The 57671-nt window shown below is 39.8% G+C and carries 54 protein-coding genes and 3 pseudogenes; 32 read left to right on the forward strand and 25 right to left on the reverse strand.

The genetic code is table 11. The features are described 5' to 3' along the window. Positions 1 to 1176: 1176 nt before the first annotated feature. Positions 1177 to 1320 carry an aureocin A53 family class IId bacteriocin gene (locus tag NSS70_RS02505; RefSeq protein ID WP_339199944.1) on the forward strand — a complete coding sequence of 48 codons (144 nt, stop codon included), beginning with the start codon at positions 1177 to 1179 and terminating at the stop codon, positions 1318 to 1320. A 287-nt stretch (positions 1321 to 1607) separates the two neighbouring features. Here the strand turns inward: NSS70_RS02505 and NSS70_RS02510 are convergent, their stop codons facing one another. Next, the gene (locus tag NSS70_RS02510; RefSeq protein WP_339198529.1) at positions 1608 to 1892 is read right to left on the reverse strand and encodes a hypothetical protein; all 285 of its coding nucleotides are present in this window, start codon (positions 1890 to 1892) and stop codon (positions 1608 to 1610) included. A 2-nt stretch (positions 1893 to 1894) separates the two neighbouring features. Continuing rightward, a complete protein-coding gene (locus NSS70_RS02515; RefSeq protein ID WP_013401959.1) occupies positions 1895 to 2197 on the reverse strand; it encodes a DUF2089 family protein in 303 nt (100 codons plus the stop codon). Between the two features lie 571 nt (positions 2198 to 2768). On the opposite strand from NSS70_RS02515, the gene NSS70_RS02525 reads away from it, so the two are divergent. Beyond that, positions 2769 to 4130, forward strand: coding sequence for an IS4 family transposase (locus tag NSS70_RS02525; protein WP_094245809.1), 1362 nt, complete (start codon positions 2769 to 2771; stop codon positions 4128 to 4130). Positions 4131 to 4191: 61 nt separating this feature from the next. On the opposite strand, the gene NSS70_RS02530 is transcribed toward NSS70_RS02525, so the two are convergent. From NSS70_RS02530 to NSS70_RS02550, 5 genes are all read right to left on the reverse strand, one after another. Beyond that, positions 4192 to 4746, reverse strand: a complete 555-nt coding sequence (locus tag NSS70_RS02530; RefSeq protein ID WP_157404848.1) for a hypothetical protein — start codon at positions 4744 to 4746, stop codon at positions 4192 to 4194. Positions 4747 to 4771: 25 nt separating this feature from the next. After that, the gene (locus NSS70_RS02535) at positions 4772 to 5776 is read right to left on the reverse strand and encodes a transposase (RefSeq protein ID WP_152642860.1); all 1005 of its coding nucleotides are present in this window, start codon (positions 5774 to 5776) and stop codon (positions 4772 to 4774) included. A gap of 804 nt (positions 5777 to 6580) precedes the next feature. Beyond that, complete coding sequence (locus NSS70_RS02540; protein WP_066248135.1) at positions 6581 to 7885, reverse strand: (Fe-S)-binding protein; 1305 nt, start codon at positions 7883 to 7885, stop codon at positions 6581 to 6583. Position 7886: 1 nt separating this feature from the next. Beyond that, positions 7887 to 9296, reverse strand: a complete 1410-nt coding sequence (locus NSS70_RS02545; protein WP_339198541.1) for an FAD-binding oxidoreductase — start codon at positions 9294 to 9296, stop codon at positions 7887 to 7889. Positions 9297 to 9320: 24 nt separating this feature from the next. Beyond that, positions 9321 to 10028, reverse strand: a complete 708-nt coding sequence (locus NSS70_RS02550; protein WP_063387623.1) for a FadR/GntR family transcriptional regulator — start codon at positions 10026 to 10028, stop codon at positions 9321 to 9323. A 458-nt stretch (positions 10029 to 10486) separates the two neighbouring features. Here NSS70_RS02550 and NSS70_RS02555 point away from each other — a divergent pair, with 458 nt between their 5' ends. The 4 genes and pseudogenes from NSS70_RS02555 to NSS70_RS02570 all read left to right on the forward strand — a co-directional run. Then, positions 10487 to 11215 carry an MFS transporter gene (locus NSS70_RS02555; RefSeq protein WP_339198543.1) on the forward strand — a complete coding sequence of 243 codons (729 nt, stop codon included), beginning with the start codon at positions 10487 to 10489 and terminating at the stop codon, positions 11213 to 11215. A 20-nt stretch (positions 11216 to 11235) separates the two neighbouring features. Beyond that, complete coding sequence (locus NSS70_RS02560) at positions 11236 to 11808, forward strand: MFS transporter (RefSeq protein WP_339198546.1); 573 nt, start codon at positions 11236 to 11238, stop codon at positions 11806 to 11808. A gap of 164 nt (positions 11809 to 11972) precedes the next feature. After that, a pseudogene (locus NSS70_RS02565) lies at positions 11973 to 12131 on the forward strand (IS5/IS1182 family transposase); the annotation flags it as partial. Between the two features lie 11 nt (positions 12132 to 12142). Continuing rightward, a pseudogene (locus tag NSS70_RS02570) lies at positions 12143 to 12307 on the forward strand (aldehyde dehydrogenase family protein); the annotation flags it as partial. Between the two features lie 368 nt (positions 12308 to 12675). Here NSS70_RS02570 and hypF read toward each other — a convergent pair. The 16 genes from hypF to NSS70_RS02650 all read right to left on the reverse strand — a co-directional run bounded on the left by hypF (position 12676) and on the right by NSS70_RS02650 (position 28367). Continuing rightward, positions 12676 to 14937, reverse strand: a complete 2262-nt coding sequence (hypF, locus tag NSS70_RS02575) for a carbamoyltransferase HypF (RefSeq protein ID WP_339198549.1) — start codon at positions 14935 to 14937, stop codon at positions 12676 to 12678. Between the two features lie 260 nt (positions 14938 to 15197). Then, positions 15198 to 15455 (reverse strand): Uxx-star family glutaredoxin-like (seleno)protein, encoded by a 258-nt coding sequence (locus NSS70_RS02580; RefSeq protein WP_242513756.1) that lies wholly within the window; start codon positions 15453 to 15455, stop codon positions 15198 to 15200. A 49-nt stretch (positions 15456 to 15504) separates the two neighbouring features. Beyond that, positions 15505 to 16539, reverse strand: a complete 1035-nt coding sequence (hypE, locus tag NSS70_RS02585) for a hydrogenase expression/formation protein HypE (protein WP_340880880.1) — start codon at positions 16537 to 16539, stop codon at positions 15505 to 15507. 170 nt (positions 16540 to 16709) lie between these two features. Further along, the gene (gene hypD, locus NSS70_RS02590; protein WP_327856903.1) at positions 16710 to 17831 is read right to left on the reverse strand and encodes a hydrogenase formation protein HypD; all 1122 of its coding nucleotides are present in this window, start codon (positions 17829 to 17831) and stop codon (positions 16710 to 16712) included. A gap of 131 nt (positions 17832 to 17962) precedes the next feature. After that, entirely contained in the window at positions 17963 to 18244 is a 282-nt protein-coding gene (locus tag NSS70_RS02595; RefSeq protein WP_063387617.1) for a HypC/HybG/HupF family hydrogenase formation chaperone, read from the reverse strand. Positions 18245 to 18371: 127 nt separating this feature from the next. Further along, complete coding sequence (locus NSS70_RS02600; protein WP_340880881.1) at positions 18372 to 19472, reverse strand: NHL repeat-containing protein; 1101 nt, start codon at positions 19470 to 19472, stop codon at positions 18372 to 18374. Then, a complete protein-coding gene (locus NSS70_RS02605) occupies positions 19454 to 20305 on the reverse strand; it encodes a NifU family protein (protein ID WP_063387615.1) in 852 nt (283 codons plus the stop codon). The genes NSS70_RS02600 and NSS70_RS02605 overlap by 19 nt, the downstream gene beginning before the upstream one ends. 2 nt (positions 20306 to 20307) lie before the next feature. Next, positions 20308 to 20685, reverse strand: coding sequence for a hypothetical protein (locus NSS70_RS02610; protein ID WP_063387614.1), 378 nt, complete (start codon positions 20683 to 20685; stop codon positions 20308 to 20310). 26 nt (positions 20686 to 20711) lie between these two features. Then, positions 20712 to 22067, reverse strand: coding sequence for a tetratricopeptide repeat protein (locus NSS70_RS02615; protein ID WP_339210908.1), 1356 nt, complete (start codon positions 22065 to 22067; stop codon positions 20712 to 20714). Between the two features lie 81 nt (positions 22068 to 22148). Continuing rightward, the gene (locus tag NSS70_RS02620) at positions 22149 to 22451 is read right to left on the reverse strand and encodes a hydrogenase maturation protease (RefSeq protein ID WP_130156516.1); all 303 of its coding nucleotides are present in this window, start codon (positions 22449 to 22451) and stop codon (positions 22149 to 22151) included. Beyond that, positions 22441 to 22911 carry a hydrogenase maturation protease gene (locus NSS70_RS02625; RefSeq protein ID WP_165381899.1) on the reverse strand — a complete coding sequence of 157 codons (471 nt, stop codon included), beginning with the start codon at positions 22909 to 22911 and terminating at the stop codon, positions 22441 to 22443. The genes NSS70_RS02620 and NSS70_RS02625 overlap by 11 nt, the downstream gene beginning before the upstream one ends. A gap of 150 nt (positions 22912 to 23061) precedes the next feature. After that, positions 23062 to 24696, reverse strand: a complete 1635-nt coding sequence (locus NSS70_RS02630) for a nickel-dependent hydrogenase large subunit (RefSeq protein WP_130156518.1) — start codon at positions 24694 to 24696, stop codon at positions 23062 to 23064. 903 nt (positions 24697 to 25599) lie between these two features. Next, the gene (locus tag NSS70_RS02635) at positions 25600 to 26571 is read right to left on the reverse strand and encodes a hydrogenase (protein ID WP_117017259.1); all 972 of its coding nucleotides are present in this window, start codon (positions 26569 to 26571) and stop codon (positions 25600 to 25602) included. A gap of 231 nt (positions 26572 to 26802) precedes the next feature. Next, positions 26803 to 27498 (reverse strand): hydrogenase nickel incorporation protein HypB, encoded by a 696-nt coding sequence (gene hypB / locus NSS70_RS02640; RefSeq protein ID WP_063387610.1) that lies wholly within the window; start codon positions 27496 to 27498, stop codon positions 26803 to 26805. Further along, complete coding sequence (gene hypA / locus NSS70_RS02645) at positions 27491 to 27847, reverse strand: hydrogenase maturation nickel metallochaperone HypA (RefSeq protein WP_063387609.1); 357 nt, start codon at positions 27845 to 27847, stop codon at positions 27491 to 27493. The genes hypB and hypA overlap by 8 nt, the downstream gene beginning before the upstream one ends. Then, on the reverse strand, positions 27840 to 28367 hold the full coding sequence (locus NSS70_RS02650; RefSeq protein ID WP_339198563.1) for a DUF1641 domain-containing protein: 528 nt from the start codon (positions 28365 to 28367) through the stop codon (positions 27840 to 27842). Before NSS70_RS02650 ends, hypA begins: the two co-directional genes overlap by 8 nt. 476 nt (positions 28368 to 28843) lie before the next feature. Here NSS70_RS02650 and NSS70_RS02655 point away from each other — a divergent pair. The 15 genes and pseudogenes from NSS70_RS02655 to NSS70_RS02725 all read left to right on the forward strand — a co-directional run. Then, positions 28844 to 28912, forward strand: a pseudogene (locus NSS70_RS02655) (ArsR family transcriptional regulator); the annotation flags it as partial. A gap of 213 nt (positions 28913 to 29125) precedes the next feature. Next, on the forward strand, positions 29126 to 29827 hold the full coding sequence (locus NSS70_RS02660; protein ID WP_066248152.1) for a GntR family transcriptional regulator: 702 nt from the start codon (positions 29126 to 29128) through the stop codon (positions 29825 to 29827). A 921-nt stretch (positions 29828 to 30748) separates the two neighbouring features. After that, complete coding sequence (gene phnG / locus NSS70_RS02665; RefSeq protein WP_063387918.1) at positions 30749 to 31171, forward strand: phosphonate C-P lyase system protein PhnG; 423 nt, start codon at positions 30749 to 30751, stop codon at positions 31169 to 31171. A gap of 16 nt (positions 31172 to 31187) precedes the next feature. Then, positions 31188 to 31787, forward strand: coding sequence for a phosphonate C-P lyase system protein PhnH (gene phnH / locus NSS70_RS02670; RefSeq protein ID WP_339198566.1), 600 nt, complete (start codon positions 31188 to 31190; stop codon positions 31785 to 31787). Next, positions 31787 to 32893: a carbon-phosphorus lyase complex subunit PhnI gene (locus NSS70_RS02675; protein ID WP_063387916.1), complete on the forward strand. Its 1107-nt coding sequence runs from the start codon at positions 31787 to 31789 to the stop codon at positions 32891 to 32893. The genes phnH and NSS70_RS02675 overlap by 1 nt, the downstream gene beginning before the upstream one ends. Before the next feature lie 15 nt (positions 32894 to 32908). After that, entirely contained in the window at positions 32909 to 33772 is an 864-nt protein-coding gene (locus NSS70_RS02680; protein WP_063387915.1) for an alpha-D-ribose 1-methylphosphonate 5-phosphate C-P-lyase PhnJ, read from the forward strand. Then, the gene (locus NSS70_RS02685; protein ID WP_327847870.1) at positions 33765 to 34610 is read left to right on the forward strand and encodes an ATP-binding cassette domain-containing protein; all 846 of its coding nucleotides are present in this window, start codon (positions 33765 to 33767) and stop codon (positions 34608 to 34610) included. The genes NSS70_RS02680 and NSS70_RS02685 overlap by 8 nt, the downstream gene beginning before the upstream one ends. 36 nt (positions 34611 to 34646) lie before the next feature. Further along, positions 34647 to 35825, forward strand: a complete 1179-nt coding sequence (gene phnM, locus NSS70_RS02690; RefSeq protein ID WP_339198571.1) for a phosphonate metabolism protein PhnM — start codon at positions 34647 to 34649, stop codon at positions 35823 to 35825. A 22-nt stretch (positions 35826 to 35847) separates the two neighbouring features. Continuing rightward, the gene (locus NSS70_RS02695; RefSeq protein ID WP_339198575.1) at positions 35848 to 36498 is read left to right on the forward strand and encodes a DapH/DapD/GlmU-related protein; all 651 of its coding nucleotides are present in this window, start codon (positions 35848 to 35850) and stop codon (positions 36496 to 36498) included. After that, positions 36476 to 37204: a phosphonate C-P lyase system protein PhnL gene (locus tag NSS70_RS02700; RefSeq protein WP_339198578.1), complete on the forward strand. Its 729-nt coding sequence runs from the start codon at positions 36476 to 36478 to the stop codon at positions 37202 to 37204. Before NSS70_RS02695 ends, NSS70_RS02700 begins: the two co-directional genes overlap by 23 nt. Before the next feature lie 111 nt (positions 37205 to 37315). Beyond that, positions 37316 to 38371 (forward strand): phosphate/phosphite/phosphonate ABC transporter substrate-binding protein, encoded by a 1056-nt coding sequence (phnD, locus tag NSS70_RS02705; protein ID WP_066248163.1) that lies wholly within the window; start codon positions 37316 to 37318, stop codon positions 38369 to 38371. A 21-nt stretch (positions 38372 to 38392) separates the two neighbouring features. Further along, the gene (gene phnC, locus NSS70_RS02710; protein WP_339210920.1) at positions 38393 to 39157 is read left to right on the forward strand and encodes a phosphonate ABC transporter ATP-binding protein; all 765 of its coding nucleotides are present in this window, start codon (positions 38393 to 38395) and stop codon (positions 39155 to 39157) included. Positions 39158 to 39171: 14 nt separating this feature from the next. Next, positions 39172 to 39957 (forward strand): PhnE/PtxC family ABC transporter permease, encoded by a 786-nt coding sequence (locus NSS70_RS02715; protein ID WP_340880885.1) that lies wholly within the window; start codon positions 39172 to 39174, stop codon positions 39955 to 39957. Positions 39958 to 40011: 54 nt separating this feature from the next. Further along, positions 40012 to 40863, forward strand: a complete 852-nt coding sequence (locus NSS70_RS02720) for a PhnE/PtxC family ABC transporter permease (protein ID WP_117017264.1) — start codon at positions 40012 to 40014, stop codon at positions 40861 to 40863. Positions 40864 to 40901: 38 nt separating this feature from the next. Then, positions 40902 to 41768 (forward strand): PHP domain-containing protein, encoded by an 867-nt coding sequence (locus tag NSS70_RS02725; RefSeq protein WP_339198586.1) that lies wholly within the window; start codon positions 40902 to 40904, stop codon positions 41766 to 41768. Positions 41769 to 42017: 249 nt separating this feature from the next. Here NSS70_RS02725 and NSS70_RS02730 read toward each other — a convergent pair whose 3' ends face one another. Beyond that, positions 42018 to 42194, reverse strand: coding sequence for a hypothetical protein (locus NSS70_RS02730; protein WP_186439285.1), 177 nt, complete (start codon positions 42192 to 42194; stop codon positions 42018 to 42020). A gap of 489 nt (positions 42195 to 42683) precedes the next feature. Between NSS70_RS02730 and NSS70_RS02735 the strand changes: the two genes are divergently transcribed. From NSS70_RS02735 to NSS70_RS02750, 4 genes are read left to right on the forward strand one after another with little or no spacing between them, the layout of a single operon-like run. Beyond that, positions 42684 to 44309, forward strand: a complete 1626-nt coding sequence (locus NSS70_RS02735) for a hypothetical protein (protein ID WP_340880887.1) — start codon at positions 42684 to 42686, stop codon at positions 44307 to 44309. Then, on the forward strand, positions 44306 to 45010 hold the full coding sequence (locus tag NSS70_RS02740; protein WP_063387905.1) for an ABC transporter ATP-binding protein: 705 nt from the start codon (positions 44306 to 44308) through the stop codon (positions 45008 to 45010). The genes NSS70_RS02735 and NSS70_RS02740 overlap by 4 nt, the downstream gene beginning before the upstream one ends. Beyond that, on the forward strand, positions 45011 to 45535 hold the full coding sequence (locus tag NSS70_RS02745; RefSeq protein WP_117017242.1) for a stage II sporulation protein M: 525 nt from the start codon (positions 45011 to 45013) through the stop codon (positions 45533 to 45535). A 15-nt stretch (positions 45536 to 45550) separates the two neighbouring features. Then, positions 45551 to 45847 carry a hypothetical protein gene (locus NSS70_RS02750; RefSeq protein WP_063387903.1) on the forward strand — a complete coding sequence of 99 codons (297 nt, stop codon included), beginning with the start codon at positions 45551 to 45553 and terminating at the stop codon, positions 45845 to 45847. Between the two features lie 555 nt (positions 45848 to 46402). Here NSS70_RS02750 and NSS70_RS02755 read toward each other — a convergent pair. Then, a complete protein-coding gene (locus NSS70_RS02755; protein WP_063387902.1) occupies positions 46403 to 47608 on the reverse strand; it encodes a serine hydrolase domain-containing protein in 1206 nt (401 codons plus the stop codon). Between the two features lie 795 nt (positions 47609 to 48403). Between NSS70_RS02755 and NSS70_RS02760 the strand changes: the two genes are divergently transcribed. From NSS70_RS02760 to NSS70_RS02790, 7 genes are all read left to right on the forward strand, one after another. Beyond that, positions 48404 to 49198 carry a sugar phosphate isomerase/epimerase family protein gene (locus NSS70_RS02760; RefSeq protein ID WP_340880889.1) on the forward strand — a complete coding sequence of 265 codons (795 nt, stop codon included), beginning with the start codon at positions 48404 to 48406 and terminating at the stop codon, positions 49196 to 49198. After that, positions 49195 to 50010, forward strand: a complete 816-nt coding sequence (surE, locus tag NSS70_RS02765; protein WP_066248180.1) for a 5'/3'-nucleotidase SurE — start codon at positions 49195 to 49197, stop codon at positions 50008 to 50010. The genes NSS70_RS02760 and surE overlap by 4 nt, the downstream gene beginning before the upstream one ends. After that, positions 50003 to 51046, forward strand: coding sequence for an ABC transporter substrate-binding protein (locus tag NSS70_RS02770; protein WP_340880891.1), 1044 nt, complete (start codon positions 50003 to 50005; stop codon positions 51044 to 51046). Before surE ends, NSS70_RS02770 begins: the two co-directional genes overlap by 8 nt. A gap of 17 nt (positions 51047 to 51063) precedes the next feature. Beyond that, a complete protein-coding gene (locus tag NSS70_RS02775; RefSeq protein ID WP_340880892.1) occupies positions 51064 to 52815 on the forward strand; it encodes an ABC transporter permease in 1752 nt (583 codons plus the stop codon). Next, complete coding sequence (locus NSS70_RS02780; RefSeq protein ID WP_144597155.1) at positions 52802 to 53872, forward strand: ABC transporter ATP-binding protein; 1071 nt, start codon at positions 52802 to 52804, stop codon at positions 53870 to 53872. The genes NSS70_RS02775 and NSS70_RS02780 overlap by 14 nt, the downstream gene beginning before the upstream one ends. Before the next feature lie 783 nt (positions 53873 to 54655). Beyond that, the gene (locus NSS70_RS02785) at positions 54656 to 54895 is read left to right on the forward strand and encodes a hypothetical protein (RefSeq protein WP_339194145.1); all 240 of its coding nucleotides are present in this window, start codon (positions 54656 to 54658) and stop codon (positions 54893 to 54895) included. A gap of 955 nt (positions 54896 to 55850) precedes the next feature. After that, positions 55851 to 57614: a hypothetical protein gene (locus NSS70_RS02790; RefSeq protein WP_340880894.1), complete on the forward strand. Its 1764-nt coding sequence runs from the start codon at positions 55851 to 55853 to the stop codon at positions 57612 to 57614. Positions 57615 to 57671 lie beyond the last annotated feature (57 nt).

Genomic DNA, 57671 nt, shown 5'->3' on the forward strand with positions numbered 1-57671 from the left:
CCTAATGATTTACCAGTTCTCTAACTAGAGGTAGTACCCATAACGGAGTGACATCTCTTTCCATATCCCCCTTACTAAATTATATTAAACTAAAATTTAATTTTATTCAATTTTTTTTGAACAAAAATAAAATTTATATACCGAATTCATCCTTAGTTTTATTACTTTCTGTACCTTATATCCATTTAAATAAAGACACCTATAAAGCTATTAAGTGTCAATTATCAACCGGCTTTAATTATGAAGTTAACAAGGCAGTTGTCTGAGATTACTTTATAAAACCTCATATGATTTCAATGGTTGTCCTTATTTGCATACCATTGATAATAACGAATTGCTATATCATTAGGAATATCTGAAATTTTCAATACTTGAATTGATTTAGAACGTGTTGAAATTTCGAGACATTCGCTGTAATAGTGATTCCGTCACTTTTAACTCTTAAATTTCATTCGGGTTGTTATAAATAATTTTGTAGAAAAAGATCCAGTTTGAATTTGGATAAAGGAACAACATAGATTGTAGCAACTATACAAACCATTTAATAGTTGTGAAGTATTAATAAGAACAAACAAAGCCACTTATATATACCAGAAATTTGGCCAGAAGTAGAAATTAATCGCTGCAGCTATGATCCAAATATAGCTAGTAATACCGGACGATTTAAAAAAATTTGACAAATTTAATCCAAACACAAGTATACAAATTTCTACAAATCGATTTTATTAACAATAAGGTCGTTTAAAAATGAAGTGTACTACGGATATTTTTCTGGAAGCTTCGTTCCTTCTATAAAGTTGTATCATTTTGTTTATTCTGCACACCATAAACAGGTAATAATAGGAAAATAAAGTTGTTAAAAATATGATTTATCCAGCTTGATCTTCGTTTTTTCTGTTTGTTAAAGACGTTGGTGTTTAATAGATATTAATTAAAAAATAGGGCGCCCTTGTTCAAAACACATTAATATTGAATTTACACTTAACATTATAGAAAAAGTATATTTTTTATTAAATTATTTTACAAATTCAGATAATTTTTGTAAAAAATAAAATAAATGTAAAAACAATATAAAAACAGTAAAAAATCAGAACATTCTATAGACATTTTTTGTAATATATGTTATACCTAATTTCAACAATATTATATAAAATTGGAAATAAAGAGTAAAAATGGATACTTTTTTTGAAAATCGTTGCTCAATTAAGTTCTAAAGCTGCGAAATGGGCTTGGGATAACAAAGATAAAGTGTTAAAGTGGATCAGAGGTGGTATGGCAATTGACTGGATCATTGATAAAATTAATAACATTGTTGGTTAATACTTAATGTATCATTTTATTACTACATCATATAGATTTTGTTCTAGTCCAATTGTTAGGTTGGGATAGGATAGGATAGGATAGGAGAATATTTCAGAATATTTCCTACTCTGTAAGAACCTGAAAGAAAGGGCTACTGCCCTTTCTTTCTTTAATAAGTAATATGCCTTAATTCCTCTTTTTGTTTAACACTAATTGCTCATTCTATTCTGCTCTACCCTAGTAATGTTTTGATCTCATTAAATCATCCTTTAAAAATATACAAGTTTTTGTTACTATCTTTATTTTTATAGATCCCTTGCTTTTATTTTATCTAGTTCTTTCTTTCTTTTCCTAGATAAAGATTCTCTCCCACTAACCCATCCTGATACAAGAAGCACTGTTCCTCCTAATAATGCAAGTATCGCTTCCCCAGATCTTACAGGAAATATATTATTCAGATATCCGTATACAAAAAATCCAATATAAAGCAAGGGTAATATTGCACCTAAGAGCACATGCCCTCTTTTAGAAATTAAATATTGAAAAACTAAAACTAAAACAGCTATCGAGAATTGTAAAATATGTTCCATTTTTATTCTCCCTTTTCCTTTTCCCTTTTGTATTTATCAATAATAATTTTTGCAACATCTAAACTTATACGCTCATCAATGACGAGATTTTTAATCATGTTTACAAATTCGACGTCTTCTTCCTTGCTATGCAATTCGATTTTTTTTATCAATCTGTCTAACATCGTACGTACAGTAGGATAAGATACTTTATAATCGCGCGCCATAGCTTTCAATGATCCAGAATTCAAAATAAACTTTCTTATAAACTCTAATGATTCTTTATCTAGAGATAGTACCCATGATGGAATTTCATCTCTTTCCATATAACCACCCCTTTTAATTATATTAATTCATTTTTTAATTTTATTCAATAATTTTTAAATAAAAATAAATTAATATACCAATTTTTTAAACGATTAACATTCGGTATTTTTATATTCAGTGAACTATCCTCCACCTACGCTTCGTTTAGAAGGAAGACTTCTCGGATAATCTTATCTAACGATACGATATGGAGACAGAACTATCAAGCCGGTACCATGCTCTATATAGGATTATGCTAATAACCGCAATCTTTCCTTTTTGATGTTGAGTGCATTATCCCAATCTCTATCAGCTACAAAACCGCATTTGCATTGGAATGTACGTTCAAATGGGCAACGAATCTTTGACGCTACCACAACAAGAGGTTTGACAAAAATATAGCAAATTACTTTAAAACTCAACTTTCTCACAGTAAATTGGATTTCTAAGCCTTACGGTTAATGGGTTTGTTGGTTGTTTCGAATACTTCTTGACATAAAAATTTGCAAAAAAAAAAAAACACCTCAACTTTTGGTATAGTTTAATTGTCCAGAAAAAACATTACCAAAAGCAGGTGAGGTGTCTCTTATTATGATAACGAATAACAGACTGAACAATCAACTACCAAAAGAAGTAAAAGCTATATTTGATGAACTTGAAATCTTAAAATATTTAAGGAAAGTGGGAATTAACAAGGGTTTCGGTTATTCCTGCGCCTATTTATTCCAACTAGTTTTTAGTTTAGTTTTTGAAGGCAAAAATTTGTTTCGACTTCTTCAAAGTAAAAAAGCTAAAGATTTGCCGGAAAAAAACGCTATTTATCGCTTCTTAAATAACCCTCAATACAATTGGCGCAGGTTTTTACTTGTTTTGAGTACTTTCACCATTATGAAGGTAAGTAGTTTAACGAGACACGACCGTCCGAAAGTGCTGATCGTGGACGACTCATCTTATGAACGAAATCGCAGTAAAAAGGTTGAACTGCTTGCTCGCTGTTTCGATCATTCTTCTCAAAAAATGCGTTATTACAAAGGATTTCGTATGCTTACACTCGGCTGGTCAGATGGTGCTACATTTTTGCCTATTGATTTTGCTTTATTAAGCTCTACGAATTCCCAAATCAATGGGATTGATAACCGAATCGATAAGCGTACATCCGGTTATAAGCGGCGTGTCGAAGCTTTACAAAAAGCGCCGGAAGTTATTCCCAATATGATTAAACGGGCACTTTCTCAAGGAATCGATGCCTCATACGTTTTAATGGATACATGGTTTACCCAACAGCCTTTGATCAAGTCCATTGTGGATCAAGGGTTGGATGTTATTGGAATGGTGAAGGATACAAAACAAAGATATCAAGTGAACGGTGAATGGGTGAGCCTAAAAAAACTATACCAAACAGCTAAACCATCACAACATCAAAAGGGTATTTTGCGCTCTATTCACACAACGATGGCAAATGGCGTACCTGTTAAAGTGGTATTTGTCCGTAATCGTAATAAAAAGAGACAGTGGCTAGCTATTTTGAGTACAGACTGTACTTTATCGGATCAAGAAATCATTCGTATTTATGGGATACGTTGGGATATTGAAGTATTCTTCAAAACAGTCAAATCCTTATTGAAACTCCAAAAAGAGTTCCAAGGAAGATCTTATGATTCCATGATCAGCCATACCACTATTGTGTTTACAAGGTACATTGTTTTGTCTTGGCAAAACCGAGTAAGTACAGATTATCGAACATTAGGCGGCATTTTTTATGAACTTTGTGATGAAATCGATGAATTAGATTGGGCCTTTGCACTTCAACTACTCATTGAAATTCTTGAAGATGCACTTCAAAATGTAAATCAAAAGATTAAAAAATTCATCGAAAGTCAATTACGTAAATGGATTGTAGTTTTGCCTAATTATATCAAGGCTTATTTACCAAAATTGAGCTGCGAAAGTTGAGTTTATTAAAAATCAATAAATGTTTTTTTTTTTTCTTAGACGGCACAACCAACACAATAAATTAGTTGTGCCTTTTCCATTTCTCTTCAATAGTGTTTAAATATTCATTTGGTTCTTTTTTGAATCTTCTTTGTTTTATATGCTCGCCAATACGTTGTTCCCATTTATTCGCTTCAGTTTTATATGCTGAATAATTAACATTTTTTATCATTTGTAGCCCTTCCTGTTCATTAGAGACATTTTCTACAAATACAATGTTTTCACCGTGTCGGATAATATATCGATTCCAAGTCCGACTACCAGTGATTCTTCGGTGTTTTTGCTTTATTCTTCTAAAAAAGAGTTCTAAATCATTATTCGTTCTCGGTATAAGTGGATAATCATAAAAGGTGAAAAGTCCTTTCCAAAATCCTTTACTATACTTTAATAGGTTCTCTACAAACGGTTGATCTTCTTTCCGATTGAGCTCTTTTTCCATTTGGTTTAAATATTGCTTCAATCTGTTTTCGACCCAAAAACTTGTTTTATTCTCAGAAGGTTCCATAATGGTGGCAATCCTTTTAAATCGTGTATCCCAACGTTTTACGAGTTGATAATCTTCCTTATAGTTATCCACATTTCTGACTATTCTGAACAACTTTTCAAGTAGAGGAGTCCCCTTTTTTATCCAGGCATTTTTCAATCGAATCTTTAATCGCATTCGTTCGTTCAAAAACACAAGTGCCTGGTAATTCGAATGGTGGCTTACCATCTTCTAGAAGAACGGATCGAATAGCCGCAATATAGTCACTTGCTACCTCTTCTTCTATGTTTTTAGATGGAGAATTTTCAATTTTTCTTTCAACTTCCCTTATTCCCCTTAGCTTCTTTTTGATATTCGTTTTTAGTTTTCTATCTTTTTCAACTAATGGTTTGGCTATGTCTTTAAAGTAATGAAACTGACAATATTGATACGGAATATCTGGAGCTATTTGTTCAATTGCTAAACGAATGGATTGTTGCCCATCACTGATAAAACCTTGGATTGGATAACCCCAGTCTAAAATGGGTTGAATAATACCTATCAGTTCTTGAGAAGCACTGCTTTTTAAATTATGTGCAGCTAAAATAGTACCACTAAGAACTTCACGGATGACATACAATGTTTCGTTACCTTTTTCGGGTTGGACACCATCAATAGATAAGACAAGTCCTCCATGTTCTTTCACAATATTTTCTAATGTCTCTTTCATATTTTCTTTAACGCTTGCCCGCAGTAATAACGCATATCTTTCATAAAGTTTCTGTACTTGCCTCTCAGAAATTTTCACTTCTTTTTCCGATAATATAGTAGCTATCTCAGATCGAGTCTTATGTTCTTTAAACCGTAAATATCCGATATATGCGATGACATCCATTCCATAAGTAATGTGCTTCATACTTAATTGTTCGGCTTCAGCTGAACGATATACGGTGTCATTAGAACAGGAGTTATTCTCACATCGGTATCCTAGATTTATGATTTTAAATTCACCTTTTAGGGTAGAAATTGTTTTTCTCCAAACAGGGTGACAGTATACTAATTTATTACCACATTCTGGACAATTAGTTATCTCGGGTCTAAAGTATTTTGATTCGATTGGATTTAATCTATTTTTGGTACGCATAAATAATCACCAACTTAAATAAAATTCAGGTCTATTATAACCTAAATTTAATGTTGGTGTTATTTATTCCGTCTAAGTTTTTTTTTTTTTTTTTTTTTTTTTTTTTTTTTTTTTTTTTTTTTTTTTTTTTTTTTTTTTTTTTTTTTTTTTTTTTTTTTTTTTTGATCTTTTTTAAATATTTCGAGAAATAAAAATTGGTCCGGTTTAGTTTGTTACCAAACTAGGGATTCTTTGGCTGAGAATGGCAATATCAAGGTGTTTATGACTTCGAATTAATCGTACTTGGCTGTTCTCGGATATGCGGAATTTACAAACCTATATGAATAAACAGAAACATTAATAAAACGTCATATAAAGCTTCATTTTCTTATTTTTACAGACAGATTCTCAATGGAAATACGAAAAACGTTGCTCTGAAACATCGTCCAATTCAATGTAACTGGACACATTTTGGAGATTTTCAGCGTGAAGAAAATCCGATTGTATTAGCGGATCGAATTCTTTTCCGGCTGACTTGATTACATCGGCTAACAATCAAAAGGGTTATTTGAACTTGAGGCTGGCTATAATCTTTCCTTTCCATCCGTGTGTCGGAGCAGGCAAAATAGATGATCGATGGAAATTATCGAAAAAAGAATGAAGGTGGAAGAAGTTGATTAAAAAGGAATTAAATGATAAGTGAAAACTTTTAAAAAACGCACCTGAAAAAAAGATGGAAGTTTTCCTTTCAGGTGCGGAATGTCATTTTTAATGCTTCCATCAAATGTACAATAAACACGTATCCATCATAAGTGTAAGCAAAATTTATGAAATTCCGGCAGCTTCGGCCAAATATTCGACTAGATGCAATGCCCGCACAGAATCAGACAGTTTTTCGCGTTCGATACCAAGCTTCATCTGTATGAGACATCCTGGGTTGGTCGTAATCACGACTGATGCTCCGGTCGCTTTCGTATGCTTCATTTTCTCATCAAGGATGTCCATTGAGGCATCATAGTTAATAATATTATAGATTCCTGCTGAACCGCAGCACATGTTTGCTTGCTCCATCTCAACAAAATTAATTCCTGAAATACTTTTTAGAAGGTTTAAAGGCTCCTCAGTCACTTTTTGAACATTGGTCATATGACACGAAGGCTGATATGTGACTCGTTCTTCCGGATTTGACCGAAGATTAGGCAGTCCGCCGCAAGCGACTAGCACTTGGCTGATATCTCTTGATTTTGCAGTGAACGCAGCCGCTCTATCAGCCCATTCTGGATCATCTGCGAGCAGGTGGTCATATTCATGCAGCATAGCTCCGCATCCTCCGGCATTATTCACAATAAAATCAACGTTCTCTTGTTCAAATGCGGCGATGTTTTGTTTTGCGAGACGCTTGGCTTCCTCTATTTCACCAGAGTGCGCATGCAGTGCGCCGCAGCATGTCTGATTAGGGATGACAATGACATCACAACCCGCTTCTGCAAGCAGCTGTACAGACAACCGGTTGATGCGATGGAACATAGCATCCATGATACATCCGGTGAAAAATGCAACTGTATATTTTTTTTCACCTTTTGCTTTCGCTTTGGAAGGAGCTTGTTTACGCTCTGCTGGTGAAACTGCCTGAGACATTGTCGCTTCGAATTCACCTAAATGATAAGGCAGCTTTTTCATAATACCAGTTTTGCGCATCGCTTTTTGCAATCCGCTTTTCTCATAAAGCCAAAACGTATTGCCGATCACATTCATGGCTGTTTTACTAGGGAATACGTTCTGAAACATTGTCTTTCTCAGCAGACGAACAGGAGCTTTAAATTTCTTGCGTTTCACAAGTGCAGCCCTTGCTGATTCAAGGATGGAACCATATTCCACTCCAGTCGGACAAGCCGTTTCACAAGCCCGGCATCCAAGGCATAAATCCAACGGCTCTTCAAGCACTGATAGATCCGTGATTTTTCCTTCGCCAACCATTTTGACTAAATTAATACGTCCGCGCGGTGAATGTGTTTCTATTCGCGTAGTTACATATGTCGGGCAGACGGGCAGACAATAACCGCACTGTACACAGCTGTTCGTTTTATTATATTGAAATTCTTCCCTTAGTTCTTCAAGAGATTCTTTCATGTTAACTCAACTCCAATTTCTGCCCCTTTTCGGGGAAAATTTTTCCTGGATTCATGATGTTATTTGGATCCCAAACTTTTTTAATCCGCTTCATCATATCCAGACCGACTGGTCCTAATTCCATTTCCATAAAAGGAGCCTTCATAGTTCCGATGCCGTGTTCGCCTGAAAGCGTTCCGCCAAGTTCAACTGCTGCTGTGAAAATTTCAGCGACAGCTTGTTCTACGCGGCGCATTTCTTCTTTGTCGTTTTTGTCGCAAATAATGTTTGGATGCAGGTTGCCATCACCTGCGTGACCGAATACGACGAGGTGAATATTATATTTATCTCGAATTTCCTGCAATCTTGCGCACATTTGAGGTATTTTGCTTCGTGGTACGGTGGTATCTTCTGAAATTTTGGTCGGTTTTATACGTACGATAGCCGGAGATACCAGCTTTCGAGCTTTCCAGATCTCCGCTTTTTCCGCTTCATTTTTTGGAATGCGAACAGCTCTTGCTCCGACAAGATAACATAGTTCCGCTGCTTGTTTGATCTCATCCTTTAAAGCTAAAGGATGGCCGTCGAGCTCAATGAGAATAATCGCTTCTGCATCTACAGGCAGGCCTAAAGGCTCGTAATTTTCGACCGCCACAATCGAAGCTTGATCCATTAACTCCATTTTGGCAGGCAAAATACCTGACGATAAAATTTTTGAAATGGCGCTTCCCGCATCAACAAGGCTGTCAAATACCGCCATAATGGTTTCGGAAGCGGGCGGCTTTGGAAGAAGGCGCAAAATTGCTTTTGTAATGATGCCTAAGGTTCCTTCTGATCCGACAATGAGTTTTGTTAAATCATAACCGGTTACATTTTTTACAGTGCGTCCGCCAGTATGAATGATTTCACCCTCAGGAGTGATAACCTCCAAACCAATCACATAATCTTTCGTTACTCCGTATTTTAATCCTCTTGGACCTCCAGAGTTCTCAGCTAAATTTCCGCCAATAGTAGACACATGTGAACTGCTTGGATCTGGAGGATACATTAATCCTTTTTTCTCGGCTGCTTTGTGAATATCCGCTGTTAATACTCCCGGGGATACAACGGCGATTAAGTCTTCTTCATGAATTTCAAGTACATCATCTAATACCGATAAATCCAATACCATACCGCCTTTGACAGGCAGCGGGCCGCCGCTTAATGATGTGGCCTGACCGCGAGGATAAACTGGGATCTTCTCGCGATTGGCAAGCTTCACAAGGGATGCTAATTCTTCCACGCTCTTTGTTTGAATGACCACATCCGGCAGAAATGTTCCGAAAGAGCCGTCAAATGAATAGCTGAAACGGTCGCTCTCATCAATGAGTACTTTACCGGTTTTAACTATTGATTTAATCTCTTCAATATGACTCGGTGTAACTACCTTCATATGAATCTCTCACTTTCCAATTTTCTATATCGTATAATCTCTTAAAAGCAGACTTAATTTTTTCTCAGCATTTTTTAAATGGATGAGACATTGGATTTTGGCGAGGTCCGGTTCTTCTGCTTCGATTGCTTGTAAAATATTGTAATGTTCTTGATATACAGCTTTTCGTTTTTGTTTTAACTCCACGTTAGGTCGCAACGTAATCTTTAATGTTTTTTCATAAAGAGAGGATAGATTTTCAAGTGTTTGAATTAAAACTGGATTATGTGTAGCCAAAATAATCGAACGATGGAATTCGATATCGGCCTCTGTTGAAATGTCTCCTTCTTCTAAAGATTCATTTTCCATTGTTTTTAAAATTCGTTTCATTTGCTCTAGCTGTTCAGGTGTACGTCGGAGTGCTGCTAAATATGCTGCTTCCGGCTCCAAAATTTTTCTCATTTCAAATAAATATTTAATGCTGTCCACATCATCGCTCTCAATTCGAATACGCTGTAATAATGATGAATTTGTTGATTCTTCTACATAACTCCCGCCGCCTTGACGCGAGGAAATGACACCTGCTGCACGCAGCATACTTAAAGCCTCGCGAATAGGTACTCTACTTACACCGAATTGAGCAGCCAACTCCATTTCTGTCGGCAGCTTAGAGCCTGGTGGAAATTTTCCGATTTCAATTTGTTTCAATAATTCACGAGATATCATTTGCGAAACTTTTTCTTTTTTGGCCATGACTCCCTCTCCTTTCGTAGTTCTAAAATAGGAATGGACGAAAATTGTATAACAAATTTATTAATTTATATAACAAATTTATAATAATTTTTCAGTAATTTTTTTGAATTTTTAATTTACAACACACTATTTTATGATTATAATAATCAAAAAAAATAAAAAACACAAGATATACAGTGAAATTTGTATTACTAATTTGTATTACAAATAACAAATTATTAGAACATGTTATTTACATTAGGATCCAACACAAGATGGGGAACCTTTATATTAGCCTGAAAATGTAAACACTTACATTTTTATAAGATTTTTGGCCTTCAGCCTGTGAAATTTAAGATGTGTTGATTCCTAATTGTAAATAAAGCGAAGTAATTTCGTTTCAATAATTTTCGGAACATTTACTTCATTCAATCTATACAGTTTTTTCTATATTCATTTTAAATTTAGGGGGAGTGGGTATGATGAATGACGCAGTGTCTTTGGAAAAGCAAACAGTGCGAAAAGTAACAAGGAGGATTATTCCATTTGTATTTTTCCTTTATATTATTTCGTATTTGGACCGGGCTAACATTGGTTATGCCGCTTTGGAGATGAATGATGCCCTTGGTTTGACCAGCCAGGTTTTCGGTCTGGCAACTGGTATATTCTTTATCGGCTATTTTCTTTTTGAAGTACCAAGTAATATTTTGATGGAGAAGTTTGGCGCCCGTGTCTGGATTGCGCGAATCCTCATTACATGGGGAATTATATCGATGGCGACTGGGTTTGTACAGGAAGCAAGTCATCTTTACATTATTAGATTTTTGCTCGGTGTTGCAGAAGCTGGCTTTTTCCCGGGAATTGTTTTGTACTTAACATATTGGTTTCGGGCAAAAGATCACGCAAAAACCATTGCCATGTTAATGAGTGCGATTCCTGTATCATATATTATCGGTGCTCCACTTTCGACATGGATTATGGACAACATTCATTGGTTCAATGTTGAAGGCTGGCGCTGGATGTTTTTAATTGAAGGTGCTCCGGCTGTGATTTTTGGGATCGTGACCCTATTTTATTTAGCGGATAAACCAGAGGATGCAAAATGGCTCACCGAAGAAGAAAAGAATTGGCTAATTGCTGAATTGGAAAAGGAAAGAGTAAAAGAAGCAGATGGCAAAAAGGTTCTGCAAAGCATAGCGGACATATAGAAGCTCTTCGTGATGCAAAAGTGTGGTACTTTGCCATTATTTATTTTGTTTATATTGCCGGTACTCTTGGTGTCAGTTACTGGATGCCGCAAATTATTGATGGAATGTCAGCGTCTTTATCTAATACACAAATTGGTCTAATTGCTACCATTCCTTATATTGTTGCTACTATTGCCATGAACTGGTGGTCAGCCCGCTCTGACCGCAAAGGAGAAAGATGGCTTCATGCTGCCTTGCCGCTCTTGGTAGGGGCAATAACATTGATAGGCGCTGGAGTAACACTCCAACCTGTATTGGGCATGTTATTCATCACTTTATCACTTACAGGCATGTATTGTTATAAAGGTCCTTTTTGGGCGCTGCCTACAACAATGCTTAATCCAGCAAAAGCAGCTGTTGGGATAGCTGTAGTAAATTCGATTGGCAATCTTGGCGGTTTTATCGGTCCATATGCAGTAGGAGCATTGAAAGATTTGACGGGAGGAACAAGTGCCGGGTTGTATTTCTTAAGCGGCTTACTTGTGTTTGCTTTCTTTATGTTACTTGTCAAACGAGAAAAACCTAGAGCTGACATCCAAAAACAAGCAGTATAAGTGATGTCTGGCACTGCTCGAAGAGGAAAAGGACAAGGGAGAAAATTCCTTATCCTCAGGCTGTCGAGAAACTTCGACAGCCATTATTTTTATTTATAATCTTTATCAGTTTACCGTGTTAATTTATTATAATATTAGTTAGGAGGATAATAACCATGTGAACTACAAATAAAGAGAGTCAAAATGAATATAAATTTGTTGTATTGAGGAACTTGTACCGGAAGATCACCTTTTACGAAAAATAGATCAATACATATATCACTGAAAAGGTTAAGGATTTGTATTGCCCGGATAACGGAAGACCTTCTATTGAGTCTGTTCTCGGTCCGTTAGAGTTTCGGAAGCATTGGAATTTGGCATCGTCGGTTTGAACGATTCGATTTCTGCTGTCGCCCAAGCGCCATTTGGAGGCGTGAAAGAGAGCGGAATAGGCCGAGAAGGGGGACACCATGGAATAGACGAATATTTAGAAGTTAAGTATATTTCGATGGGTGTTTAAACGGTTCTAATGCAAAAGGAAGACAAATAGATAAGAAGCAGATTCATCCGTTTAGGGCAGCAGCCTGGACAGCTTTCCTGCACATTTTTGGCATAGCAGACCTTGATGAATCTGCTTTTTTATTCATTTTTACAAATTGGACGGAAAAGGAATTTTCCTTATTTAAGTGCAGTCGCCGAAAGATGTCTTGTAAAAAATTTTTAATAGACGATGCGAAGAATGAAACATAAATTGATGTGGGGTCATACTTGGGCTTCCTCGAATTCGAGTCAGCGGTCTACAATACATTGAATGGAAAAATGAATGTAGAACAATTAAAACATAGCAAGTGATAGACCAATATTTACAGCTTTTGAAGCAATAACGACTCATAAATTCGAATGCGCTGCAGCTGCAAGCGCTGCCTGCCCGAGACTAATGCCGCCGTCGTTAGGCGGAACTTCTTCACCGACCCAGATATGCATATCGCTTTCAAAAAATAACTCTTTCAAATCAGCTAACAAAAGCGAATTTTGAAATACGCCGCCGGACAACACAACAGTGTCAATTTCATAGGCTGCTCCTAAAGAACGAACACTTCTAAATATGCCTTCTGCGACGCTTCGATGAAATGCGCGAGCAATCACCGCTGCATCTTTTCCTTTTAGACGGTCTTCTGCCATTTCCTTTAAAAAAGGACGGTAGTCTAGCTCTTTTCCATTCCACGGGAAAGAATATACCTTCTCTAATGGAGCTGTACGTGCTAAATGCTCCAGCCAAATGGCTGCCTGTCCTTCAAAAGAGATAGGACCGGTAAATCCTAAAAGGGCCGCTGCTGCATCAAACAAACGGCCGACGGACGTTGTTGGAAAGGTGCGCAATTGTTTCTCTACCATCTTCACTGCCGTGAAAAATCGTTCAGGAAACGAAAGCTGCTTGCCGACATTTATTGCCCATTTCGGATCATCCACAAAGAAACCAGCCAGCGCTTGAAGCGGCATGCGTGCCGCCGCATCTCCGCCAGGAAGCATGGCGTAACGAAGATGTCCGCGCCGTTTTAGACCTTCCGCAGCGCTTCCGACAAACAGCTCGCCGCCCCAGATCGCTCCATCGTCGCCAAAACCTGTTCCATCAAACGTCACTCCGATCACCCGTTTGTCCAATGCATTTCGCTCCGCCAGCACGGACGCCACATGAGCGCGGTGGTGCTGGATGCCAATATGTTGATAAGCTTCTAGATTGTGGGCAAAGGCGGTAGATTGGTAGTCGGGATGAAGATCGTACGCCACAATCGTTTCTTGCAATCGAACATCATACATCGACAAAAGATCATGGACCGTTTGCTCAAATGACATATATGCTTCGTATTTCATTAAATCTCCTAAATGTTGGCTCATGATCGCCTGTCCGTTGACCACTAATGTAATGGTATTTTTTAGGTCAGCTCCAACCGCAAGAACAGGCCGATCACTGGGCAATTGGGCAGCAGGAAGCGGCGCATACCCCCGCGCCCGCCGAAGTACAGTAGGGCCAAATGGGCTGACGCGAACGACGGAATCATCGACGCGGCGGGCAATAGGGCGCTCCCCAATAAGCCATGCGTCCGCGATGCCTTCAAGTGCCTTGATCGCTTCTTCATCATCATAGATGATCGGTTCACTGGAACGGTTAGCACTTGTCATTACAAGCACTTCTGGTGCGTCGAAATGAAACAGCAAATGATGGAGAGGGGTGTATGGAAGCATTACTCCTAAATCGGAATTATCAGGAGCTACTCCCGGCAGCAATCGGCGAGCCCGTGCCAACACGATGGGTCGGGCGGAAGATGTAAGGAGATTTTCTTCTTCCGCACATATATCGATAAACGCCCTTGCTGTCTCGAGATCTTTTACCATTAAGGCAAACGGCTTTTCCCCGCGTCGTTTCCGCCTTCTAAGCTCCCATACCGCTTCTTCGTTTTCAGCATCACACGCCAAAAGATAGCCGCCAAGCCCCTTGATCGCAACGATGCGCCCAGAACGAAGGAGCTCGGCCGTTTTTTTGATCGCTTTTTCATCACCATGTATTTCTCCATCCTGTCCCTGCACATGATAATGAGGACCGCAATCGGGGCAAGCAGTTGGCTGCGCATGAAACCGTCGATCCGCCGGATCATAATATTCCGCTGAACAAGCCGGACACATAGACCACATATGCATTGTCGTATAAGGCCGGTCATACGGCAGCCGCTCAATGACCGTATATCGTGGACCGCAATCCGTGCAATTGATGTATGGATAAAGGAATCGGCGGTTAGCTGGATCAAACAATTCTGACAAGCATTTCGGACAAACCGCAAGATCAGCAGGAATTTGCACTGTCGGCCGATTATGGAGCGTGCTGGCCAAAATTTCGAAATCAGCTGCTTCTTGTAAAGGCGCATCTTTAATTTCCAAATTGGTTATTTTAGCTGAGGAAGGGTATCGATCTGTAATGTCTTGAACAAATTGTTGAATGGCATCTGCGTCCCCTTCCACATGAATCTCCACGCCGCTTTCTCCATTGCGCACCCATCCGCTGAGCTTCCACCGCTTTGCTTTACGAAAGACAAAAGGACGAAAACCGACCCCTTGCACAACACCATATATTAGAATACGCTGCGCTATTTTCATGATGAATCACCTGCTTTCGTTATAAAACGGGAGATTTTGGAGCTTTCAAACAGATAAATAGAGCTTAGTGGACCGTCCGAACTTTGAATAAGAAAACATTGTCCGTTGAACTTGATGCGCTGGCATTTAGCTTTGTTCTCGCATTCTGAACTGAAGGCGTATACATAACAGAACCTTTCATGCCGACATATTCCACTTTCCTAGAGATGTATCCGTTTATTTTGCACGTATCTTCCCTAAAGAGAAGAGGGGGCGCCCGTTTAAGATAACGGCTTCTCCTCCTTTGCGGACGGCAATGCAACCATGCATCCGCGGCCGGAAACTCCTATTTGAATGACCTGCCCGTCTTCTACTAATACTGGAACAGTACCTCCTCCCGTCAAAACAACAAGCTGCTTTAATGCCGCTTTGTCTTCTTCGACATCATACTCGACAAATTCTTTTCCGTCCCATAATAAACTTTCCCGCAATTCCTTCGTGTAAGGACATCCTTTCGCACCATAAAGCTCCAGCATCATTTCTCATCCTCCAAAGAGATGATTTATTATTAAGCATTTTCATGATTGATTAACAGATGCGAGGCAACGGATCGCCAATCAGCATATCGATCAAGCGTGTACCTCCATATTGAGAACGTGCTAAAACTGCTTTTTTTGGCTCTGCTTGTATTTCACCAATGCGCTTCGCATTCTCCCCGCCCGGCATGCTTCTTAGTGTTTTTAATGCGATATCGGCGTATTCAGGCGAAATGACGGCAAGAAACTGCCCTTCATTGGCAATATGAAGGGGATCCAATCCTAAAATTTCGCAGGCACCGCGCACTGCCGGGCGAACTGGAATCGCCTCTTCATCGAGTATAACAGCTACTTGAGCGTCTCTTGCCAATTCTTTTAATGCCGTAGCTACGCCGCCTCGGGTTGGATCGCGCAGCCATCTAAGCCCCGGCGCCGCCGCCTCAATAAGTGCCGATACGAACGGCCAAACCGCCCGAGTATCGGAAGTAAGATCAGCTTCTAAATCCAACTCCCCTCTAGCCAATAGAACGGTAATCCCATGATCACCAATTGCACCAGACAAAATGACATGATCACCCGGTTGAACGTTTCTGGACGAAAGAGAAACGCGCGGATCGGTAAGGCCGATACCGGCTGTCGTGATGTACAGACCGTCCGCTTTTCCGTGCTCCACTACTTTCGTATCTCCCCCGACCACAGGCACTCCGGCACGTTGAGCTGCCTTGGCGATAGCCGCCACTTCCCGTTCCAACTCCGACGTTGCCAATCCCGCTTCGATAATAAGTGTTGTCACCAAAGCCAACGGCTTTGCTCCCCCCATCGCCAAGTCGTTTATTGTCCCGTTGACGGCAAGTTCGCCGATGGATCCCCCTGGGAAGACGAGTGGATTGACAACAAAGCTGTCAGCAGTAAACGCCAATCGGCTCCCATTTGCCTCAACATATGCCGCATCATTTAATTCTGCTGGCTTGTCTCCCATCATATAGGGAACCAACAGTCCTTCGATCAGTCTTCTGCTAGCTTTCCCGCCAGCGCCATGTGCCAATTCGATATAAGAATCAGTAAAATTCACTTTGGCTGTCTTCATGCTTGTTCCTTCCTTTCTTCCTGATGCAACGATTAATTAAGAAGTTCAGTGAGCGTCTCCCAAATCATATAACGTCTGAAAGTAAGCTGATGAACCCTGCCACTGCCCGAAATCGAAACGCATTGTATTTCACCTAACAGGGAAAACCAATCTATATAATTTCCTCCTTTTTATTCACCCACTGCTTCTTGCAAATGAACGTAATGATAATAGGCGGCGCATGCCCCTTCTGACGACACCATAAGAGCTCCCACCGGATGTTCCGGAGTGCATTCTTTGCCAAACAGCTGACATTGATGCGGTTTCAATATACCTTTTAATACTTGTCCGCAAGGCGCCATTTGCGGATCACTCACACGAGCTCCCTCGACTTGGAAACGAACTTCCGCATCCCACTTGGCGAATTCAGGCCGCAATTTGAGCGCAGACTGCTGAATAGCCCCAAGTCCCCTCCATTCAAAAAGAGAGCGGACTTCAAAAACTTCTTTCATTACATCAAGTGCAGACATATTTCCCTCGTAAGGAACGACGCGGCTATATTGATTTTCTACTTCAAACCGCCCCTCGCGCATTTGTTTTACAAGCATGAGGATCGATTGCAGTAAATCGAGCGGTTCAAAACCGGAGATAATTATCGGTTTTTGGTATTTTTTTGCGATGCTTTCATAAGGACGGGCGCCGATTACAGATGAAACATGACCAGGTCCGATAAACCCATCAATGCGCATATCCGGAGAATCCAATATTGCCTGCATTGCCGGTATAATTAGGACGTGATTGGAAAATACAGAGAAATTGGGCACATCCAATTCACGTGCGCGCATGAGCGTCAATGCTGTTGATGGGGCGGTAGTTTCAAAGCCAATCGCGAACAGCACAACTTGCCGGTCAGGATTCTTCATCGCTATGTTTAAAGCATCTAAAGGGGAGTACACCATACGTATATCAGCCCCTTTAGCTTTTAGTTCGAGAGGCGTTCCATGTTTCCCGGGAACGCGCATTACATCACCGAATGCGGTAAAAATGACGTCCTGCTGTTTGGCAATCGAAAGTCCATTGTCCATCCGTCCCATTGGAAGAATACAGACAGGGCATCCCGGTCCATGGACAAGCTCAATGTTTTCAGGCAGCAGATTCTGCAATCCAAATCGAAAAATCGAAAAGGTATGTCCTCCGCAAACCTCCATAAAACGATAGTGATAATCTGGATCGACGAGACGGTGGATTTCTTCCGATATTTTGCGGATTAATTCCGGATTGCGAAACTCGTCAACATATTTCATCGTCGTCATTAAACTGCACCTCCTAAAATTAGATCAACAACGACTGCCTGCATGCATATCGTCTTTTTCGGAACGGGTTTTGATTGACCAATCATATGCCTTTTGTTGCCTTAAGTCTCCAGCGCTGTGTATTAACATGTTTAAACTTTTTCGTTATCAAATTGGTAACCTTGTACTTCCTCGATCGCTTCATCCGATTCATTTAACATGCTTAGCAAATTCAATTGTTCATTTGCTTGTTCTTCACTGATTTTGCTCATCGCAAATCCCACATGAATAAGCACCCAATCTCCAAGAAGGAGATGTTCATTTTTTAATAAGTCAATGTTAATTTTGCGGCGCACACCGCAAACATTCACCACAGCATAATGGCGGTCACCATCTAACATTTCTACAATTTGGCCTGGAATAGCTAAACACATAAATGAATCGCTCCCCCCGATTTGCAATAAATATGAAAATTTAGATATTTTATTGTCCGTAAAGAAAACTAGAAGTTCATTCGAACACTAAAACACTGAAACTTTTGTTAGAGATTCTTTAGAACAATCATGTAAATTCAAGGCGCCAAATGATGATGCGGTTATTTCCTGAATCAGCAATTGCCAGACGATTTTGATGACACCAAATCCCGTACGGCCAGCAAAGTGAATCCCTTGTTACGGCTTTCCAGCGATTTTCTCCCATTCCTTCGAAATCTGCTTGGCCAATAACATACGAAGCAGGATGATACGCTCCTTTTCGCGGCGACTCAGTAAAAAGAAGGATGCGGTTGTTTGCCGTGTCAGCCACCGCTAGCAAATTGTCGTATTGTGCGATTCCGTAAGGAAACCGGAAGCGCCGAGGTCCTTGCGGTACATGGGGAAGTTCAAATGACTGAGTAAAATCTTGTTGACCGAGAACTAACTCAGCTGGGCGGTCCGTCTCTGGAGGCGGCGTATAGCCAAGAATGCGGTGATTGCCCGCATCGGCAACGTATAACGTATTTCCGTCGCCGGCAAGAGCGTGCGGCCAGCGATACGTATCCGTTCCTACGCCTTTTCCCCTATTCTCACTGTTTACATAACCATTCGGTTGACCAAGAATGACATCAGGAACACGCCCATCTTCCGGTAAACCTTTCCATCCCAAAACTCGGCGATTCCCCGTATCCGCTACGTAAAACCATTCATCAATGTATGCAAAATTATATGGCCAATAAAATCCAGTCGGACTAACTTTTCCTCCTCGATTAGGGGATGTCCCTGACAGATCCTCTTGTCCCAAGACATAATCGGGAGGCTGGTTATTTATTTTTGGAAATGTTTCCCAAATGAGCAGACGATGGTGCCAAGCATCTGCGACAAATAGCTTTCCTTCAATGACCGCAACGCCAGTCGGGAGATGAAACAGCTTTGGTCCTTCTGTTTCAAAATCAGGCTGACCTAAAACGATGTCAGCTGGCGCATGATCATTTTCCGGCCAGCTGTACCAAATGAGTACGCGATGGTTGCCGCTGTCGGCCGCCACTACAATATCATCGTCTATATACACTCCCCTTGGTGCATAAAGATGAATCCTGTTTGGATGGGCAGGGGGCAGCACAAGACCGCCTGGGGCCGGTCCCCCTAACCACCGTTCGGGATATGCGGTTAACTTAATCGTATCCATATTTTTTCATCCTCTACCCGAACTGGAAATGGTTCTAGCTGCACGTGAGGTGCCGTCATGCATTCCCCGGTGGATAAATCAAAACGGAAGCCGTGCCATGGACAAGTAATAATAGAGTTGTCCACCAGTCCTCCGTCAAGAGACATCCCCATATGAGGGCATTGATTGCGAAATGCCATTACTTTTCCTTCTAAGCGAACCAGCAAAACATCGAGCTTCTCATGCGAAAAGCGAACAGGACTCCCTTCTTCCAGTTCCGAAGCGGATGGACCTTGCACCCATCCGTTTTGTTCTAAATTTCCAGTATCATTCATAGCGTGAAATGGCATGTAGCCGGAGGTCACTTCCTCTTCGACCATGACAACATGTTCAATTTCTGGAACGCGGGCTTTAATTGCTTCCTCAATCCCATTTTTCAACGTCATAGCGGATAGCGAGCAACCGGAACAAGCTCCTTGAAGGCGGACATAAACTGTATTTCCTTCCACTTTAACTAGCTCCACGCCACCTCCGTGGGAACGCATATAAGGACGCACTTCTTCTAACGCGGCGGCGGTACGGGTAAATAAATCTTGTTTAATGATTCCGTGCATCAAAAACATCGCATAAATAGAAGGGTCTTCTGCAGCTTTCAGCAGCAATTCTTTTCCCGCCTCCGTTTCACGAAACGTGCGAACGAGTTTTCTAAGAGCATGTTCGTGAAAGGCTTCAATGGCTTTTTTCAATTCCATTGCTTTCATCCGAGCGTCTTCTGGCAGACCCTTTATCGAGTCCAGCACGCGATCCACCCGTCCAGCCAAAGCTTGAAAATCCTCTTCCTGCTGAACTTTCATGATCACTCACCTCCAAAAGCCAATGTTTGCTCCAGAGCTTCTTCGGTTTTCCGATATAATAAAGCGGCAAATGTTTGTTTGGCCATCTCCTGCAGCATTTCTTCAACCGTATTACGGTCAACAATGTTAGTAAAATCATTGACGCGATGATTGGCTAAAGCCTGCAAAATGAGGCAAGAGCCCGCTGGATTATCAAGAAGGGCATCGCGAAAGAAAGCGTCCACAAATTCGTTCAGCCAAATTCCCTCACTTTGAGGATTTGCGCGAAGCCGTTCCAGAGCTTTTTGAGCTCCTTCATTGCGCTGGATGATACGTTCACAAAAGCGGTCAACCGCCATACCCAACAAAAGATTAAAGTATTGCTGTTCGTGGGGATTCATGCAATCCTTCCTCTCTTTCGCACATTTTACTGTTCCATTTTTTCATTGACTGCTGCTTGTTTCCGCTTAAGGGCAATTTCCGCTAATACGTCTTCGATGGCACTCGCTGCCTCATGCTCTCCATATTTACGAAACAATTGACTGGCCTCTTCCAACCGAGGTACCGCTCGGGAAAACGCACCTAGATGTGCCAACGCATTCCCTTGATTAGCTAAAACGCGGGCATATGCTATTGGATCGTCTTTAGAGCGGCGTACTTCGAGCACATCTTCATAAAGAGCTACTGCTTCCCAAAGGTTATCTTCAAGATGAGAGGATTTTACATGTTGCAGCGCATTGGCTAGATTGACCGTGGCGCTTGCCCAAAGCTCAGGGTGTTTATCTTTTTTAAAAATGCGTAAAGACTCTCTTAATGACTGGATCGCTGTTGCTGTGCGCAAATAGGCGCTGCGGTCTAAAGACGGAATGGCTAAATACGCTAAAGCAAGATTCATATGAACGGTAGCATACTCTTCTGGATAAGTGTCTTTCCGATATACTTTTAGTGCTTCATGATAACATCTGACTGCTTCTAGAAGAGAACCTTTCCGTCCATCGGCGCCAGTTTGATGTACTGTGCCTAATTGAAACCACAGTTCAGCCCTTGCTTCCTGAAAGGAAGACGTTTCTAAAAGAGAGAGGGCTTTCCGGTATCCTTCTACTGCCTCCTTCCTGCAATCACCAAGCATTTGTTTTGTCGCCGCATATTCCGCGTAAAGGCGAGCGGAAAAAACAGGTGACACGTTTTCTACTGTAGCGGCGGCTTCGGAAAGTAGCGAAAGCCCAGTCGGCCAATCCTTTTGTTGAAACGCGTCGTACGCTTGAGTCGCCAATAAAAACGCCCGTATTTCTCCTGACGCATCGCCAAGCGGTGGGGGAGTTTCAAACAGTTTCAGGCGCCACGCCGCTGCATCCAAAAGCAAGGAGAAATCGTCTGGGAGCACTTCTTTGGCTAAAGTGTATGTATATGTTTGTGGATCTAAAATAAAACGGTTATAAGCAGCTTCCGGTCCTTCCGGCAATAATGTTAGCACCTCGTCTTCACTTTTTCCCTCAATCGCCGCAGCGAAAAAACGCCAGTTCTCCGGCCAACGATCAGGAAAATGTCCGCGGAGAAGAAGGGATATGAATTGATCTGCATTTGGAACAGGTGGTAGAAGAAAAAAACCTGCCGCTCCAGGAAAAACACCGATTGGCTGTGGCTGCAGCACTGTTATTCCCCCTTTTAAAAACTGTAATTGGAAAGACAACGAAACCTCTAAATAACTAAGATCGGCATGTTCTAACGTACTAACGATTTTTGTGCAATTACTCACTCTCGTTTCATTTAGTATGGATATCATCTTATCGTCCTGTCGGCCAGGTCCAAAACTTTTTCTTCATCATGACCATTCAAGTCAAGGGATGAAGCGGCTTATATACTTTTACTTCTCCGACATCGCACAGGAACAAAAAAGTGGTATGCGAAGCGCTCCATATCGTTCATCCCATACAGCGTCACGAATTCCCGGCTGCACACCTTCGGGCAAAATTTCTTGGACAAACATGCTTCGATCTCCACGAGAATTGCGCAGTTTTAACAGTAATCCGCCCGCTCCCAAATGACTTACCGGCATCACCCACAGTTCTTCGTCACGTATTAAAACGATGGCTGTTCCTGTAGGAAACCGCACCGTTTCTTCGGCGGGAATATGAAGATAGCCAGTTGGTGTCAGTTCAAGCTTCACTTTTTTTCCCTCCTAAGCGCTGAAGCAGTTCATCCGCTAAACGATCTAAGGCATTGTCCACCGTTGGAGACAATCCAAATCCGTACGATATGTTTTCGGCTTCGATCAGGAAAACGGTCACTTTCTTCGGGAAGCGGCTTTTTAAAAGCCACCGGCCTAAGGCAATCGCATGATCCCAGCGGAAATCGTGAAGATTAACATCTTTTAGCGGAGGAGTTTCCACCTCTTCACCTGGAATTTCAAAAATCGTGCCCGGTTCATCTCCTGATTTACAGGCATCTACTAGAATCAGTTCCTCTGCATCCCCGATTTGAAAAGCTACATCCATGCCAGCAGTTCCGCCATCAGCCAAACGGACTCCCGGTGGGACCCCATGTTCCCACAATTTGCGGATCAACATGGGTCCCGCCCCATCATCACTTCGCAGCAAATTGCCACATCCAATAATCATAACGTTCATACAAAATTCCTCCTTCTGCAGGCGTACCGTTCCCATTACCATTCTTTGTCTGTTTTACTAGACTATTAGTTTTACAGTTATATATGAAATGTCTGCTGATATGCTTGCACTGCAGAAAAACACGTTACTTAAAGTTGCATATTAGAGATATCAGCATATATTTATCACTTTATATTTGGCTAACTCTTTATGCGACTTGGCATCATAAGCATGAACGGTGCAAACAAGGCATGAATCATAGCTTTGGGCAATATGAGCCAATTCGACCGGATCTTCAGGATTCTTAATAGGTACGCCGATCATCGCTGTTTCGATAGGTCCGCGCTGACCGTGACGATCACGCGGTCCAATGTTCCATGCTGTCGGAGTGACGACTTGATAATTTTCAATTTTTCCATCTTTAATTTGAATCCAGTCAGCCAAAGCGCCGCGGGCTGCTTCCGTAGCTCCGAATCCACGTCCTTCAGGCAATTCTTTCGGCTTGATATAAAATTTTTCGTTTAAATCGATTTGCTTCAACCACTTCTTCATACGCAAATAATATTTCGCGGCTTCGTGAAGGCGAGCCAACACACGCACCATTGAACTTGGCCCGATTTCTTTAATCAAGTTCAAAAAGAGAGGATCATAATCTTGCCACTCCTCAGCACCAGAGCGGCCAGCAATTACTTGGCGGGCCAACGGACCTACCTCCAGAGGAGTTTCTCCGATGCCTGGAATATCATACCGCGGTGCTTTAGCAAACGTATATTTTCCTTCTTTTTGCCCTTCGATCGGATCCACCGGATCGGTTACTCCTTCAAATGGGTGGTAAGAACCGCTGCCGCGATAGAAAGAATGGGTATGATCCTCGCGTATCCGTGCTTGATCAAAATCATGGAAATTTTCCCCATCAAATATTCCCGAACGGGAAATCAGCGCTGCGTTGCGTCCTTCAATCGTCGGATAGCGGTATTGCTGCGGGTTAAAAAAGCTTCCAGTGGCTAAATAGCGGCCCGGCCCCGCTCCGTATTTGTCCAATCCGATTTCCATGCTATAGCGAATGAATAAGCCAAGATCAGAATTGCGATGCTCCGGCTTCTCATCCAGCCATGCAAGAACATCGTCCCAAGTCTTGTTTTCCAGCCAGCGTTCAGCGGAACAACCAAGAAGAACTTTCTCCAGCCAGTTTTCCCGATAATATTCCAAAATCGAGATAGAGCGAGTAATATCGGACAATGTCGGCGAACTGACAACGCCTCCCGGAACCATGAAGCTGGAATGTGGCCATTGTCCGCCAAAGATCGCGTAAATTTCCACCGGCTTAGCTGAAACAGTGACGCCAATCTCATAATGCTCTCCCTCAAAAGGAGCCCAACGGCGAACCACTTCATCGTACAGCTTAGAAGAAGCGTAATGTCGATGTGTTAAACCAATTGCGAACAAAGCATAAAACCAACGCGGAATGCTTTGAATCGTTTCCGCCGCTTGAGCAATATTGCGGATGAGCGTAGCATTCGGCGGTACTTCCGTCCCCCAAGCCGTATCGAGCGCATAAACTGCTTTCGTGAGATGGCTGCCGCCGCAAATGCCGCAAATCCGAGGAGTAACAATCAAACCGGCCTGCGGATCTTTTCCTTTTAAAATCATCTCGAAACCGCGGAACATCGTTGCTTCCGTCCAAGCATCTACAACAACGCCATCATCAATGGCTACTTTTACATCCAAATCTCCTTCTACACGACCGAGGGAATGTACTTTAATTTCCAGTTTGTTTGTTTTTACAATAGCCTCTTGCTTTTTCATGTTCTTTAGGCACCTCGTTTCTAAAATGGTTTCCATTAAAAGATATCCGAATCACAGTAAATGGAAATCGCCGATTTCAAACATACAAAATAACTTTCTTCATGCCTTTGTGTAGACGAGACGGTCACTTTTTTCCGTTAAGCAACATCAACAAACGGCTTATTCGTGCTTCACCTATGTTCGGTTCCCACTAGATGCTGATGACAAAAGTCGCGATTTTCGTTAATGATCACGGAACAAGCTTCACGTCTTTGTGTAGATAGTCACTTTTTCCGTTAAGTAAGATTACAAACGGTTTATTGGTGCTTCACTCATATCTGATTCCCACTAGATGCTGATGACAAAAGTCGTGATTTTCGTTAATGATCACGGAAAGCTTCACGTCTTTGTGTAGATAGTCACTTTTTCCGTTAAGTAAGATCACAAACGGTTTATTGGTGCTTCGCTCATATCCGGTTCCACTTCATCCTGATGACAAAAGTTGCGAATTTCGTTAATATCACGGAACAAGCTTCACGTCTTTGTGGAGATGTCACTTTTTCCGTTAAGCAACATCAACAAACGGCTTATTGGTGCTTCGCTCATATCCGGTTCCCACTAGATGCTGATGACAAAAGTCGTGATTTTCGTTAATGATCACGGAAAGCTTCACGTCTTTGTGTAGATAGTCACTTTTTCCGTTAAGTAAGATCACAAACGGTTTATTGGTGCTTCGCTCATATCCGGTTCCACTTCATCCTGATGACAAAAGTTGCGAATTTTGTTAATGATCACGGAACAAGCTTCACGTCTTTGTGGAGATGTCACTTTTTCCGTTAAGTAACATCACAAACGGTTTATTGGTGCTTCACTCATATCTGATTCCACTTCATCTTGATGACAAAAATCCGAATTTCGTTAATATCACGGAACAAACATATCTTCTTTCGCCCATTTCGGCGCCACAGCACGTGCCAATGCCGCATTCACAGAGTAGCTGAGCGGATCGGTGCCTTGTGGTACTTCTTTTGGAATTGAGCCGAGAACTTTTTGCGTTTTAAAAACTGTTCCAGGTGCTAGGTCAAAGAACGGGAACTGAGGCTCCGTACAGCCAATACAAGGCATTCCTGCCCGAGTTTTGGAAGATTGACGGTTCCAAAGAATGCGGTTGCATGGCGAATGAGTCATTGGACCTCGACAGCCTTGCTCATAAAAGAGACATCCTTTTCGCGTACCTTGTCCGAACTCTTCCACCGGCTCTTTCCACTCGAAATACTGCACACGCGTACAGCCCGTTTGGGTAAACGTTTTAAAGAACGTTTGCGGACGTTGAAGATCGTCTAAAACAACATCTTCCAAACGGCCAGTAGCAATGGCTACAAGAATTTGCGTCACCCAGTCGGGATGAGCCGGACAACCAGGAATGTTAATGACTGGGAGTCCACCTTTCGAACGGAACTGTGTACCAAGAAATCCCCCGCGTTCTTCTTTCATATATTGAAGACCAATCGATTCAGACGGATTCGGTTTTGTCGCCGGAATTCCACCCCAGCACGCACAATCACCGATTGCGACAACGTATTGCGCTTTATGGGCGAAATCCCAAATCCAGTTTTTTTTCGGACGGTCCATAAGCATATCATAGTGCCCTGTTCCGTCAGGTCCCTGAATAATTGTCCCTTCTACCACCAAGATATCCAGTGGGATTTCGTCATTGAGAATTTGCTCATAAAGGCGGCGAACTTGCTCACCGAACTCCATCGACAAAGAATGGTGATACAAAATGTTAATGCCAAAATCGGTTACTAAATCAATGACCGTTGGCTCTTCCGCATTTAAAAATGATTGAGTGTTTCCATTGCACGCACCGCCGTGCATCCAAAGGAGATTCACCATTTTCTCCACCTCCAAAAAGTTTTGGGCAAGATTTTTCAATTTCAATACCTTTGCGCAACGAAAGTCAGAAGGTTCTGATATTTTAAAATACATCTTCGTATAGACGCTCTCCTGTTTAGATGTCTCACTGGTGTTTGGCGACTTGTCGGCTTGATTCAAATCGTTTTCTATTTCAACCAAACGACTCAAAATCATAGTCTTTCGCAGCGTTCTATTCATCTAAAATTTTGCTTATAGAGAGCCGGACGAATGAATAAATGCTGATTTATCCGCTTCCAGCTGTGAAATCCATTCGTCAATTCCTTCTCCTGTGCGAGCAGAAACTTCGTGAATGCGAATGCCTGGGCGCACCTCATTCAATGCTTCATAAAATCGTTTTCGCTGAAAATCTACCGCTTCCGCTAAATCAATTTTTGTGATAATCGCCGTATCAGCACTGTTGACAATAGTCGGATATTTTACCGGTTTATCCTCGCCCTCTGTCACGGAAAAAAGAACTACACGCTGGTTTTCTCCCAAGTCATAACTTGCGGGACAGACGAGATTTCCAACATTTTCGATAAAAAGGAAATCAAATGTTTCCAACTCCCAATCTTGCAACGTTCGCTCAATCATTTCCGCTTCCAGATGGCAAACTGTGCCAGTAGTAATTTGACGCACTTTTGCTCCACTTTGCCGCAAGCGGTCCGCGTCGTTTTCAGTTGCTAAATCGCCAACTAAAGCGGCTGTTCGATAGCGTTTGCCAAGGCGGGTAAGCACTTCTGTAAGCAGCGTCGTTTTTCCCGCTCCAGGACTGGAAACGAGATTGACGACATAAACGCCCACATTTTGAAACCGCTTTCTTAATTCTCTAGCAAGGAGATCATTTTTCTTCAAAACATTCTGGCGAATTTCAACAATTCGAGGATTTAAGGTCAAATCATGCATTTTCTTCTCCACCTTCCAATGCGTACAATTCCATCTCTCTTCCCGCAAGGACTTGGCCAGTTTTTGTGCCGCACGTAGGACAGCGCATAGGAAGCGGTTCAGGCAAAATCCGTTCTTCTTGGCAGTTGGGACAGAAAATGGTCACGGGGACATCTTCAATAATAAGTTTAGCCCCTTCCAACGAAGTTCCCTGAACAACCACATCAAAAGAAAATTCTAAGGCTTCTTTTACGACACCTGATAATACTCCAAGCTTTAAAAACAGCGCTTTAACTTTCTTTATTCCCGAATTTTCCGCCGCTTCTGCCGCCAATTCAACTAAGCTTTGGGCAATAGACAACTCATGCATCGCTGATCTCCTTCGATAAGTTTCGTGCAAAATTAAGGACGAAATTAAGTGCAGGCTGTACTTCCGGATCGCTTAATGTCCGCATCAGACCAATAATTCCCACACGTTTCGTTCCCGTTTCCGCTGCTTCTTTAGAGGCTTGATACAATGAACGCGACACCTTTCCAATTACTTGCACCGAGCGCACGTCCAAAACATCGGACTTGAACAGCTCTTGGATTTGCGGAGAATCGAGGAATTCTTGCATTTTATGCAACGCGGTTAAAGCATTCTCAAAACGCGTAACATATTCTGGTCTAGATATGCCTTGTCGCAAAAGAACGACAAGTTCATTGATCGAATCAGCAAATTCCGGTCCGCGTTGAAGAAAATTTTCCAGCATATCCAAAAGGAACGTTACATTCTCCAGCTTATCAAGCAAGTGGATTAGCTGCTCCATCGTTCGCGGATCTGAAAGCTTTTCAACCAACAAGTGATCAATGGACGTCTCCATAACCGCTCCTTTCCCAGCTTCCCCCATTTTGATTCCTCCTTCTTGATTTTTACAGAAAAAAGTGTGTCATTTTGGGAATATTGTTGTCTTTTTTTGCTAGCTGTTAAAATAATAATACAACAATTCAGAATTTTTTAACACTATATTTTATAAAAACTATTTTAAGTTTTTGCTTCTTCGCTAATAGAATTATTCGTTGATCATACAGGATATGAATAGGTGAACGAAATGAAAAACTATCAAGTAAAGTTGTTTCAAGAATCGTGGCAAGTTGTGGAATAAAATGATGAAAACTGATCAATACCTTTACCGATAAGGGTTAACTAGAATAGGTTTAGTAAAGAGTTTGAAAATTTTAGTATTTTTTGATTCATATTTTCCAAAACCGATCCGGCTCTACACAAGAAACAGAAAGGAATTTTATGGAACTGGGATGGAAGGAACGTATTTCAACTTGATTTAAACGTTCTTAATGCTTTCCAGGAGGTTTTACACATTGCGTTTGCAAGCTTCTAGAAGTGTTTCACATAAGTCAGCCGTCGATTAGCAAGCATCTTCGCAAATTAGATTAATATAATGCAGCAAAACTTTATTTATCAGTATCTAAAGCAAACTAGCAGATGGATCCTCTATAGGCTATAAAATGGGCTTGGACAGTTCCAGTTACATAAACTATACTGAATGTAACCAATAGAAAGTGTAGCAAAAAATATTTTTCAAAGCGCAGTTTTTGAGCTGCCGTGTGAAAAAATAGCAGGTCAATTTCAAAGCGGGGTAGAATGCAGATGGCAGAAGAAATGGAGATCATTGATAAAATCATATCAGATATTCATTCTGGCAGGTATGAAGCCAATGATAAATTACCATCCGAAAATGAGCTTGCTGACTATTTTAACGTTCCGCGAATGACAATCCGCAAAGTATACGAAAGGCTTCAGGAGATGGGATATATTTATTCAAGACAAGGAAAGGGCAGCTATGTAAAAGATCGGCAAATGCAGATTCCGCTTGTTCTTTCCGGGGATGAAAGCTTCAGCAGGAAAATGATTAGACTTGGGCACCATTTCCGATCGAAAAACATTTTTTGCGAAGAAATCGGCTATAATAAAGCAATCTTTCATTCTCTCGGTGTTGAGGAAACGGATCGAGTATTTAAAATAGGCAGGCTGCGCATTGTCAATAATCGACCAATTGCCTTGCATATTTCCTACGTGGCGAAATCCGTATTTGATGATATTGATTTGTATGGCAAGGAAATCACGTCCATGTTTGATTATTATCAAAAGAAAGGCTTCACTGAATTTGAATCGAAGTCAAGCGTGTTAAAGGTTTTATTTCCGACTAAATTCTTATGGGAAATTCTTGAATGCACGAGCTTAATTCCGCTTTTAGTGTTGGAGACAGGATGTATCGATAAAAAAACCGGAACGGTGCTTGAACATACAGAAATTTTTTATCGGAGTGATTGCTTTAACTTTGTTATATAAAAAACTTTTGCTTTCGGGTATGTCCGATAAGTCCCTAAAATCCAACAAGTAGAGGAAAACATGCGTTTTTCTCTGCTTGTTTTTATATGCTTTCGATTTTGGATTGAAAGCAGCAGAGAGATTCATTCAAGGAATCTCTCTTTTTTTGTGCGCCCGGCATGTATATGAACTATAGGGTGTAAGTCCCGAACCCCGAAGACAGAAGTAGAGGTTAGCCAAGAGCAAGGGTGTCCGTGGTGACGCGGAATCTGAAGGAAGCTGGAGGCAAAACACCGGTCCGAGGAACACGAACCTCATATAAGGCTAGGTATGATTGAGTGAGTTTGCAAAACAAAACAAAGCTCTTTCTGTCGAAGGTCATATCGAGTAAATGAGGCGGATAGATGGTGTGAAAGTGCATGTACTTACCCGGGGAGGTCTGGTGGATATGTGAAGTACGCTTCATAACCTACTTAGTGATAAGTAGCTGAACCGTCAGAAGTCAGCAGAGGTCATAGTATTAGTTGGTCTAGAACAACTAAGAAGGACCGAACAATTAAGAGAGAATAGCCCTTGGCATTCAGTGAGTCATGATGAACACAGAAAACGTAGTACCTCACTTGAGGGAGGAAGCGGTGAATCCCGTGGGAGACCTCTTGGAGGGTGGAGTGACCACTGGCATAAAGAGAACAGCTATTCACGGAAGTTATGAAAACTTGCGTCAATTATCTTAATTGAACCGCCGTATACGGAACCGTACGTACGGTGGTGTGAGAGGACGGGAGTTAATCGCTCCCTCCTACTCGATTGTGCTCATTAACATTTTCTTAAAAATGCGTTTGCAAAAAATTAATAGAATTTACTTTTTTTTAAATTTTTTCTACTTGGCAACAAGATATGCTTAAATCAACGGAAGCAAAAAATCATGATGGAGGGGCGGAAATGGAAAGAAGGCGAAGAACAGAAATTTTAATCAACGGAAATAAGAACGTTGCCGCCACATTGGCACAACAAATTTTAGCTAAGTATGAGGTAAAAACGATTGAAAAGCCGAACAACGGTTTAGTAATGGTAAAAGTTCGGGAAACGGCAAAGAACAGTTTGTTCTACTTAGGAGAAGTTTTTGTAACAGAATGTAAAGTGGAAATTAGCGGGTATATCGGCATCGGCATATTAAAAGGACATGAGCCGGAATTAGCATACCATTTGGCTGTGGTCGATGCAGCTTACAATGCACAATTGCCAGAAACGGAACGATGGAATGAAGTTTTGTTGAAGGAGGAAGCAGCAATTCATGAGCAAAGAAAGAACTCCTTCATGAAAATTTTGAAGACAAAAGTAAATTTTGAAACGATGGATGTTTAAAAGGAGCAGAGGTTGAATGAAATTAGATTTTATTCACGATATTCAACGTGCATATCGAAAAGTTGTCGATTCCATGTCTAGGCCCGGATTGATAACAAATTTAAAAGATGAAGCGGCCAAAGTAGATCTTGAGGCTGGCTGTTTTCCCTCGACACTTGTTCTGGCTGCAATGCTTCTAGATACTGAAGTGACCTTTAAGGTAGTTTCCGAGAAGGAAGAAGAGACAACTCGCTGGATAAACCAACTAACCTATGCAAAAGCTGATGCAGCAGAACGCGCTGATTTCGTTTTTGTACTTTATGACAAAGCTGAAGATGAACTTGGGCAAATATTACAGCGAGTAAAAACCGGCAGTCTCATCGATCCCCATGATTCAGCAACCATTATTGTTGAGGCAGATGCTGTTACGGATGGATGCGATTTCAAATTAACAGGTCCGGGCATTGAAGAAGCAAATTATGTAAATGTTTCAGTAAATGGGAATTGGATGGAAGTTCGACAGCAACAAAACGCTGAATTTCCAATGGGGGTTGATTTAATTTTTGTGGACAAAAATCATCATCTCTTATGTCTGCCAAGGACGACGCAAATTTTATCAGAAGGGAGGAAGCTTTGATGGGATATGTGGCAGTGAAAGGCGGAACAATTGCCATTGAGGAGTCGATTAAACGGCTGAAATATGAGCGGTTAAAAAAAGGAGTTGTTCTTGACATTGGCAGAATTGAAGCTGGCCTGCGGGGATTGATTGATCAGGTGATGTCAGAGAGCAGTCTATATGACGAAACCCTTGCGGCGCTAGCGATCAAACATGCTGAAGGCAATCTTGAAGAAGCGGTTTTTCTGCTTCGTGCATATCGATCCACTTTACCGCGCAAGCATTATTCGCAAATAGTTAATACAAAGGACATGAGTATCGAAAGAAGGATTTCAGCTAGTTTTAAAGATATACCAGGCGGCCAAATTTTAGGAGCTACAACTGACTACACTCATCGTTTGCTCGACTTTGACCTCATGGAGGAAACAGATGAAGATGCAGTAAATTGGCTTTCGGCCTATGAGAAGGAAATGCTCGATGAAGTGGATGAAAAACATTTTGGCAAACTGCCAAAAGTAAGTGATTACTTAAGAAAAGAAGGTTTGTTCTCGGAGTGTGTAATGGACAATACAGAGCCTGATGATGTAACGAGAAAAAGCTTGACGTTTCCTTCCACCCGCAGTCAGCGTCTCCAAGTTTTAACAAGAGGCCAGACAGGGGCGGTGACTTCATTAGCTTATGCCGTCATTCGCGGATATGGAAGTCTTCATCCAACAGTAGGTGAACTGCGTGTCGGCTATTTGCCGGTTTACATCGATAGCCCTTTTCATTCATTTAATAGAGAAGACGATGCTTATTATATTGGGGAAATTAAAGCAACCGAAGTCGAAATGTTAATTCCGGAAACAGTTGAGATCGGGGACGGGAAAAAGGAAATTAAGTTTGAAATCGGATATGGTCTTTGCTTTGGTCAAAATGAAACGAAAGCAATCGCAATGGGAATTTTAGACAATAGTTTGGAGAAAGGAAATAGGGACTATCCGACAGGAGACGAGGAATTTGTCCTTTATCATATTGATTCGGTTGAATCCACCGGGTTTATTTCACATTTGAAGCTGCCTCACTATGTCACTTTCCAATCGAAGCTTGATATTGTACGCAAATCAAAAAGCAAGCAAGAAATGTAAAAAGGAGAGGAATTCATGCAAATCCATTATAATTTTGCTTTTTTCGATGAAGGTTCCAAACGGGAAATTCGAAGAGCCACATTAAAAGCAATTGCCATTCCGGGCTATCAAGTTCCATTTGCATCAAGAGAAATGCCGATTGCACGCGGCTGGGGAACAGGTGGACTGCAATTAACCCTTTCTCTCATTGGCAAAGATGATGTTTTAAAAGTAATCGACCAAGGCTCTGATGAATCCGTTAATGCGGTAAACATTAAAAAATTGGTGATGAAAACGGCGGGCATTAAAACGACGGAGGAGACGCAAGAAGCAACGATCATTCAATCAAGACATCGAATTCCAGAAATTCCTCTTACAGAAGGCCAGATACTTGTATTACAAGTACCACTGCCTGAACCGCTGCGCGATTATGAACCGAGCGAATATAATACGAAAAGGCTTCATGCGGAGAAAGAATACAGCGGCGCATGGCTGATGCTTTTTGAACAAATCATGAAATACGGGCATATGGCTTCGGATTTTGATCATCCTGTGATGGTGGAAAATCGGTATGTCATGGCGCCGAGTCCTATACCAAGGTTTGATAATCCGAAAATGCACTATTCAAAGGCATTAATTTTGCTTGGAGCCGGTCGTGAAAAGAAGATATACGCTGTACCACCATACACGAAAGTCGTTTCACTTGCGTTTGACGATTATCCGTTTGAAGTGGAGAGCTTTGAAGATAAACATTGCAGACTGTGCGGCGCTACGGGAGTATATTTGGATGAATTGTTTAATGAGGAAACAGGTGAAACCTATTACCAATGCAATGATACAAGCTATTGTTTATCAAGATTAAATGAGCAATCAGAATCAAGAGGTGTTCAACATGGATGATTTAAGCAATCCAGTATTATCGGTCAAAAAGTTAAACAAACAATTCGGACCTGGATGCAGCCAATGCGGAAAGGCGGATTCCGCCGTTTTGGTGAAAAACTTTTGCCCTGTCTGCGGTACGGTATATGTTTGCCGTGATATTTCGTTTGATCTCTATCCCGGTGAAGTATTAGGCATTGTAGGTGAAAGCGGCAGCGGTAAATCAACATTAATGAGACAGCTATATTTTGATCAAGAGGCCACAAGCGGTGAAGTGTATATCCGATTTTATCATGATGGAAAAAAAAACGTATTAAACGAGTCCTCCCAACAAAAACGGTACATTCGCAACCATCTGATGGGGAAAGTTTACCAAAATCCGCTTCTCGGCTTGCGCATGAACTTTTCCTCCATCGGCAATATTGCTGAAAAATTAATTGCGGCAGGGAACAGGAATGTTGGACAGATGGTGTTAAGAGGACAAGTGCTGCTTGAGGAGGTAAACATTCCGCTATTTAGGATGAAGGAGGAGCCCCAAAAATTTTCGGGGGGCATGCAGCAAAGAGTTCAAATCGCCAAAGCATTGTCGAATAATCCGCCGATTCTTCTTCTCGATGAAGTAACGACCGGTCTTGATTTGTCCGTTCAAGCAAATGTTTTAGATTTGATACGGAATTTACAGAGGGAACTGAAGATAAGCATGATCGTTGTTTCCCATGATTTAGGCGTTATCAGAATGCTTGCAGACAGAACGTTCGTCATGCTGGAAGGAAAAATTATCGAGCAAGGGTTGACCGATCAAATTTTGGAAGATCCACAGCATCCTTATACACAGCAGCTCGTCCATTCATTATTATGATCAATTTTTTGGACTTGTGAGAATGGAGGAAAAAACGTGTATCTCATAACAAACGGAAGAATTATAACGGAAGAAACCATTCTCGATGGTTACGATCTTCTTATTGAAGGAGATAAAATTAGCAAAATTGATGGCAAAGGGAAAATCGCTTGGAAGGAAGGAATGGAAGTAATCGATGCGGCGGGCGGATATGTCTCTCCTGGGTTTATCGATCTTCATTCTGACTATATTGAACATATGGCAGCACCAAGACCGACATCGTTAATGAATTTTCATTTAAGTCTTCGCGAAGCGGAAAAAGAATTAATCACCCATGGGATTACAACAATATTTCATTCACTTTCTATTTATAAAAGCTCGGAATTTTCACATAAACCGATCCGTGAGCCGGAAAATGTCCGGAAATTTATTGAAATGATCCACCAAACTCATCATACAAAGCATTTAATACGACATCGGTTCCATGCACGGTTTGAAATTGACAGCATCGAAGAAGTTGAAAACTTAAAATCGTACATTGCTGAGTGCAAGGTGCACTTAATTTCGTTTATGGATCATACCCCTGGTCAAGGACAATATAGAGATTTAGAAATTTACAGAAAAACGATAAAAGGCTACCAAGAGCTCAGTGATGAAGAGATTGATAGAGTCATTACAAAACATCAGCATAAGGAAAAATTAACACTTGAGGGAATAAAGGAAATTGCAACGCTGGCACAACAAAAAGGTATTGCTATCGCTTCTCATGACGATGACACGTTGGAAAAACTTGAGCTTGTGCAAAGCTTTGGGGCTTCGATCAGTGAATTTCCAATCACCTTGGAAATTGCTAAAAATGCGAAAAAGAAAGGAATGCTGACGGTAGCCGGGGCTCCGAACGTTCTTTTGGGAGGGTCCCACAGCGGAAATTTATCTGCACAAGAAGCCATTCAACACGGGTGTATCGATATTTTATGTAGTGACTATTATCCTCCATCGCTGCTTCATGCTGTTTTTAAAATGAGCGAAAAAAGCGATATCGACCTAGTCGAAATGTTTAAGCTTGTGACGATTAACCCGGCCAAAGCTGTCAAACTGGATGATCAAATTGGATCAATTAAGGAAGGAAAAAAAGCGGATATAGTCATCATCGAAAAAATAGACTTAGATTTTCCGGTTATCACGTCTTGTTTTGTGGACGGCCGTTTAATCTTGAAAACAAATTATAGAATTTAAAGATGATGGAAAGGGAGTTTCTATGATCGAGAAAAAGCTGTCAAAAAAACCTTATATCCATGAACATTGCCAGTTGTTTCATACAGAATTAGGTGAATACACAGAAATAGGGGCTCACAATTATTTAGAAAATGTAAAAATGGGGGATTTTTCTTATACAGGGCAGTTTTGCATCCTGCAAAATGTTGAAGTTGGAAAATTTTCCAATATTGCTGCGATGGTGCGAATCGGTCCAACCGCTCACCCGATGAATCGCCCTACTTTGCACCATATTACGTATCGGAGAAAAATGTATGGAGTTGATATTCATGACGATGAAGCGTTTTTATCATGGCGTAAAGCACAAATCACCTATATCGGCCATGACACATGGATTGGCCATGGGGCCATCATCATGCCTGGTGTAAAAATCGGCAATGGTGCAGTAGTCGGCAGCGGAGCTATTGTGACAAAGGATGTAGAGCCTTATACAATCGTTGCTGGAATACCAGCCAAACCGTTAAGGCGCCGATTTGATGAGCAAACGGTTAAACGATTGGAACAAATCAAGTGGTGGGATTGGTCGTATGAAACGTTGAAAGAACGAATCGACGACTTGTCTCAACATATTGAAACATTTCTAGATAAGTATGAGGGAAGAAGGGAATTCAGTGGAAAACATTTTAACGGTTGAGAATCTGTCCAAAACATTTCGATTGCACAACGTAAACAAGGAAATCCACGCAATTAACAAGATTAGCTTTGTTGTAAAAGAAGGAGAATTTGTCGGTATTACCGGTAAAAGCGGCAGCGGAAAATCAACCATTTTAAAATGCATCTACCGCACATATTTGCCTGAAAGTGGAGACATCTGGTACAACTCAAAAAAGTTTGGCCTAATCAATTTGCGAGAAGCGACGGAAAGAGAAATGATTTATTTACGAAAGCATGAGATCGGATACGTATCACAGTTTTTAAATGCTTTGCCTCGTATAACGGCCAGGGAAATAGTCAAACAAGCGATATTAGAAATGGGGCATAACGATAAGTATGCGGAGGAAGAGACAGAAAAAATATTGACGCATTTTGAACTGGATCCTCAGCTTTGGGATAGTTATGTTGCTACTTTTTCCGGAGGTGAAAAACTGCGGTTGAACATCGCTAGAGCAATGGTAAAGCGTCCGAGACTACTTTTATTGGATGAACCGACGGCAAGTTTAGATGATGAATCGAAGGAAAAAGTAAGAGTATTGATGGAGCAGCTCGTTCGCGAAGGGACAACAATGCTGGGAATTTTTCATGATTTGTTGTTCATGCAAAACTTATGTGATGTAGAATACCGAATGTTGGACGGGGAAATCATCAAGTATTCTGAAAAAAATCCCTTTACAAAACATTAAAAATTCTTTAGTAATTCAACGATATGAATTAACAGTTCCTTTACATTCATCCTTTATATTCAATTATAAATGGAAAAATAATCTATTTTGAAAGGAAAAGGGGTAATGAATATGAAAAAAATGTTGAGGTTTATGAGCATCGCTTTCATCTTGGTCATCTTTTTATCAGGTTGTTCATCATCAGCAGGAACAGAAAGCGATTCCGCTCAAAAAAGCGGCGACGATATGCTTACAATTGCATGGTACCCGAATGAATCCGGCGAAGATTTGAAAGCGGCACGTGACGAAATCGCTAAGTTGATTGAAGAAGCAACTGGAAAGAAAGTCGAGCATAAGACGACAACTGATTACATTATTGCCATTGAGGCGATTGCAAACGGAAATGCTGATTTAGCGTTTATGGGTGCACAGGGATACATAGAGGCTCATGACAAAAATGAAAAAGTGCTTCCTCTCGTTGTTCCGAGCGGTGAATCCGGCACACTTGATGATGCCATGTACTACAGCTGGCTTGCCGTAAATAAAGGGGATGAAGACGAGTACAAAAGCGGCTCCGGGTTTTCCATTGATAATATAGCTGGAAAGAAATTTTCATTTGTGTCTAACAGCTCCACATCAGGCTTTAAAGTTCCATCGACCGAAATCGTTTCGTACTTTAGCCAAAAAGAAGAGTACAAAGATTTAACTGCTGAAGATTTATTAGAAGGCGGCGAGGGCAAGTTTTTCAGCGAAGTGCAATATGGAGGCTCTCATCAAGGGTCTGCGGTTAACTTACTGTCTGGAAAAGTAGATGTAGCAGCATTTTGCGACACATGTGTGAACAACTATATTGAATTAGTTGACGGTGAGCAAAATAAACCGGGAGCGGTATATAAAGTCAAAAAAGATGCTGCTGAGCCGTTTCATACTGTGCCTGGAAAGGAATTTGTCTTAATTTCAGTCACACCGGTATTGAATGCTCCGTTTGTTGTCAATACGGAAACCGTATCTGAAGAAGATCGCAAAAAGCTTGTGGAAGCTTTTGTTTCTGATGAAGTAGCCAACAATACGAAGATTTTCGTGCCGGAGGATTCTGATTTTAGCGGTTTGTTTACGAAAAAAGCTAATGAGCGTTTCGTTGAAGTAGAGGATTCTTGGTTTGATCCGATCAGAGAATTGTCTAAATAAGGATTTGGTGAGGGATAAACGATGACAGCCATTTTAACATTAAATAACGTTTCAAAACGTTATGGAACCAATACAATGGCGCTTCAAGACATGAACTTTTCTGTAAAAGAAGGGGAATTCGTTTCGATCATTGGTCCATCGGGGGCGGGGAAATCAACCCTCCTCCGGTGTATTAACCGCATGATCGAAGCGTCTAGCGGTGAAATCATATTTGATGGTGTCGACATTTTAAAGCTTGGCAAAAAAAGCTTAAGAAAAGTGAGGGCAACCATTGGAATGGTCTTTCAGCATTACAATCTTGTCACTAGATTAAGCGTAATTGAAAACGTGCTCCACGGCAGGCTCGGCTATAAGTCAACTATGGCAGGAGCATTCGGTTTATACAGCGAGGAGGAGAAAAAGCAGGCGGTTCATATTCTCGGATTGTTGGGGCTGGAGGATCAAGTGTATAAACGGTGTGATCAGCTAAGCGGCGGACAAAAACAAAGAGTCGGAATTGCCAGAGCCTTAATTCAAAATCCGAGAATGCTATTGTGTGATGAGCCGATTGCCTCCTTAGATCCAAACTCAGCCAAAATCATTATGGATCATTTAAAAAATATTTCTTCTACACTCGGAATTACTTGTATTGTCAACCTGCACCAAGTCGATGTCGCTTTGAAGTACTCTGATCGAATTATCGGTATTAATAATGGAAAGAAAGTGTACGATGGCTCGCCGAAACAAATAACAGAAGATATTGTTCGCAATATTTATGGGTCTGAAGTAAAGAATCTGATTCTTTAATGTAGGTGAAGATCATGCAAGCAGATATCTTTGTAAAAAGAAGAAGAAGCTTCTCCTTATTTTTTTTATTGTTGATTGTGTTAACGTATCTTTCTATGTTTATAACCGATTTTCAGCTTGTGAAAGGATTCACCTCTGTCGCAAAGGCAGTAGAGTGGGGAGTGACAAATTTTTTTCCTGATGCAAAAGCGATGGAAAAGCTTCCGGATATTTTAAGTAAATTACAAGAAACAGTTTTAATATCAGTCGCTTCCACGACAACAGCAGCTATTTTTGCAACTTTTTTCGCAATATGCGGTTCGAAGACGACGAAAGTGAATGGTTTATTAAGTACAATAAGCAGAGGAATTGCAACTGTTTCTCGTAATATTCCGGTAGCTGCATGGGCATTGATTCTGCTCTTTTCTTTTGGACAAAGCTCCATTACCGGATTTTTTGCTTTGTTCTTCGCCTCCTTTGGTTTTTTAACGCGAGCATTTATAGAAACGATCGATGAAGTTAGCAATAGTTCCGTTGAAGCATTGCGTGCAACCGGCGCCCAATTTTTTTCGATCATCTTCCAGTCGGTCATTCCATCCAGCCTTCCCCAGATGATCAGTTGGGTATTATTTGAAATTGAAACGAATATTCGCAGCGCGACTTTAGTTGGAATTTTAACCGGTACTGGAATTGGTTTTTCTTTTGACTTGTATTATAAAAGCTCCAATTATAGTGCAGCGAGTTTGGTTGTCATGACTATCGTACTGACGGTATTTGTCATTGAATATCTTTCGAATTTGATAAGAAGGGTCATTTTATAACGATGAATGAAAATTTAAGGAAGAAAGGGTGATGATATGAATAATGAATGGTTGATGAAAACTGGAAGCACTCTGAAAGACAGCGGAAAATTAACGCATTCTTCGAAAATAAAAGTGAAACCGTTGACGAAGCAGGCAATTGCCATCCGGCTGACATTGACAGCATTATTCGTTATTACTGTTTATGGCTTTACCGTGTTTGATTATGGCGATACAAATTTCATGTCTGGATTAAAAGAAACGTTTGCGAATTTTAAAACAATGTTTTTCGAAGCAAGCTTTTCGCGTTTAACTATAACAGAAGCAATCTATCAAGTGTTGATAACCTTGGGGCTTGCTTTTTTGACGACAGTGTTCGGAGCTGTTATTGCACTTTTTCTAGGGCTGTTGGCAGCGCAAAATTTATCAAATAAAGTTGTTTCCAATACCATTAAAGCCTTTGTTGCATTTATTCGCGCCGTTCCTACTGTTTTGTGGGTGCTGATTTTTTCCGTCGCTGCTGGTCTAGGAAGTGTTGCAGCTGTTATTGGCATGACGTTTCACTCCATTGGCTATTTGATTAAAGCATATTCTGAATCGTTCGAAGAGTTGGATGAAGGTGTGATCGAAGCATTAAAGGGCTGCGGGGCCAATTGGTGGCAAATTGTGTTTCAGACGGTAATCCCCTCATCAATGACGTATTTAATTTCTTGGACGTTTATGAGATTTGAGATTAACTTTTCCGTTGCCGTTGCGATGGGGGCTGCCGCAGGAGCAGGCGGGATCGGATTTGATTTGTTTATGGCGAGCGGATTTTATTTTGATTTAAGGGAAATTGGAATGATTACTTACTTCATTCTTGTTTTAGCGATCATTTTCGAATTTGTTTCGACAAGAATGAAGGTAAATTTGCGTGAAACTCATTAATTATTTTATAAAAACAGTGAAAGCAGGTGTTGACCGTAATGATTGATTTACATTGTCATTCAAATATATCAGATGGCTCAATGAGTCTATTTGAAGTAATTTCTCTTGCGAAAGAAAAAGGAATCACCCATTTGGCAATTACGGACCATGATACGACAAAAGGATTAAAGGAAGCGAAATATATAGGAGAGCAGCTCGGAGTAACCATTATTCCAGGGATCGAGATTTCGGCTTATGACTATAAAAGACAACGGAGAGCCCATATTTTAGGCTTTTTTGTGGAACCGCATCACGAAGCGATTGAAAACCTGTGCAGCCCGCTGTTAAAGATGAGACACCTAGCATCATATGAAATGACGAAAAGAATTATGAAAGCAGGTTTTAACATTTCATGGGAAGAAGTAGAACAATTCGCCAAAGACGGCACAGGGGTATACAAACAGCATATTATGCATGCTTTAATAAACAAAGGATACGCTGACAAAATCTATGGCGATCTATATGATAAGCTTTTTTCAAAAGGCGGGGAAGGAAAGCCGCAAGGATTAGCGCACATACCTATACAGTATGTCGATGTGGAAGATGCGATTGTTGCCATCCGCGAGGCGGGCGGTCTGCCGGTACTTGCCCATCCAAAACAATTCAACAATTTTGATGCAATCCCCGAGTGGGTTGAGATTGGCTTAGAAGGCATCGAAGCAGTTCACCCTTTGCATGGACCTAAGGACGAAGAACTTGTCAAATATTATGCGGACCAATTCGAGCTGATCGAAACAGGAGGATCTGATTTTCACGGCTTTTATGGAAATTTTGAACTAGGCAGCAAAGATGCCGGAATGGTTCGATATGAAAAACTTCTCGAACGCTATCAAAAGCTATGTGAAAGCAAGAAAACATTATCGTAAATGTAAGAAGCTCTCAACTTTCATTTTTTTTGGAGCCAAGTTAGGAATATAATTCGGGCATAAAACGCTTCTCTTTTCAATAATTGTAGTGTGTAAAAAATATGTTCCGTCATTAACAGTGGGAAACAGATGAATATTAAATTGATTCTTTATTTCGGCGATTATTTTAACAACAATTTACAGCCTTTTGCCTTCCGATTATTATCGTTTTGAACGGATAAAGGACTTACATATAAAAAAGTCCTTTATTCAATTTCTTTTCTCCCTTTTCATTGTTCCTGCCAAATTGCAGCGTGCAAGAGCTCCCTCAGCAATGAGAACAATAACTGCGGCTTTTTTGACAATTTTTACTCTTTTCCCTATCATTAGGCTTTCGGCTTTTCGGTTTGGAAGATAGAATACAGAAACTGACAACTTATTAAACATTCCGTTTTGCGTTCATCCTTCAATTATGATTTTCTGTAAGGGCTTCAACAAAATTACTGGTAAAAGAATCTCATGTTAAAGAGAAGCTCTGTCAATCTATTCCCCCTCATCTTTCAGCACTTGAAGCTACTTCAACGGCAAAAGGCAACCTGCTCAAGTTCACTTTTTGTAACTCTCATGTAATCGTCAAATCATCTCTGTAAAATGGACGCTTATTAAAAAAGCGCGAGCATTTCCCCTAAAATAAAATTTATCAGAATATGGAATTTTTTCTATTATTTATGATATATTCAATCTAGATAAAGAATGGACTCGAAATGGTAAATTAAAAAAATCGAGTGATGGCGAAATAAGTTTTTGCCATCGCCCTAGATTTTAAATTCAGGGGGCAGTATGTTAAAGTCTAATCTATTTTATTCGAATTTCAAGTTGAATTTTAGACGCTATGTCAATAGATTTCTTTTTTTCTTTCCGTTTGGGGAAAATTTATTGAATCAAAAAATATTACTAGTTTTATTTGTTTTCATTTTTGGAGTATACAATTTTATCCTATATCATTTAGTAGAACTAATCATTCCTTATTTTTCTCAGGCAGCTGTTTTGTTAGTCAATTTGCTAGTATTATGGAATTTAATCAGCAATCTTCGTTCTTCTCATGATATTTTGCAAAGGTTTGTTTATCCGGAAGATTTTCTCTTACTATACTCCGTGAAAACAGATCCAAAAGATATATTATTGGTAAGATTTTTTACGCAAATCATTTTCAAGTCACTGTTTTCGACTCTTTTCTTTTTATATCCAATCCTGTTCTACGTTTTAAATTTTGCAGAAGAATCAATAACTTCTAGGCTATTGTTATTTGTATCTTTTCCATTTTATGTTCTTTTTTTAATTGGGGTCATCAGTTTTTATTCTTCAGGATTATACATAATATATTCAAAGGTTTTGCATGTTGTTTTTCAGTCAGCTGTGAAAAGTGTACTTTCTTTCGTTTTTGTTATGCTTTTATCATTTCTGTCTACGATTGTATTTGGCTGGTTAGGTTTTAGCTACTTTTATGAGGAAAACTTTATAGAATCAATCGTTCATTCTATTTCTAGATTCAATCTTGATGTGATTTTGACTGGTTATGTGCTGCCTACTAATTGGTTATTTAATACACTAATGGAAGTAGAATACTTTCTCTATTATCAACCGTTGTTGCTAATTATTGGAATCATTCTAATTTATATTTCGTATCTTATTGTAAATAAATATTTAGACGTAAAAGATATTTCGCAGCTTTCCAATGAAAAAACAAATGTCAACATAATAAAAAACAGATCTTTTCCTAACTTTGTTTATAGGAAACTAAAAAAACTTCTATCAAGAAAAGTTTTGGCGGTTATGAAAAAAGATTTCATCGCTTTCACTCGAGCGAATTTTTTAATAAAAAAGAGGTTTTATTTATCTATCTATATGCTGGCTTCCGAAATCGGAATATTGTTCGGGTTAGGAATGATGCAAAATTGGTTTGAATTCCCGGCTCTTTTCGTAATATATCCGATCATCTTTGCAGTTTCATTAAATGTCTCGTTTTTAGGAGACGGATTATTAGGGATTACATCAGCTGATGCTGAAAGGGAGAACTTGCTTTTATATAAAGGGTCAGGCTCTTCTTTGAACCAGTTAGTCGTAAGCAAGGCGATTTTACATGTTATTCCTATTTTGATTGTCATGAACGTTTTATTTATATGTGTTGTCTCGTTATTTCATCTGAAACTAAGTACTGTCATTATGATATTTGTCCTTGTAAATACTACCGCTATTATCATCAGCAGTGCTCAAATTATTGGAACGTTTTTGTATCCGCGTCTGGATTGGGAACATATTGAAGATGTTGGCTCTTCCGTTAAAGCTTCTGTTTTTGAACACACGATTCTTGGAATTGTTTTAATATTAAATTTAGAAATATATGGACTGTTAGGGGTTCTTTACTGGAAAAACTACATCAGCAGCATTCTTTTTAATGTGTTGGCAATCTTAGGTTCTTTCTTGCTATTCATAAGCTTTTTTATATTCTTTTACTTTTGGATTAAACGAGTCGGTACTTCTCATTGGGAGATGAGCAGATGATTATAAAAGATGTTTCGAAAAGGTATAAGGAGTATGATGTATTAAAATCAATTAATATTACATTAAAAAGAGGAGAAATATATGGATTATTAGGGCCAAACGGTGCTGGGAAGTCCACTTTGCTTAAATGTATAATCGGATTGGTCACTCCAGACTCTGGAAAAATATTTATTGATGGTAAGACAATTGATGATGATCGATCCGAATTTTTACAATATATTGGTTATGTGCCGGACACACCTTTTATTTACAATTATCTTACTCCAAAGGAATATTTAGATTTTATAGCTGATCTGCAGCAAGTACCCGATTCGCAAAAAACTGACCGTATTCAAATGTTGTTAAAAAATTTTTCACTAAAAGATAAGGAAAATGAAATGATTTCAACTCTTTCCTTTGGTATGAAGCATAAGCTGTCTGTTGCCGGTGCTATCATTCATGAACCGGATGTGCTTTTACTAGATGAGCCGCTAAGCTCATTTGATCCTCCGACAACAATGTTTATGAAAAAGTTTTTAAGGGAATACGCAGATAGTGGAAAAATTATTTTCATGTCTACTCATTTAGTGCATGTTGCTCAAAATCTATGCGATCGTGTAGGAGTTTTAATCAATGGGGAAATATTAAAGGAATACACGAACATGAAAAACATAATAAATTTCGAAAATATGATTATTAACGATATGGAAGAGATTGGTTAAATGAAAAACGTTCTACTGCGAAATAAGCGGGTTTTATCAGTAGCGTTTATAATATACGTGATTGGAATTATCATGGGTACTTTTTTTAGCAATATCTTACCTGTAGAAAGACAGGAACCAAATGTTGGGCGTACTATATTTGATTATTTTATACATAACGTACTTGCGGATGTTTTCATAAGCTTTACTATATTTACGTTTGGAATTTTTACTGCTGCTTTATTACTAGTCAATGGTTTTTTAGTTGGTGTATCTATCATGCACAGTCTTCAACATGGGAACGATCTAATTTATATTGTAACAGCCCTAGTTCCACATGGTATATTTGAGATTCCTGCTATGATTATTGCGGGTTCTATTGGGTTTAAACTGATTGATGCGGTCATTGCCAAAATTAGGGGAGAATCAAATTCCGTTTTTTTAAAGGACATCTTTACATTCTTTTTTCTAATGATCATTTTGACATTTATCGCTGCCGTTGTAGAGGCTAAGATCACTCCATATTTAATGGCCCAACTTTCATGAGGAGGTGTAAAGCATATGCTATGGGAAAAACTAAACTTAGAAAAATTACTGAATGATTCGAATAATGGGTCAGATGATGAAGAAAATGAAAAAAGCACATGGTTTATACCCGTTTTTTACGTTTCCATATTATTAGCTTTATGTATAGCATTTATTGAGATAAAACTCATTTTAATCACTCTGTTTGCTCCTGCCATTATCGTCATAATGTGGAAGCCGCCGTTTAAAAATAAAAAAAGGCTCTTCCGAATTATATCATTCATATATCTTTTATTTCTAACTATTGTTACGATATGGTGGTTCCAAGGTTGAATTTCTAACGAAAGTTGTAAAGACTGTATCTTATGACGCTCACAAATTTTCATTTCATCTAATATATTGAAGTCTAATTCGTGATTTTGATAGAAATATACATTTCTGACAGATTTCGCTGCAGCCATAATGTAAAAGACAATAAAGGCTGCTCGAAGCACAAACAGGGGCTGTCCAGCAAGTCAAAATCCACTGAAAACGGAACATCATAAGCGTCGATATATCAACGTTTCTAAAACATTAAAGGGGCGTCTATAAGCCGGAAAATCGACTTATTAGACAGCCCCTTAAAAATTTGTTTCAGTTTGCTGGATAGGCAAAAAGATTGGCCCGGAAAATCTCCGATATTCAATGATTGATATTGATAAATGCAGTACAATAAAGGATTCTTAAAGAAAGCGCTATCGAATATATTTCTAACAAACTCTTAAGCTATGGCGTCCGCCGCTGAAGTGTATGTTAGAAAGAAAATACTTTAGATGATCATCCATCCGCACTTTGTGACATGATACGGAGTAAGCGGGGGAGTCATCTGTATAGTCTCCATTCCCTAGATTAAGTAGTAATCTGACCGAACCGTTTCAACGTACTATAGACTGCTGACTCGAATTCGAGGAAGCCCAAGTATGACCCCACATCTTGGAACGGAAATATTTGCGTAGCCCAATATCCGCCAATCCCGTTTTTGCGATCAATCCAGTAAAACAGGTTAGCTAATCCCGACCACATCAATTGGCCTGCTGGACGACCTGTAGGGGTAGGTTCATCGTTTACCTGGAATGTATAAGACCACGACTTTTGTACGCCGGGGTAGAACTCGCCGTCATTAGCCAGCGTTGGATCGGACGAAATCCATCCGCCGCTCTTCAATTCCCCAAGTCCGTTTTGAGACATTTGCGCGACTGTTTCTGGTTTGAGTACACCCGCACCGTCATTCAAAATCATTCGGATAAACTTCGTGTATTCGCCAATGCTCGCATACAAACCATGTCCTCCCATATCCATTTCTGGAGATTGCGGGAGAATAAGCTCAGGTTTTGGTGTGAGTTGACCATCCTGACTGCGGCTGTGGATGGTTGCGCGGCGTTCCATCATCGACGGTGATAACGTGAAACCGATGTCGGACATGCCGAGTGGGGCAAAAATACGCTCTGCCATCACTTCGCCCAGTCGTTTACCGGATACGGCTTCAACAACTTTACCAACCCAGTCGATGTTGACGCCATAGTTCCAGCGTTCACCTGGCTCGAATAGAAGCACGCTCTTTACAGAGTCAAATGTACTAGTGAGAATGGAAGGTACTCCCTTTGCTTCACGGTATTTTCGATCTTCATGACTGAAGAACTCGTAGCCGAAGCCGGCAGTGTGAAGCATCAACATGTTGATCGTAACATCGGTTTTTGCTTCCCTTAGTTTTGGCTGCCCGTCTTTGTCAAACCCTTCGAGAACTGGAATCTCGGCAATCTCAGGTACATACTTCTTGACCGGATCGTCGAGACTGACTTTTCCTTCCTCGACCAATTTCATCAATGTCGTACCGGTGATGGCCTTCGTGGTCGAAAAAAGAGCGAACACTGTATCGGTGGTCATCGGTGTTTTCTTTCCAAGATCGCGTACACCGGCTGCCCCCTCATAGATGTTTCCGTCCCGGTCAGTTACCATTGCAACTACACCAGGGGCTCCTCCAGCCCTGCCTACAGCGGTATCCAACACCTTGTCAAGAGTTTCCTTGAGAGCATCCTTTACTGCTTGTCTTGTCATATCTTTACCCCTTTTAAGCGCTTACAATTTTAATTATTTAAAAAATTTTCTGTATTTTCAAAACAAACTATATCACGCTCAAACAGAGCCTGTCAAATTTTATTGTGTTGAGCGCTTTTTCATTGTCTTTTTTGAAGCTGTATCAGTAGCGAATTCAGCATTGAAGGCTAAGTTCAAGTACTACAACCGAAAAGGCAGAGAATTTTTAGATTCCACTGTCGGCAAGGATTTTCGCATTGAACGAAATGTCCTTTAGCGTCCTCAAAAGGGGCATATAAAATATTTTGCGATTATTTCCGGGATCAATCTCATTTGGAAAAATAAACTGAATTTTTTCATCTGTGTGGGAAACTGCTAGTAAACTCGGAAAATATCACGTCCGCAATGATTTATATAATATGATAACACATGTGATATCTAAACAAAAAAGAGTGTATTTAGCAAAGAATATGAATAAATCGTAAAAAATTTACAAACAATTTACATTCTAAGTTGAGAATGATGCATAATTGCGATTTGAAACCGCTTTTTCATTTCTTATTTTTTATTTTTTCATTTACAGAATGTTTACAAAAGTTCAAACCGCCTTTAAGTGTTCCTTAACAAATCTTTTCTAAACTTAAGATAGATGAAAAGGAAGTGGACATACATATTCCAATTGCTTGTCAGAATCAATTGTTGATTCAGGAGGAAGTGATTTTCATGGACTTAACTCACGAAACCTTTCTCTAATCGGCAATGTAAAAATGAATCTCTCCATTTCATTAAAAAATAAGAAAGGAGGAAATCAGTTCGATGAATATACGCTTTGCTTCTACACTTGCATGGGCATTTCCGGTTGAGGAAGTGATTAGGCTGGCAAAAGAGTTAAAATTTGTCGGTGTTGAGGTTTGGGCAGAGCATGTGTGGAAATATGAAAGCATGCCTAAACGAATCCGGCAGGTCAAAGAAGAAACAAACATGCAGCTGACGATGCACGCAGCAAGCTGGGATTTAAACTTAAGCTCTCTAAATAATGGCATTCGCAAGCAGTCCGTTCATGAAATTATTCGATCTATTGAGCTGGCTTCACAAATTGGAGCTGATAATATTACATTTCATCCAGGAAAGCTGACTCTTGCGGATTCAGACGTTTCTATCCATGAAGATCTTTTGTTCGAATCAATGGAAGAACTTGATCGAAAAGCTAGACAAGAAGGACTCACGTTATCGTTAGAAATGATGGAATGGAAGGCGAAAGAGTTTATTATTAAACCAGCCGCCGTAAAAAAAGTGATTGCACCTTTTTTCCCGCAAATTCAAACGACATTTGATGTCGCCCACATTCCATTACACGCAGACATTTTTTCTATCTGGAATGAAATGCCGGAGGTAAACAAAATTCATATTAGTGATGCAACAAAAGAAATTCTTCATTTACCGTTAGGTGACGGTGATATCGGAGAAGAAATATTAAACAAATTTTTAACTATCGAGAATATTCCAGTAATTATTGAAGGGTTTGATGCTTCAAAAGATTTGATGGTGTTAAAGAAAAATGTACTGTATATAAAACGGAACGGAAATCGATTGAAGGAGGTCGTCCGTTGAGAATTTTAGTTACAAACGATGACGGAATTTTTGCGCCAGGAGTCGAAGCACTTGTAGAAGTTCTTCAGCATTTTGGTGAAGTTTATGTCGTTTGTCCTGACCAAGAGCGAAGCGCAGTCGGCCATTCCATTACTCTCAGAACACCATTAAAAGTGAAACCTGTGGAAATATTCTCTGGAACGAAAGGGGCATGGGCCGTAAACGGTACTCCGGCCGATTGCGTCAAACTTGGGATGGAAGTACTGTTAAAGACTCCGCCTGATATTTTGTTTTCAGGTATTAATCTTGGTCCGAATTTAGGAAGGGATTTATATTACTCTGGTACATTGGCAGGTGCGGTTGAGGCTTCTCTTTACAACGTTCCAGCCGTATCAGTATCGTTGAACGAATTTGATGAAGCGAAGGTAAATTATTTAAAAACAAAACAGCTTTTGTATAAAGCGGTTGAAATTATTTTACAAAACCGAATTCCTAAAGGAGTTTTCTTAAACATCAATTTACCGAATATTCCGATTTATCTTTGTAAAGGTGTTGAGGTAGTTCCTTTAGATTTGACAGTTTCCCGTTATCGATACGTAGGGCTAAACGATCCGCACGGTCAAGTATATTTTTGGTTAAAAGATGAATTAAACCAATTAGTAAACCTTAACGAAAACAGTGATTATTTAAAGCTAAAGGAAGGTTATATTACCGTTTCACCTGTGGAGTTTCCCGTTCATCACAAACGGAAAATGGAACAGATTGAACGCTGGTTTCGAAAATGCTCTTTAAATTTCTTAAAAGAGGGTAAGGAGGAACATTCCAATGCGTAAATGGTTGTCCGCTTTCACTATATTCACATTACTTTTTGTATTAGCTGCCTGTGGCAGCAGCAATAATGCCTCATCAAGCAATGATGTAGAAACGCAGTCAGAACAAAAGAAGGAAGTCTCAGGGGAACTTAATTTCTATACTTCACAGCCTGATGAAGATGCTCAAAGATTAGTGACAGCTTTTAATGAAAAATATCCTGATGTAAAAGTCAATACTTTCCGGTCAGGAACGGAAGAAGTGATTGCAAAATTACAAGCTGAAAAAGAAGCTGGAAACATTCAAGCAGATGTTTTGCTTGTTGCAGACGCTGTAACGTTTGAAAGTTTAAAAAATGACGATCTTTTACTTTCTTACAAATCAAAAGAAGCAGAACAAATTCCGGGTCAGTTTATTGACAGTGACGGCATGTACACAGGCACAAAAGTGATGGCAACTGTTCTTGCAGTGAACACAAATAGTGTGCAAAACATACCTGATAGCTGGGATGTATTGACGGAAAGCGACGCAAAAGGAAAAGCGATTATGCCAAGCCCGTTTTATTCAGGAGCAGCTGCATACAATCTTGGAGTGTTTACAAGACAAAACGATTTAGGATGGGATTTCTTCAAGCGTTTAAAAGAAAACGGAATGGCTGTTACGAAAGGGAATGGCGGTGTGTTAAAATCGGTTGCTTCAGGGGAAAAGCCATACGGAATCGTTGTTGATTATCTCGCTGCGCGCGCCAAAAAAGAAGGTTCACCTGTAGAATTCATCTATCCGAAAGAAGGCGTTCCTGTCATTACTGAACCGATCGGTATTATGAAGGATACAAAAAATGAAGAAGCAGCTAAAGCTTTCGTAGATTTCGTTTTATCAGAAGAAGGACAAAAATTAGCAGCTGAACTTGGATATACACCGATTCGCCAAGACGTTAATGCTCCAGAGGGATTAAAAACGATTGATGAGTTGAACGTACTGAATGCAGACATATCTGAGCTTTATCAATCTCGTGAAGTAGATAAAGCAAAATTTGGTGAAATCTTTGGTCAACAATAATTAAAGGAGAGAGGACGATGTTTCCTGGTAAAGAGCAAACAAAAGGGATGACGAGGAGCACGTCCTCGTTTTCTCGTTTCTCCCCATTGAAAAACTTGTGGATGGGTTTCGGGTTTTTACTGATTATTTTATTTTTTATAGTTCCCGTTTTTCGCCTTATCTTATTAAGTTTAACAGAAGAGGGTGCCGTCTCATTTTCGAATTACTCAGAAGTGCTGAAAGAAGAACAAACATGGATCACTGTGAAAAATACGCTTTATATCGTCATCGGTTCTACTTTGGTTTCACTTATTTTAGGGATTGCGATGGCATGGGTTATCGCCTATTTAAACATTAGCGGGAAAAAATGGATGCAGCTGTTTATCTTTCTTCCGTTTATTATTCCTTCATACATTACAACACTTGCATGGGTTCAGTTTTTTAGCGGCAATGGACCAATTGCAGCTGTTCTTCATATGCTTCCAGGAGATTGGAAGCTGCCAAACTTGTATAGCATAGGTGGAATCATTTTTATTTTAGGTTTGTCTCATTATCCGCTTGTATATTTACTAACGGTGGAAGTGTTTAGAAAAATTCCTCTGGAGCTTGAGCAAGCGGCACAAACATGCGGTGCTAAAAGAGGAACTATTATTCGTAAGGTCATCCTTCCGCTAGCATTGCCCGGGATTTGCAGCGGCGGAATGCTCGCTTTTTTATCAAATCTTGATAACTTTGGGATCCCTGCTTTTTTAGGTATCCCGGCAAACATTCGTGTGCTAAGTACGTATATTTACGAAGAAGTCGTCGGATTTGGACCGGCTGCCTTTGCAAGAGCGGCCGTTCTATCGATTTTGTTGGGAGCAATTGCTTTAATCGGACTGTCTATTCAATGGCTTCTTTTAAGGCGAAGCCGTGTAATTGAAACGGTCAAACGGGATAAAGAACCTCGCATTCATTTATCTTTGACTTGGAAGCGTTTGATCGAAATAGCCGTTTGGGCATTTTTGTTGTTTACGAGTTTCGTTCCGTTCGTTTCAATGGGTACGACATCATTAATAAAAGCTTACGGGCTCCCTTTTCAATTAGAAAATTTATCACTAGAAAACTATCGATACATTCTATTCTCTGATCCAAAAACAATGTCAGCGATCAGCAACAGCATGAAGCTTGCGATCTTAACGACAATTGTCTCATTGATTGTCGGAACGGCCATTGCGTATTTTCGCTATAAATCACCAAATAGATGGACAAAGTTAGTGGAGCTGTTTGTAACGATACCTTACGCACTGCCGGGGACTGTCTTTGCTCTCAGTATGATCTTTTCATGGATGCAGCCGTTGCCAGGATGGAACCCGGGTATCTACGGCTCCATTTGGATTTTAATTATTGCCTACATTACAAGATTTATCATTTTACAGGTTAGGGGAAGCTACACGGCGCTGACACAGGTAGAGCCTTCCATTGAAGAAGCTGCTCGTACGTCAGGGGCTAAACCTTTGGTCAAATGGCGGCGAATTCTCATGCCGCTTCTTTTGCCGGGTATCATTGGCGGAGCCTTGTTGGTCTTTTTAACCTCTTTGACCGAACTGACGGTTTCCAGCCTTCTATGGTCTACAGGAGCCGAAACGGTGGGAGTTGTTATTTTTAACTACGAACAGGCTGGATATACCACTTATTCCACAGCATTTTCAAGTTTAATTGTTTTAGGAATTTTGTTCGGCAGTTTTTTGTTTATCAGCCTTGAAAAAGTTTGGAGACGAAAGGTGTTGAAACAAAATGATTCGGCTTGATGGGATTTCAAAAGCATATGGGGATGTCACAGCTTTGCATTCCATTGATTTAACAATCAAGGATGGAGAATTTATCGCCATTTTGGGACCTTCTGGTTGTGGAAAGACTACATTATTAAAATTACTGGCCGGTTTTATGAAACCGACAAGCGGAACCATTACGATAAATGATACTGTTGTTGCTTCAGCGGAAGCCGTCCTCCCGCCGGAAAAAAGGAACATAGGGATGGTTTTTCAATCGTTTGCCTTATGGCCGCATATGACAGTATATGAGCATGTTCAATTTCCTTTAATGCATCATTCGTTTGCTCCAAAGGCTGATAAGGAGCAGCGGGAGGAGAGAGTGAAAAATGTTTTACGAATGGTTGGGTTAGAGTCGCTAGCCCAACGATATCCTCATGAACTTTCCGGTGGACAAAAACAGCGGGTGTCTTTAGCACGTGCAATTGCGCCAGAACCAGGTCTTTTATTAATGGATGAGCCTCTCAGTGCTTTAGATGCTGAACTTCGAATGGAAATGAGAAAGGAGATTCAACACATTCATCGTCACACAAATGCTTCCATTGTATATGTTACCCATGATCAAAGCGAAGCATTTGCGATGGCAGATCGAATTGTCGTAATGAATCATGGGAAAATTGAACAAATTGACCGGCCGGAAATGATTTTTACAAGGCCGGAGACAGAATTTGTTGCAACTTTTGTAGGTAAATGCAATTTAATTCAAGGTAAATGGGAGGAAGGAATGTTTATTCCGAAGCCATTTCCTAATGAAAAATGGCCGGATATAGGAGTATCTATTAATTTGAAAAAAAAGGGTCTATATCCTGTCCGTCCGGATCAATGGGCGCTGTCTAAAGCAAAAGAAGGTTCTTCGCATGGGGTGGTAAAATTTGTTCAATATCAAGGAAAAGAAATGTATTACATCGTACAAGTAGGTGAAGAAGAATGGACGGTACATGAATTGATTCAACATACTTCCCGCTTTCAAGTTGGAGATCCGGTCAATCTCGTTCTTCAAAATACTGTAATAAAAAAAGAAGCAGTTCTTGTATAACATAAAAGATTCAAAGTTCTGTGTAAACTTGATTGTCTTGATGGAGATTAAGTTTGGTCTAATCTGCTTGAAAGTACCCTCTCAAATGAGATGGGTGCTTTTTTGTCATTTTTTATAGATTTAAAATTTTATATATTTAGAATAGATCAAAAAATGGAATAGGGTAAAGACATGAAGTCAAAAAAGTAAGTAGTAGTGTTATCGTTGTGCGGTTTATTTCTGCTTGTCAGTCTATCTGCTTTTTATTTTTTAAACAGTGAAGAAAAAATGTCAGGCAAAAAGATCAAGAGTCAACTAATGAAGCTAGTAATGGGAAGAGTAATGAATCGAATCTTTCTTCAACGAATGCAGGACAACAAAATGAAGAAACAGCTGAAAACAATGAAGATGAATTATCTCTCTTTATTTCTCGTTATCATGATGTATTTAACCAACTAACGAATCGTGTTCAGTATCAAAATATCGATTGGGAAAAATTTCAGGAGCTAGGAAATGATTTGATCGGAGAAATAAATAACATCTTATCCAAAGATGTTTCTTCAGAATATGAAATCTCTAGAAAAAGGAACTTATAAAGGAACAGCAAGAAATGGGGATAAATCTTATGTTTATTCTATTAACAAGTACGGAATAAACCAAGTTAAAGTAATTGTGAATAAAGATGAGTCATAAAAACAGATTATCCTTTATCCGGTAAAAATGTAATAAAAGTAAAATAAATTTGTGAGATGGATTAGTAGTTGAAACTAATATTCGAAGTTGAAGAATATGAGGATACAAAAGATGAGCCTTTTGAACTATTCTTTTTGCAAAAGATTATATATGTATATTGTTGAAAATGGTAAAAAACGTGAATTATTAAATTCAACGTTCCATGATGGTCTTTTATTGGATATTGGAGATTACTTAATAAAATTAAGTAATGGAGAAATAGTTCAAGGTACCATTGAAACTCATGAGAATGCGTTAAAATATACATTTAAAAAATCCCAAAATCGCTTGTTCATTGATTGTTTTAGTTAATATATTCAAGCAAACAAAGAGTACTGGATTTCCATTTTATGGACTTTATGAAAGCCTTTGTAAAAGAATACCAAGAATATATAGTTAACATTAAAGAAAGATGAAAATGCTTATGAAGATAAAAATTTTGTTATGATGGTTGATCAAATCAAGAAGTTGAAGAATATCTCTTAAATTGTGGAAAATTTGTTTTTGTATAAGTTGTTAAGACGAAATTTGAATGAATTTACTTTAGAGTCTGTCTATTAAAGAATCGGCTCTACTTTTGTCTTAATAAAGTTATATAGAGGCATTTTTTGACCTATAATGAAAAGACATATAATAAAAAAGATTCTTGTCCTTCATTATTTCCTATCAGATATAATGCTGCCTCGTAAGCGGAATGATACCCTTCCATGACTACAAAATCATCTGCGATAGTAATAAGATCCCTACCAAGCCAAGCAGGATAGAAGTTCATACTTGCCTGATCTGTTGGGTTAGAGTGTTGTAAAAAATTTAAAAACTTGAGTGAAAGTTTTGTGAATAAAATTTACAAAGATGTATTGATAGTGGTCTGAATATATCTTAAACTTAGGTGGTAATAAAAAGTATTTTAGTAAGTAATTTACTGTTAATGGCTAAAAGAAATAAAACAAGCTGTCTTTTCTTTTAGTGCGTTAGCAGTCGGCTTTTTAACGTTTGCACTGTGCTCACTCTCTTCAGCGTTTCCAGCTGCAGATCGTGAAAGTGTAGCGGCGGTTGTCTTAAACGTTGTTGAAGCTGGCGGAGCTATTACTGCACTCGTTTCTATTCCAACAGCAGTTGGTTCAGACGGACGTTCATTGAGCGCTGCAGCAGGTTAAGCAGCAATTCGTTAATATCTAAAGAAGGAAATCAAGAAAAGTGATTATCGCTTGAAAGTCAAACTATTTTTCGATGAAGAATTTTCATACTTTGAAATACAGGTGAGAGAATGTTAATAAAGCTATTATCACTTATGCTATCGATTCGAATGGAACAGCAATATTCTGCTGTCAATGAATTCATTATTAAAAAAGCGCCCTTTTTAAGAAAACTTAGTTCAAAACAGTATATGATGTTTTCTTTTATTCTTGATATTTTGCTTGCCTTCGTCATCGTATCCGTTTTGTACAAATGGCTATACTCCCAGCAATATCGCCAGCAATGGGAAAGTGGTTTCATTGTCTTTTTTCTTCTTTATTCAATTTTTAAGGGAGCCGGAGCTTATCGAAGAACTCATATTCCACCGTTTATGGATCTTATTCAGGCTGCTCCAGTCTCGTTCAAATCAATACATATCACATTTATTGCTTTAGAGCTGGTATGGAGCATTTTTACAAATTCCAGCCTATTTTTTGTTTATATTTTATTTCAATCACGAATTGCGGAATCATTAGATGCTTTATTCTGGATGAAGCAGTTGAATATTTTGCTGCTGGGCGCTCTGTTGTTTATGACGAGCAATAAACTTGCAGGTGCCTATATTCATAACATTGTAGTAAAAAAAATAGGGTGGGTCCGTTTTGTATTTTTCGCCGCTGTCTCAACTGCTTTTTTTATGCTGGGGCGCGTTCTTGTGTCAGGTCTTCTAGTCCCTATTTTCAAAACATTTAAGGATAATTTTCCATCCTTTTTGGCTGCAGCTGAAGATACAGCTTGGGTCAATCTATCTCAGCAGCTGATCAATCTATATGGGAATAAAATAAACTCCTTTCAAAAGAGTTTATTTTCAGACGGCTCTTTATATTTGCAGATTGAACATTTTATTGGGACTCCATGGATGTTAGGGCCTCTGATTTTCCTTCTAGTTGGCGTACTTTCCTTGCCTGTTAAGATGATTCCAACTGAAGATCATGGAGAGATTAAGAGATTTCGTGACTTTTTTCACTTCTATCTACAACTGCTGCATTGGGTACGTTCTATTTTTTTGCCGAAGAATGCACTGATTTATAAAGATCTACAAATCATACGTGAAAAAAGATGGCTGCTCTCAAAAGAATTTTTTAATTATATGGTCTTATCTTACGAAGCATTTTTTTATATAGGGTTCTTTACTGCATGTATGTCAGCGACAGGAAACACGACTCTCCAAATACAGCTATTATTTACATTGAACTTGATGGTTTTAGCTAACCAAGCAATGGAAATGAGAATGTTGACTCCTTCTTTCTTTTCTTTTAGCACCGAAAAAAGAAACATATGGATGTACCAACTATCATTTTTTTCGTTAACTGAATTCTTTTGGGCAAAATTGAAATTGTTTTATTGCCTATATTTAATTCCATCTTTCTTTTTGACGATAGGGAATATAATGATTCTTACGTATTTCCAAATAGCTGATCTCAGGATGATCATTCCTTTTATTGGAATAACTATCTCTTTTTTCATTTTTCCATTTATTCAATTATACTTGTTTCCATTTATCACCAAGTTCCATTTTATTCATGAATACGAGATTGGAACAACTGAAGAAGAGGAAAGCATAGTAAATAACGGCCAAGCTTTTATGAGGAACTTTCTCGTCATGCCTTTTATTTATTACTTGCTCGCATCACTATTTATTGGTGTATTGAGGGAAGCGGCAGGTGTTGTCAACTACATATCTGTTCTATATTTTATGATAGTTTCAGCCATTTGCCTAATTGTTTGTAAGAACACAATGAAAAAAGGAATTGACCATGTTGAAAAAGTTAAAATCCTTTCTATTACTGAATAAGTGATTGCCTCGCTGGGACTGATTTATTTCTTGTGTTTGAAATCGCTACTATATACT

It is taken from the genome of Aeribacillus sp. FSL K6-2848 (genome assembly GCF_038004325.1).
GTDB classification, from domain to species: domain Bacteria; phylum Bacillota; class Bacilli; order Bacillales; family Aeribacillaceae; genus Aeribacillus; species Aeribacillus composti.

Bases quoted from the DNA above. Each gene is read 5' to 3' on its own strand.
- NSS70_RS02630 (WP_130156518.1), bottom strand. From the start codon at position 24,696: ATGAAAAAGCAAGAGGCTATTGTAAAAACAAACAAACTGGAAATTAAA.
- hypA (WP_063387609.1), bottom strand. From the start codon at position 27,847: ATGCATGAGTTGTCTATTGCCCAAAGCTTAGTTGAATTGGCGGCAGAA.
- NSS70_RS02600 (WP_340880881.1), bottom strand. From the start codon at position 19,472: ATGGATACGATTAAGTTAACCGCATATCCCGAACGGTGGTTAGGGGGA.
- NSS70_RS02745 (WP_117017242.1), top strand. From the start codon at position 45,011: ATGAAAAACGTTCTACTGCGAAATAAGCGGGTTTTATCAGTAGCGTTT.
- NSS70_RS02780 (WP_144597155.1), top strand. From the start codon at position 52,802: ATGATTCGGCTTGATGGGATTTCAAAAGCATATGGGGATGTCACAGCT.
- NSS70_RS02755 (WP_063387902.1), bottom strand. From the start codon at position 47,608: ATGACAAGACAAGCAGTAAAGGATGCTCTCAAGGAAACTCTTGACAAG.
- NSS70_RS02760 (WP_340880889.1), top strand. From the start codon at position 48,404: ATGAATATACGCTTTGCTTCTACACTTGCATGGGCATTTCCGGTTGAG.
- NSS70_RS02580 (WP_242513756.1), bottom strand. From the start codon at position 15,455: ATGATGCTGGAGCTTTATGGTGCGAAAGGATGTCCTTACACGAAGGAA.
- NSS70_RS02720 (WP_117017264.1), top strand. From the start codon at position 40,012: ATGAAAACTGGAAGCACTCTGAAAGACAGCGGAAAATTAACGCATTCT.
- phnH (WP_339198566.1), top strand. From the start codon at position 31,188: ATGAAATTAGATTTTATTCACGATATTCAACGTGCATATCGAAAAGTT.
- NSS70_RS02550 (WP_063387623.1), bottom strand. From the start codon at position 10,028: ATGGCCAAAAAAGAAAAAGTTTCGCAAATGATATCTCGTGAATTATTG.
- NSS70_RS02715 (WP_340880885.1), top strand. From the start codon at position 39,172: ATGCAAGCAGATATCTTTGTAAAAAGAAGAAGAAGCTTCTCCTTATTT.
- NSS70_RS02740 (WP_063387905.1), top strand. From the start codon at position 44,306: ATGATTATAAAAGATGTTTCGAAAAGGTATAAGGAGTATGATGTATTA.
- NSS70_RS02750 (WP_063387903.1), top strand. From the start codon at position 45,551: ATGCTATGGGAAAAACTAAACTTAGAAAAATTACTGAATGATTCGAAT.
- phnD (WP_066248163.1), top strand. From the start codon at position 37,316: ATGAAAAAAATGTTGAGGTTTATGAGCATCGCTTTCATCTTGGTCATC.
- NSS70_RS02635 (WP_117017259.1), bottom strand. From the start codon at position 26,571: ATGGTGAATCTCCTTTGGATGCACGGCGGTGCGTGCAATGGAAACACT.
- NSS70_RS02730 (WP_186439285.1), bottom strand. From the start codon at position 42,194: ATGTTTAATAAGTTGTCAGTTTCTGTATTCTATCTTCCAAACCGAAAA.
- NSS70_RS02725 (WP_339198586.1), top strand. From the start codon at position 40,902: ATGATTGATTTACATTGTCATTCAAATATATCAGATGGCTCAATGAGT.
- NSS70_RS02525 (WP_094245809.1), top strand. From the start codon at position 2,769: ATGATAACGAATAACAGACTGAACAATCAACTACCAAAAGAAGTAAAA.
- NSS70_RS02535 (WP_152642860.1), bottom strand. From the start codon at position 5,776: ATGCGTACCAAAAATAGATTAAATCCAATCGAATCAAAATACTTTAGA.
- NSS70_RS02515 (WP_013401959.1), bottom strand. From the start codon at position 2,197: ATGGAAAGAGATGAAATTCCATCATGGGTACTATCTCTAGATAAAGAA.
- NSS70_RS02685 (WP_327847870.1), top strand. From the start codon at position 33,765: ATGGATGATTTAAGCAATCCAGTATTATCGGTCAAAAAGTTAAACAAA.
- hypF (WP_339198549.1), bottom strand. From the start codon at position 14,937: ATGAAAATAGCGCAGCGTATTCTAATATATGGTGTTGTGCAAGGGGTC.
- NSS70_RS02555 (WP_339198543.1), top strand. From the start codon at position 10,487: ATGATGAATGACGCAGTGTCTTTGGAAAAGCAAACAGTGCGAAAAGTA.
- NSS70_RS02785 (WP_339194145.1), top strand. From the start codon at position 54,656: ATGAGCCTTTTGAACTATTCTTTTTGCAAAAGATTATATATGTATATT.
- NSS70_RS02675 (WP_063387916.1), top strand. From the start codon at position 31,787: ATGGGATATGTGGCAGTGAAAGGCGGAACAATTGCCATTGAGGAGTCG.
- NSS70_RS02610 (WP_063387614.1), bottom strand. From the start codon at position 20,685: ATGAATCCCCACGAACAGCAATACTTTAATCTTTTGTTGGGTATGGCG.
- NSS70_RS02660 (WP_066248152.1), top strand. From the start codon at position 29,126: ATGGCAGAAGAAATGGAGATCATTGATAAAATCATATCAGATATTCAT.
- phnC (WP_339210920.1), top strand. From the start codon at position 38,393: ATGACAGCCATTTTAACATTAAATAACGTTTCAAAACGTTATGGAACC.
- hypD (WP_327856903.1), bottom strand. From the start codon at position 17,831: ATGACGACGATGAAATATGTTGACGAGTTTCGCAATCCGGAATTAATC.
- NSS70_RS02510 (WP_339198529.1), bottom strand. From the start codon at position 1,892: ATGGAACATATTTTACAATTCTCGATAGCTGTTTTAGTTTTAGTTTTT.
- NSS70_RS02770 (WP_340880891.1), top strand. From the start codon at position 50,003: ATGCGTAAATGGTTGTCCGCTTTCACTATATTCACATTACTTTTTGTA.
- NSS70_RS02680 (WP_063387915.1), top strand. From the start codon at position 32,909: ATGCAAATCCATTATAATTTTGCTTTTTTCGATGAAGGTTCCAAACGG.
- hypE (WP_340880880.1), bottom strand. From the start codon at position 16,539: ATGAAGACAGCCAAAGTGAATTTTACTGATTCTTATATCGAATTGGCA.
- NSS70_RS02545 (WP_339198541.1), bottom strand. From the start codon at position 9,296: ATGAAGGTAGTTACACCGAGTCATATTGAAGAGATTAAATCAATAGTT.
- NSS70_RS02605 (WP_063387615.1), bottom strand. From the start codon at position 20,305: ATGAAAGTTCAGCAGGAAGAGGATTTTCAAGCTTTGGCTGGACGGGTG.
- NSS70_RS02625 (WP_165381899.1), bottom strand. From the start codon at position 22,911: ATGAACGTTATGATTATTGGATGTGGCAATTTGCTGCGAAGTGATGAT.
- hypB (WP_063387610.1), bottom strand. From the start codon at position 27,498: ATGCATGATTTGACCTTAAATCCTCGAATTGTTGAAATTCGCCAGAAT.
- NSS70_RS02650 (WP_339198563.1), bottom strand. From the start codon at position 28,367: ATGGGGGAAGCTGGGAAAGGAGCGGTTATGGAGACGTCCATTGATCAC.
- NSS70_RS02775 (WP_340880892.1), top strand. From the start codon at position 51,064: ATGTTTCCTGGTAAAGAGCAAACAAAAGGGATGACGAGGAGCACGTCC.
- NSS70_RS02695 (WP_339198575.1), top strand. From the start codon at position 35,848: ATGATCGAGAAAAAGCTGTCAAAAAAACCTTATATCCATGAACATTGC.
- NSS70_RS02615 (WP_339210908.1), bottom strand. From the start codon at position 22,067: ATGATATCCATACTAAATGAAACGAGAGTGAGTAATTGCACAAAAATC.
- NSS70_RS02595 (WP_063387617.1), bottom strand. From the start codon at position 18,244: ATGTGTTTAGCTATTCCAGGCCAAATTGTAGAAATGTTAGATGGTGAC.
- phnG (WP_063387918.1), top strand. From the start codon at position 30,749: ATGGAAAGAAGGCGAAGAACAGAAATTTTAATCAACGGAAATAAGAAC.
- NSS70_RS02540 (WP_066248135.1), bottom strand. From the start codon at position 7,885: ATGAAAGAATCTCTTGAAGAACTAAGGGAAGAATTTCAATATAATAAA.
- NSS70_RS02790 (WP_340880894.1), top strand. From the start codon at position 55,851: ATGTTAATAAAGCTATTATCACTTATGCTATCGATTCGAATGGAACAG.